The following is a 57,529-nucleotide window of genomic DNA, read 5'->3' on the forward strand; positions in this document are numbered from 1 at the left end:
CGTGCCGAAGTTTCTGGTCAACGATGACGGCAGTCTCGGCAAGCGCAATGACGTGCTGCTGGCGGGTCTGTTCCACAAGATGGGCTGGCGCGGCACCACCTCCACCGCGTTGAACTTCGGCGATAACGGTGAGTGTGTCGGCTATCTGGTGGGCAAGCCGCATCAAGGCTTGAGCTACATGTTTCAGATGATGAACGAGGCACGCATCGGCGTCGGCATGGGCGCGGTGATGCTCGGTTATGCCGGTTACCTGTACTCGCTGGAGTACGCTCGCGAACGTCCGCAAGGCCGGGTGCCGGACAGCAAGGACCCGAGCACCGCGCCGGTGGCGATCATCCAGCACGCCGACGTCAGACGCATGCTGCTGACGCAGAAATCCTACGTCGAAGGTTCATTTGACCTAGGGCTGTACGCCGCCCGTTTGTTCGATGACACCACAACCCTTGAAACCGAAGCCGAACGCAAACAGGCGCATGAACTGCTGGATTTGCTGACGCCTATCGTCAAGTCCTGGCCCTCGGAGTTCTGCCTGAAGGCCAACGAGCTGGCTATCCAGATTCTTGGCGGCCACGGTTACACCCGTGAATATCCGGTAGAGCAGTATTACCGCGACAACCGCCTGAACCCGATCCACGAAGGCACCCACGGCATTCAGTCGCTGGACTTGCTCGGACGCAAACTGGCGCAGAACGGAGGCGCGGGGCTCAAGCAGTTGATTCGTCTGATTGCTGATACGGCCGAGCGCGCGGTGGCGTACGAATCCTTGACCGCGATGCGTGAACCGCTAGAGAAACTGGTGGCGCGCCTGCAAGTGGTGACCATTGGTTTGCTGACTGATCTGGCACAGGGCAAGGTCAACAGCAGCCTGGCAAATTCGGCGCTGTACCTGAAAGTGTTCGGGCACACGGTGATTGGCTGGCGCTGGCTTGAGCAGGCGATTCGCGCCGAGGAAGGCTTGGCCAAAGGCAATTCGGCGGATGCTGACTTCTATAAAGGCAAGTTGCAGGCGGCGCGGTATTTCCTGACGTGGGAAGTGCCGGGTTGCCACCATGAACTGGCGCTGCTGGAGGCACGGGATGATACGTGTCTTGCGATGCAGGATGCTTGGTTCTGATCTGGATTATGCGTAGCGGCTGATATCGCTTTCGCGGGCAAGCCCGCTCCCACAGGTATTGCGGCAGGTTCACATATTGAGTGAACACCCCAGAACCCTGTGGGAGCGGGCTTGCCCGCGAAGGGGCCAGAACTGACAGCACATCAGCTCAACTTGAACCCACCCATCTGCCGCGCCAGATCATCCGCCAGTTTCTGCAACATCTGACAATCCTCACGACAAGCCCTGACCTCCCCCGCCGTCGCCCGCGCCAGATCGGAAATACCCTGCACGTTGCGGTTGATCTCTTCGGTCACCGCCGACTGCTCTTCTGTCGCCGTCGCCACCTGATGGTTCATGTCGCTGATGCGCTCGACCTGCCCGGTAATCGCGGTCAGCGACGCACCGGTACGCTGGCTCGACTCGACGCCAGTACCAGTCGCAGCCTGCCCGGTGCGCATCGATGACACCGCATTCTCCGCGCCTTGTTTGAGGCTGCCGATCATCAACTGAATCTCGTCGGTGGACGCCTGCGTGCGTCGCGCCAAGGTACGCACCTCGTCAGCGACCACCGCAAAACCGCGACCCATGTCGCCAGCGCGCGCCGCTTCAATCGCGGCGTTCAGCGCCAGCAGATTGGTCTGCTCGGATACCCCGCGAATCACCGCCAGCACCGAATCGATCGACGCCACTTGCTGCGCCAACTCACCCACCGCCCCGGCAGCAACGCCGATTTCATCGGACATGCTTTCGATATGCCGGATCGAACCGCCAACCACTTCCCGCGCCTGCATTGCTTCATCACGGGCAGTTTGCGAGGCGAGCGCGGCGTTGCCGGCGTTCTGCGCAATTTCCTGCACGGTCAGACCCATCTCGTGGACGGCGGTGGCGACCATGTCGGTCATTTCCTGCTGGCGGCCCGAGCGTTCGGCAGTGTTCTCCACGACTTTCGCCACTTGCCCGACGGCGGTACGCAGTTGCTCGCTGGTGGTCAGCACTTCGGCGATCATCCCGCGCTGACTGTCGAGGAAGCGGTTGAAGCCCCGGGCGAGGTCGCCGAGTTCATCGGCGCGACTGGAATCTAACCGGTGGGTCAAATCTCCCCCACCGCTACCGATGGCTACCAGCGCAGCTGTTACCTGACGAATCGGTCGCACCAGCCCTTGAGCCAGCCAGACCACCAGTGCCAAGCACACCAGCGCCACGGCGAGGCCGATGCCGCTGCTCATCCACATCGCACGACGGGCTTCGGCGTAGATCTGCGACTGTGGCACTTCGGCCACCAGGGTCCAGCCGAGGTCGCGCAAAGGCAGGCTGAAGGCGAGGAAGTCCTCACCATCACGTTGAAACTCGCTGTTCACGGCATTTTTTTGACCCATGACCGCTTGCGCCGCTTTGGCGCCGATCTGCTCGGTCAAGGTGCGTTTGCCACTGAACTGTGCTTCAGGATGGACCTGGATCAAACCGTCGGAACGCACGAGATAGACCTTGCCGCGCTCACCAAAGCTGAAGTTGTGGATCAGCTCCGAGAGCTCTTTCATGCTCAAACCGAGTCCGGCGACACCCACCACTTTGCCGGCCTGCTCGACCTTCAAGTCGATGAACAGCGCCAATTCTCCGGTGGCCCCGTCATTGTCGATATTCAGGGTTCGCGGTTGATTGCTGTCGAGGAAAGAATAGAACCAGGCATCCGCCGGTTTGGCGCGACTGAGGGTGCGATCCAGGCCTTTTTCGGTGATGTAGTGATTGGATTCGGTGCCGATGATCAGCGCCGTGAAAGCCTTGTGTTCGGCGCGGATGCCTTCCAGATACTGCGCGAAGCCCGCCGTTTGGCCACTGTCTTCACCGCTGGCGAGCCAGTTGCGAACCATGGAATTGCTGGCGATGTCTTTGGCGGCAGTCAGCGGCTGAACGAGGATTCGTTCGATGTCATTGCGCGTCGCTTCGATGCTCGACGGCAGTGCCTGCTCGACCAGATAGCTCTGGGCGAGACGATTGACCACGAGGGTATAAATGCCAACCACGATCAGAATACTGACCAGCAGAGCGGTGCCCATGCCGAGGATCAGTTGCCATTGAATACTGCGTCGCCAGAACTGCATGGAGCACCCCCAAAGAATAAGAGGCTGAAACACTGCAACAGCCGTGCCGATTGTATACAACCTGATCGACAATCTATTCTTTGGTTGTGCTCAACAGCCATCAACCCTGATTGATGGTCTTGGCGATGGTCTCGACCGTGGCGCTGACTTGCTCTTGGTAACGCTCGAGATCCTGCTGATGCTGCTTCTTCATTTCGATCTGCTGCGAGCACAGATTCATCGCCGCCAACACCAACAGCCGATCACCGATCAGTGTCGGGTATTTGCGTTTGGTCTCGGCCAACGCGGCTTTGAGCATCAGTGCGGCGTCCAGCAGGGTCTGTTCTTCCCCGGCCGGCGCCTTGATCGAATAGTCCTCCCCGAGAATCGAGACGACTTTTACCCCTGCTGTGCCGTGGTTCATGCGCTGACAGGACCTGCAGTCACGCGTTCAACCAAGGCCTGGATACGCGCAGCGGTGGCGCCGTGCTTCTCTTCCTGTTCCATCAGGTTCAGTTGCAGGCTTTCGTTTTCATCCTTGGCCTGGGCCAGTTCCGTGGACAGGGTCTGGTTGGTTTGCAGCAAGGTCTGGTTCTGTTGCACCAGGTCGCTGACGAGCTGTTCCAATTGGCTGAGGGATGCTTCCAACATTTTGATCTTCCAAGCGTTTTTCAAAGGGCGCGTACGATAAAGAAAAGTCACCACAGATGCCAGGGTTAAACCGGCGCAAGGCCTTGATTTTCCTGGCGGCGGACCGTTCCTGCGAGTCTTAGAGACTCGGATCTGCCGATCTGGTTCCTGCACTTCGTCGCTCAAGACCCGATGCGACAAATTCGCACATGGACTAAAGAGTTCATTCGCCTGACCGATAAGTCACCCATACAGCAGTTTCAGCCCGCATGGATGCGGCCCTTCCTGGTACCCGCACATGTCCCTTCGCAATATGAATATCGCCCCCCGGGCGTTCACCGGCTTCGCCCTGATCGGCGGCTTGATGCTGATTCTCGGCGTTTTCGCTTTGAACCAGATGAGCAAAATCCGCGGCGCCGCCGAGGACATCACCACCAGCAGCGTGCCGAGCATCAAGGCCCTCGACGAGTTCACCCAACTGACTCTGCGACTGCGCGTGCTGTCCTATCGCTTGCTGGTCAATCGTGAAGCGGACGTACAACAGAAAACCGTTGAATTGCTGGACATGCGCAACCAACAGATACGCAAGGCTCAGAGCGATTACGAGCCACTGATCAGCACTTCGAAAGAACGCGCTGCCTACGATCAATACGTGCAGTTGCTGGCCCAGTACCGCCAGATCGAAGACCGGATGAAGAGCCTGTCGCGCAACAACGAGGTGGATGAGCTGCGCACCCTGCTCAACACCGAGTTGCTGAACAACTCCGAAGCGATGAACGCTGTTCTCAACAGCCTGATGCAGATTAACGGCCAGCAGATCAGCGACACCAACGAGCAAGCCGCCGATCAGTATTCGTCGGCATTCAATCTGGTCGTTACCCTGCTGGTGATCGCCACCGGCCTGACCTTTTTGTTCGCGTGGTTGCTGACCACCAGTATCACCAAGCCGATTGCCAAAGCCTTGGATGCGGCGGAAACCATTGCCGAAGGAAACCTGACCCAGCCAATCCATGTTGATGGCAGTGACGAAGCCGGACGCCTGCTGGCGGCCATGGCCAAGATGCAATCGAAACTGCGTGACACCTTGCAGCGCATTTCCGGCTCGGCCACGCAGCTTGCGTCCGCCGCCGAAGAGCTGAACAGCGTCACCGACGAAAGCGCCCGTGGCCTGACTCAGCAGAACAACGAAATCGAACAGGCCGCCACTGCGGTCAACGAGATGACCAGCGCCGTTGAAGAAGTCGCACGCAATGCTGTGAGCACTTCGGAAGCCTCGAAAAACGCCACCACCTCGGCCGGCGATGGCCGTGATCTGGTGCAGGAAACTGTCAGCGCCATCGAACGCATGAGCGCCGACGTGCAGAGTACCGCCACGCTGATCGGTGATCTGGCCAACGAATCCCGTGACATCGGCAAGGTGCTGGACGTGATCCGTGGTCTGGCTGATCAGACCAACCTGCTGGCGCTCAACGCCGCCATCGAAGCCGCGCGCGCCGGTGAAGCCGGTCGTGGGTTCGCCGTGGTGGCCGACGAAGTGCGTGCCCTGGCGCATCGCACTCAGCAGTCGACCAGCGAAATCGAGCGGATGATCGGCAGCATTCAGAGCGGCACCGAACACGCCGTGGATTCGATGCGCAACAGCACCGAACGCGCCGAGTCGACCCTGAACATCGCACGCGGTGCCGGGATCTCGCTGGACACCATCAACACCGCCATCGTCGAGATCAACGAGCGCAATCTGGTGATCGCCAGCGCCGCCGAAGAACAGGCGCAAGTCGCCCGTGAAGTGGACCGCAATCTGGTGAACATTCGTGATTTGTCGGTGCAATCGGCGACCGGGGCTAATCAGACCAGCGCGGCGAGTAACGAACTGTCGCGATTGGCGCTGGATCTGAACAACATGGTTGGGCGGTTCAGCCTGTAACCCACTACATCTGAGTGAGCAAACACTCTGTGGCGAGGGAGCTTGCTCCCGCTGGGCGGCGAAGCGGCCCCAAAACCATTCACCGCGTACCGGCAGCAGGAACGCGGTGAATCGATTTACGACTGCTGCGCAGCCGAGCGGGAGCAAGCTCCCTCGCCACAGTTATCCTTCAGCGCATGTTTATTGCGTGCCCGCGTAAAAACCTTTTTGACAGCATCACATTTCAACAGGTTAGAATCGCTGGCACGCAGACTGCATGGTCAGTTTGTGCCCGTCTTTACGCTTCTGGAGTACTGCCTTTGAATGCGACGACCATCAACAGCCTGTTCTTGATCGGCGCGTTGCTGGTAGGTGCGAGCATTCTGGTGAGCTCACTTTCGTCACGCCTCGGCATCCCGATTCTGGTGATCATTCTCGCCGTCGGCATGGCCGCCGGGGTTGATGGTGGCGGCATCATTTTCGATAACTATCCAACGGCCTATCTTGTCGGCAACCTCGCACTCGCGGTGATCCTGCTCGACGGCGGGTTGCGCACTCGTGTCTCGAGTTTCCGCGTGGCGTTATGGCCGGCGCTGTCGCTGGCGACGGTCGGGGTGTTGATCACTACCGGGCTGACCGGCATGGCCGCCGCGTGGCTGTTCGATCTGAACATGATTCAAGGCCTGCTGATCGGCGCCATCGTCGGCTCGACGGACGCCGCGGCGGTTTTCTCGCTGCTTGGCGGCAAAGGCCTCAACGAACGGGTGACCGCCAGCCTGGAAATCGAGTCCGGCAGCAACGACCCGATGGCGGTGTTCCTAACCGTGACCCTGATCGACATGCTCGCCAGCGGCCAGACCGGTTTGCACTGGAGCCTGCTGACGCACCTGATCCGTGAATTCGGTATCGGCGGCATCATTGGTCTGGGCGGTGGCTGGCTGATGCTGCAACTGGTCAACCGGATCAATCTGGCCACCGGGCTGTATCCGATTCTGGTGATCGCTGGTGGTCTGGTGGTGTTCGCACTGACTAACGCCTTGCACGGCAGCGGCTTCCTCGCCGTTTACCTGTGCGGCCTAGTGATCGGCAACCGCCCGGTGCGCAGCCGTCACGGCATCCTGCACATGCTCGATGGCATGGCCTGGCTGGCACAGATCGGCATGTTCCTCGTGCTGGGGCTGTTGGTGACGCCGCATGACCTGCTGCCAATCGCCCTGCCCGCGCTCGGTCTGGCGCTGTGGATGATTCTGTTTGCGCGCCCACTGTCAGTGGTGGTCGGCCTGCTGCCATTCAAGGCGTTCCACGGTCGCGAGAAAGCCTTTATTTCCTGGGTCGGCCTGCGTGGCGCGGTACCGATCATTCTGGCGGTATTCCCGCTGATGGCCGGGCTGCCGAACGCGCAGCTGTACTTCAACCTCGCGTTCTTCATCGTGCTGGTGTCGCTGCTGGTGCAGGGTACGAGCCTGCCGTGGGTAGCCAAGTTGCTCAAGGTGACGGTACCGCCGGAACCCGCACCGATTTCCCGTTCAGCACTGGAAGTGCACATCACCAGCGAGTGGGAGCTGTTCGTTTACAAGCTCGGCGCCGAGAAATGGTGCATCGGTTCACCCCTGCGCGAACTGAAAATGCCCGAAGGCACGCGCATCGCCGCACTGTTTCGCGGTCAGCAACTGCTCCACCCGTCGGGTAGTACGGTGCTGGAAGTCGATGATTTGCTCTGTGTTATCGGCCATGAACACAACCTTCCGGCGCTCGGAAAGCTGTTCAGCCAGGCGCCGCAACGCGGTCTCGATCTGCGTTTCTTCGGCGACTTCGTACTCGAAGGAGACGCCCAGCTCAAGGCGGTTGCGGCCCTGTACGGGTTGCCGGCCGAGGGCATCGATCCGGACATGACCCTGGGCCACTTCATCGCGCAGAAAGTCGGCGGTGCGCCAATCGTCGGCGACCAGGTGGAGTGGAACAACACCCATTGGACAGTTGCGGTCATGGACGGGAACAAGATCGGCAAAGTGGGCGTCAGATTCCCCGAAGGAAGTCGCCCGGGCCCCGGGCTCTTCCTCTAAACTGCGTCCACTATCACTTGCTTGACCGGTCTCTATGCCTACCCTGCGCTCCTTTTTCGCCGCGGCCCTGCTGGGCCTGTGTCTTTCCGCCAGCCCGCTTTACGCTGCCGAACCGCCGTCCAGCGACGCCGTGCAGGCGAGGCTGGACAAGCTCGCCGACAGCAAACTGCCGGATGCCGACAAGAAGACCCTGCAAACCATTCTGCAGAACACGCTCAATCAACTGAACAATCAGCGTGATTACGAACAGAAGCTGATCGATCTCAAGCAGCAACTGGCCAATGCGCCAAGACAGACCATCGAGAACACCCGCGAACTGGCCCGGCTCAAAGCCTCCGCCGTAGTGCCGATGACGCAGCGTTTCCCCAAGGAATCGATCTCGCAGCTGGAGCAGATCCTCACGGATCGCTCGACCCAGCAAACCGATCTGCAAAAAGCACTGGGGGATGCCAATAGTCTGATCATCACCGCCCAGACCCGTCCCGAGCGTGCCCAAGCGGAAATTTCCGCCAGCCAGACGCGCATCCAGCAGATCAACAACATCCTCAAGTCCGGCAAGGACGCTGGCAAAACCGTCAGCGCCGAGCAGCGTGACCAGTTGAACGCAGAACTGGCGGCGCTGAATGCGCTGATCCCGCTGCGTCGTCAGGAGCTGGCCGGCAACAGCCAGTTGCAGGATCTGGGCAACAGCCAGCATGACCTGCTCTCGGAGAAATCCGACCGCCTCGACCGCGAGATTCAGGAACTGCAAACCCTGATCAACCAGAAGCGTCTGGCGCAGTCGCAGGAAACCGTTACCCAGCAGTCGATCGAAGCGCAGAAGTCCGGTGGCAGCAGCCTGCTCGCCAGCGAAAGCACGGCCAACCTCAAGCTCTCGGACTACCTGCTGAAAAGCACTGACCGTCTCAACGAAGTCACTCAGCAAAACCTGCAGACCAAACAGCAACTCGACAGCCTGACCCAAAGCGACTCGGCCCTCGACGAGCAGATCAACGTGCTCAAGGGCAGCCTGTTGCTGTCGAAGATTCTCTACAAACAGAAGCAGGCGCTGCCGCGACTCAAGGTCGACCGCGATCTGGCGGATCAGATTGCCGACATTCGTCTGTATCAGTTTGAAGTCAGCCAGCAACGCGAACTGCTGAGCAACCCGGCAGCCTACGTGGACAATCTGCTGGCCACGCAGCCACCGGAGCAAGTCACTCCGCAACTGCGCAAAAGCCTGCTGGACCTGGCCAATACCCGCGCCGACCTGCTGGAACGGCTGAACCGCGAACTCAGCGCGGTGCTCAACGAATCGATCACCCTGCAGCTCAACCAGAAACAATTGCTGAGCACTGCGCAGAGCCTGCGCGCGACCCTCGATGAGCAGATGTTCTGGATTCCCAGCAACAAGCCGCTGGACTTTGAGTGGATGCGCAGCGTGCCGGAGCGCCTCAAGCGCCAGATCGACACCCTGCCATGGGCTTCAAGCCTGAGCGAACTGACTGACGGCCTGACCCAGCGCCCGCTGCTGTTCCTGCCGCTGGCGTTGTTGATCGGTGCATTGCTGTGGCGCCGCAAGCAGCTGTATTCGCGTCTGAACAAGGTTCACCAGGACATCGGCCACTTCAAACGCGACAGCCAGTGGCACACGCCGCAGGCGATCCTGATCAATATTCTGCTGGCGATGCCGGTGGCACTGGGTCTCGCGCTGTGTGGTCTGGCCTTGCAGATCGACGCCCGTGGACAGAACGCCAACATGGGCGCGGCGCTGTTACAAATGGGTCAGGCGTGGCTGGTGTTCTATACGGCTTACCGGATTCTCGCGCCGGGTGGCGTGGCGGAACTGCATTTCCGCTGGGAAAAGCCGCAGGTAGAATTCCTTCAAGGCTGGATACGCCGGCTCGGGCTGGTGGTCATGGCGCTGGTGACCATCGTAGCGGTTGCCGAGCTGCAACCCGCCGCGCTGGCCGACGACGTGCTCGGCATGCCGGTGGTGTTGACCTGCTATGCATTGATGGCGTGGCTGCTGAGCCGCCTGCTGATCAGCAGCCCGGCGCACGAAAACACGTCGCTGTTCCGCAAGGCCGTCGGGGTGATGTTCACCCTGCTGCCTATCGCCCTGTTCGTCGCGGTGTGCTTCGGCTACTACTACACCGCGCTGAAACTCAGCGACCGCTTGATCAACACCCTCTACTTGCTGATGTTCTGGCTGGTGATCGAAGCCACCTTCGTCCGTGGTCTGTCGGTTGCGGCACGGCGTCTGGCCTACCAGCGCGCCTTGGCCAAGCGTCAGGCAGCGAAAGAGGCCGGCGACGGCGAAGCGGTGATCGAAGAGCCGACGCTAGACATCGAAAAGGTCAACGAACAGTCGTTGCGCCTGATCCGTCTGGCCCTGCTCGGCGGTTTCATTGCCGCGCTGTATTGGGTCTGGTCGGACCTGATCTCGGTGTTCTCGTACCTCGACAACATCACCCTCTACGAATACACCAGCGGCACCGGCGCCAACATGAGCATGGTGCCGATCAGCATCGGCGACATGCTCGGCGCACTGATCATCATCGGCATCACCTTCGCCCTGGCGCGCAACCTGCCCGGCCTGCTCGAAGTGTTTGTGCTGTCGAAACTCAATCTGGCCCAGGGCAGTGCCTACGCCACCACCACGCTGCTGTCCTACGTGATTGCCGGCGTCGGCTTTGTCTCGACCCTGTCGACCCTTGGCGTCAGTTGGGACAAGTTGCAATGGCTGGTGGCGGCGCTGTCGGTCGGCCTCGGTTTCGGTATGCAGGAGATCTTCGCCAACTTCATCTCCGGCATCATGATCCTGTTCGAACGCCCGGTACGGATCGGTGACACCATCACCATCGGCAACCTCTCGGGCACGGTGAGCAAGATCCGCATCCGTGCGACGACCATCACCGACTTCGACCGCAAAGACATCATTGTCCCGAACAAGACGTTCATCACCGGACAACTGATCAACTGGTCGCTGACCGACACCATCACCCGAGTGACACTCAAGCTTGGCGTAGATTACGGCTCCGATCTGGATCTGGTGAAAGAGCTGCTGCTCAAGGCTGCACGGGATAACCCACGGGTCCTCAAAGAGCCTGAGCCGCACGTGTATTTCCTCAACTTCGGCGAAAGCACCCTCGACCACGAACTGCGCATGCACGTACGCGATCTCGGTGACCGAAACCCGGTGCTCGACGAGGTCAACCGCTTCATCAACCGCGAGTTCAAGAACCACCACATCAACATCTCGTTCCGGCAGATGGAGGTTTATCTGAAGAACCTGCACGGCCAGGAATACAAGTTGGTGCCGGTCGAAGCGGAAAACAAAACCATCGTCCCGGCCGACGGCGAGCAAAAACCGCTGCAAGGGCCGCCGCCCGCCAAGCTCGACTAACCGGCCTGATCCCAGCAGAATGCTCGGACATTCTGCTGGAGCCGGCCCGTGAAAGCCCTCGACGAACTGACCTTCGACAATCGCTTCGCCCGCCTCGGCGATGCGTTCTCCGCCCACGTGCTGCCCGAGCCGATCGACAACCCACGGTTGGTGGTGTCGAGTCCGGCGGCCATGGCACTGCTCGATCTCGACCCGGCGACTGCCGACACCCAGGAATTCGCCGAACTGTTTGGCGGCCACAAGCTATGGGCCGATGCCGAGCCACGAGCGATGATCTATTCCGGGCATCAGTTCGGCGGTTACACACCGCAACTCGGTGATGGTCGCGGCCTGCTGTTGGGCGAGGCCTACAACGAGGCTGGCGAGCACTGGGACTTGCACCTCAAGGGCGCCGGCCAGACACCGTTTTCGCGCATGGGCGATGGCCGCGCGGTGTTGCGTTCGTCGATCCGCGAATTCCTCGCCTCCGAAGCGCTGTACGCGCTGAACATCCCCTCGTCCCGCGCCTTGTGCGTGATCGGCTCCGACACACCGGTCTGGCGCGAAAAACAGGAACGCGCAGCGATGGTGCTGCGTCTGGCGCCGAGCCACGTGCGCTTCGGTCACTTCGAATATTTCTACTACACCAAGCGTCCCGAGCAGCAGAAGCAACTCGGCGAGCACGTACTGGCGATGTACTTTCCGGAGTGCCTGGAACAGCCGGAACCGTATCTGGCGATGTTCCGCGAAATCGTCGAACGCAACGCCGAACTGATCGCGAAATGGCAGGCCTATGGTTTCTGCCACGGCGTGATGAACACCGACAACATGTCGATCCTCGGCATCACCTTCGACTTCGGCCCGTTCGCCTTCCTTGATGATTTCGACGCGAACTTTATCTGCAACCACTCCGATGATCAGGGCCGCTATTCATTCAGCAACCAGGTGCCCATCGGCCAGTGGAACCTCAGCGCCCTCGCTCAGGCCCTGACGCCGTTCATCAGCGTCGATGCCCTGCGCGAAGCCCTGGGCTTGTACCTGCCATTGTTCCAGGCTCATTACCTCGACCTGATGCGCCGCCGCCTCGGCTTCACCAGCGCCGAAGACGACGACCAGAAACTGCTGGAAGACCTGCTGCAACTGATGCAAAACAGCGGCGTCGACTACACGCTGTTCTTCCGCCGTCTGGGCGACGAGTCAGCCGAACAGGCCGTCAAACGCTTGCGCGACGACTTCGTCGATATCAAAGGTTTCGATGCCTGGGGCGAGCGCTACGTTGCCCGGGTTGCCCGTGACGGCGACGCCGATCAAGAACAACGCCGCGGGCGGATGCACGCGGTCAATCCGCTGTACATCCTGCGTAATTATCTGGCGCAAAAAGCAATCGATGCGGCTGAACAAGGCGACTACTCAGAGGTACGCCGCCTGCATGCAGTGTTGAGCAAGCCATTCGAGGAACAGCCGGGAATGGAGGGTTATGCCGAGCGCCCACCGGAGTGGGGCAAGCATCTGGAGATCAGTTGTTCGTCGTGAGGCTTCATGGCACCTGAACATTCGTCACAAGTGCCACACCGTCGATGACTCAAGCAGCCTGCGTCGGCTCAGCAGGCTGTTCGCCGTTCTTGAACAAAACAAAATTGCGTTCGGTGCTGTCGGTCGAGGCGCTCTTGAGGAGGAAACCGATCACTAACCCGCCGCCGAACAACACCCCGGTGAATCCCGGGAATGGTGGTTTGGCAAAGAAACTGAAATAGAGAACCGTGAGCATGCTGATCAAGAAATACGGCCCCAGAATCAGCACAGCCAATTTGCCGATGCGAGTGGCGGTTTGCAGTTTTTTGTCCAGCACCTGCCGGTCAGCCTCATCGAGCAACAGATCGGAACTGCACTGATAACAGTTGATAGGTTGCAACTTAACCAGCTCGAACGCCTGATGATAGGAAGGCTTGAGCGTGTAGCTGCAATGCCCGCAACTCATGCCCGCGTCCTTGTAAGGCGTGGAATCCGTGACTGCGGTGGCCTCGTTGGTGTGACTCATAACAGTAAAATCCCTTTAAATTGACAGCGTCGGCCGAAAAAGCCGCGCGCAATTCTACCAGAGCGTACCTGCCATGGCGTTGGCTGCACACGCCGTAGCCTTTTTAGATGAAGACATCCACGGGCACTTTGAAGCGCTCAGCCAACCAGCGAATCTGGCGCAAGTTGAGCTTGCGCTTGCCATTCAAAATCTCCGAAACGACTGATTGAGTTCCGACACCCGGCAAGTCGCTCTGAGTCAGGCCATGTTCACGCATCATGTAGCCAAGAACCTCTTCGCCACTCGCCTCGGCCATAGGATGGTGGGTGTGATCCCACTCCTCAACCCAGTCTCCGATGATCTCTACCAGACTCATCAATGGATGCGCTTCATCATCACCAGTGATCTCCAGGATCTCGTCGACTGCCCGTACCAGAGAATCGTAGTCCTCTTCACTCTTCGGTTTTCGAAGCAAAGGTGAGACAAACTCCCAATGCTCGGCAACAGTCTTGATCAGAATACTCATACCTTTCCTTCCCTCCATTTTCCACGCTCATACTCCCGGTGACCCAACACATGCTTTATGTAGAGCGTCTGAGAGCGATAACTGACAAAAGCGATCAACCTCAGCTTGTTGCCACCAATATCGAAGACATGAAACTCACCAACCTTGTCGGTCGCCGGAAAGATCGACTTCATCGCCGAAAAGTCCTTGGGGCAGCTCCTTTTTGCCAAACGAAACCACTGCGCCAAGGCGCTTGCAACCTGCGGCCATTGCTCCTTGGCCTCTCGAATGGGTTTTTCGCTAAACACATGCATGCAACATCCTTATCGCATTCTGCTATGGAAAGTTAATCACAGATCAAGATTATCGCAACTTGCGATAACACCTGACAGACCAACGGGCTCGCTCGGTGTGTCTCAGCCTAGGTTCAATGTCGATGCCTGCACGATTGAAAATATGAGCAAACGTCTCCAAGTAGGTGTTATCTGCTCTCTTCTGGACTTCGCTCATGACCAATCCACTCCTCATCCCCTGCCCCCACTGCAACGGCCTCAACCGCATCCCCGCCGAGCGTCTCGGTGATCAGCCAAAGTGCGGGCGCTGCAAGGCCGAAGTGCTGCTGAACAAACCGTTCGAACTCAAGCAAGGCGACTACGCCAGCCAGATCAAGGGTGATCTGCCGCTATTGGTGGATGTGTGGGCGGGCTGGTGCGGGCCGTGCAAGTCGTTTGCGCCGGTGTTTGAGCAGGCTGCCGCGCAACTGGCGGGCAAGTGCCGTCTGGCCAAGCTGGATAGCGAGGCCAATCAGCAGTTGTCGGCGCAGTTGGGGATTCGCTCGATTCCGAGTCTGATTCTGTTCAAGAACGGCCGGGAAGTGGCGCGGCAGAGCGGGGCGTTTCCGCTGCCGCAGTTGATGGCGTGGCTGCACAGCCAAGGCATCTGACACGGTATAAAACCCATTGTAGGAGTGAGCCTGCTCGCGATGGCGTCCTGTCAGTCAACTCGATTGTTGAATGGACGGACGCCATCGCGAGCAGGCTCACTCCTACAGGGGATTTGTGTGTATCTCGAGTGATCAGGCGTCTTCCAGCAGGTTGTGCAGTTCGACGAACTGCTGCGTCAGCTTGTGCCGTGGGTCGAGGTGGATCAGTGGGGTATTCGCCTGATGCGACTCACGCATGCGTACCGAGCTGGTCAGGTATACCGGCAGCACCGGCAACCCTTCAGCAATCAACTCATCAAGAATCTGCTGCGGCAGGCTGGCCCGGGCCTGGAACTGGTTGACCACGATGCCTTCAACTTCCAGACCTTCGTTGTGGTCTTCCTTCAATTCTTCGATTTCGGCCAGCAAGCCATAAAGGGCCTGACGCGAGAAGCTGTCGCAATCAAAGGGAATCAGCACACGATCAGCGGCGATCAATGCAGACACCGCGTAAAAATTCAGCGCTGGCGGAGTATCGAGGTAGATGCGGTCGTAATCTTCGCTCAACTCGTCGAGCAACTTCCGCAGTTTGTTGATCTTGTGTTTGGCCTCAAGCTTGGGCTGCAAGTCAGCCAGCTCGGCGGTGGCGGTAATGATGTGCAGGTTGTCGAACGGCGTTTCGTAGATATCAGCCTGATTCTTTTTGGAGAACGGCCCGGAAGACAGGGTTTGCTTGAAGAAATCGGCAATGCCCATCGGTATGTCGTCACCCGTGAGCCCTGTCAGATACTGCGTGGAATTGGCCTGGGCATCTAGATCCACCAACAGCGTGCGATAACCCTCGCTGGCGCTGACCGCCGCCAGATTGCAGGCAATGCTTGATTTGCCTACCCCACCTTTCTGATTGAACACCACGCGCCGCATGACAAAACCTCCGTGTATCAAAGAATGACCGAGTGTAGATGCGTGCGGCTGCGCTTCGCTACCTCCGCGGACACGGACTACAGCGTCATTGGTTATTTCCGAGGGACGGCAGGGTAAAAACGGCTATCGAGCGTCGAGATTCCCGACAGACAGCCGCGTGACAATCTGGATAATGGCCAAGTGACAGTTTTTTCTGCGAACCACTCGGTACATTTCATTGCGCAAAACGTAACCAGCATTTGCTACACACACCTTGCACCGCGATAATGCGCGCCACCCGGCGCTGTGCGCCACGTCAAGCCAGCCGTGGCTTTGACCATTCACCGCGTCAAACAAGCCCGCAGGGGCGGGATAAATGTCCGTGATCAACTTCAACATCGCCCAGTGGCGCGCGTGGGCCCCCGGGCTCGACAGCGTGGACGCCTGGCAGGCCTGGAGCCGACAACCGGTCGCGCTCCAGAGCAGTGATGCCGCGCCCGATGTGTCGTTCCTCCCGGCCATGCAACGCCGACGTTTGAGCCGTCTGGCGCGGATGGCTTTCAGTGTCGGCTGGCCACTGGCCGAAGGCCGCGAGAATTTGCCGCTGGTGTTCGTCTCCCGGCACGGTGAAACCCCGCGCACCTTCGACATCCTCAGCGATCTGGCCACCGAACAGCCATTGTCGCCGACCCAGTTCAGCCTGTCGGTGCACAACGCGATCATCGGTTTGTGGTCGATCATGCGCGGTGAAACCAGCGAAATGACCGCCCTCGCCGCTGCCGGCGATGGTCTGGAAAACGGCATGCTGGAGGCCGCAGCGCTGCTCAACGAAGGCGCACCCGCCGTGTTGCTGGTGATCACCGAAGAACAACCGCCCCAAGCCTATTCGACGTGGATCGACGACGTGCCATTCCCCTACGCGGTCGGTCTGCTGCTGACGCCGGGTACCGACTGGCGGCTGACCCTGAACAGCACAACAGAAGCACTGTCAAAAGCTCAATGGCCCCACGCGCTGAATCTGTTGCGCGCCCTGCTCGGCCAGCAAACCCTTTGCCAACATGCCTGGAAAAATCGTGTATGGACCTGGCAACGCAACCCGTAGCCGTTAAAAACCGCGACGCCTACTACTGGCGCCTGCTGGCCACCGCCGCAAGCTTCGCCCTGTTCGGGCTAGGCGGGCTGTGCCTGCGCGTGCTGGTATTTCCGCTGCTGGCTTGTCTGCCCGGTGACGCGCAGGTACATCGGCAACGAGCGCGACAGACCGTCAGTCGGCTGTTCTGGTTTTTCGTGCGGTTCATGGCCCGCACTGGTGTGCTGACCTACGACATTCAGGGTGCCGAACGCCTGGGTCGCCCGGGGCAGATGATCATCGCCAACCACCCGTCGCTGATCGACGTGGTGTTTCTGATCGGTCTGGTACGCCACGCCAATTGCGTGGTGAAAAAAAGCCTGTGGGAAAACCCCTTCACCCGTGGCCCGTTGCGCCGTACCCAATACATCAGCAACGACGGCAGCATGGACATGCTCGATGCCGCCGCCGATGCACTGAAAACCGGCCAGACCCTGATCATTTTCCCGGAAGGCACCCGCACCCAACCGGGGCAGGCGCCGGCCTTTCATCGGGGGGCCGCAGCAATCGCCCTGCGCGGTGCGAAGATCCTCACCCCGGTGGTGATCAAGGTCAGCCCGACCACTTTGACCAAGGCCGAGCCGTGGTATCGCATTCCAATGCGCCGCGTGCATTTCAGTTTTCGCGTCGGTGCCGATATAGATCCACAGACCTTTGCCGCGCAAGGCCCTGCACCGCAGGCCTCGCGCAAGCTCAACGATTATTTGCACTCTTACTTTATTAAGGAGCTCGCCGAAGATGAGCGATCTGAATCGTGACATTAAAGCGTTGATCATCGACGCCCTCGGCCTCGAAGACATCAGCGTCGACGACATCGGCGACGACCAGACCCTGTTTGGCGAAGGCCTCGGCCTGGATTCGGTCGACGCGCTGGAACTGGGTCTGGCGATCCAGAAAAAATACGGCATCAAGATCGACGCCGACGCCAAAGATACCCGCAACCATTTCACCAACGTGGCGAGCCTTGCGGCCTTCGTCACGGCAAAACAGGCAGCTTGAGACCGGACCATGCAAACTCGTGACGATATCTTCAACACCCTGCGTGATGCGCTGGTCGAGCTGTTCGAACTCGATCCGGCCCGTGTGAGTCTGGAATCGAACCTGTATCAGGATCTGGAAATCGACAGCATCGACGCAGTCGACCTGATCGATCACATCAAACGTCAGACCGGTAAGAAAATCGCCGCCGAAGAGTTCAAGTCGGTGCGCACCGTCAGCGACGTGGTCGAGGCGGTCTACCGTCTGGTTCAACCGGCCGCATGAGCCGATTGATCGGCCTCGGCCTGCTGCTGGCGGGCCTGCTGTACCCCTTTGCGGTGTATTTCGGCATGGAGCATTTTGCCCCGTGGCAGTTCGGCTTGCTGCTCGGCAGCCTGTGGCTGGCGCGGGCGCTGACCGGCGAGCGCAAGCCCGGCAGCCTGTGGATGGCGGTAGTCGCCATCGCCTTCTGCCTGTTGCTGGCAGTGTTCGATAGTCCGTTGCTGTTGCGCTGGTATCCGGTGCTGATCAGCGGCTTCATGCTGGCGCTGTTCGGCCTGAGCCTGAAATTCGGCCCGCCGATGGCCGAACGTCTGGCGCGACTGCGTGAGCCGCAACTGCCGCAAAAGGCGATTCGTTACACCCGTCAGGTCACCGTGGCCTGGAGCGTGTTTTTCTTCTGCAACGGTTTATGCGCCGCGCTCCTGACGCTGTGGGCGCCGCTGAACTGGTGGATGTTGTACACCGGGCTGATCTCCTATGGATTGATCGGCCTGATGTTTGCCATTGAATGGCTGATACGACAAAGGGTAAGAGGTCGCCCATGAATTGGATAAAACTTGAGCAACTGTTGCTCAAGGCATCGCCGGCTCGCGCAATTACCCGCGAGCCGGCACTTGATCACGCACAACTGTGCGAGCAAGCGCTGAGCCTCGCCGCCGGTCTGCAAGCCCGGGGCGTGCAGCGCATGGCGGTGCATCTGGAAGATGCGGCCGAACTCGCCGTCGCCCTACTTGGTGCCTGGCGCGCCGGGGTCAGTGTTTTGTTGCCTTCGGACTTGCAAGCGCAGACCCGCCAGCGCTGGTCAGGCGACGTCGATCTGTGGCTGACCGATCAAACCAGCGACGAGCAACCGACAGCGTTGTATCAATCGCCTCTGGCCGCTGCAGAACTTGACCTCGACCAATGCCGGTTGAGCCTCTGCACGTCCGGTTCCAGCGGCGAACCCAAGCGCATCGACAAGACCCTGCGCCAACTGGCCAACGAAGTCGAAGCACTGGAGCAGTTGTGGGGTGCCGACCTCGGTGAGGCCTGCATCATCGGCAGCGTCGCGACTCAACATATTTACGGTTTGCTGTTCCGCGTGCTCTGGCCCTTGTGTGCCGGGCGCCCGTTCGTGCGCAAGCAACTGGCCTTCCCGGAAGACCTGCAGCGCGCCAGCCGCGAGCACTCGGCGTTCGCCTGGATCGCCAGCCCGGCGCTGCTCAAGCGCATGGGCGACAACCTTGACTGGCCAGCACTGAGTGCCGTGCGCCGGGTGTTTTCCTCCGGCGGCGCGCTGCCAACCGACGCCGCGCAAAGCCTGCATCAGCGCTTGCAACAGTGGCCGACCGAGATCCTCGGCAGTTCGGAAACCGGCGGTATTGCCTGGCGTCAGGGCCAGGACTTGTGGCATCCGTTTGCCGACGTCGAACTGACTCAGGACAGCGACGGTGCCCTGCTGATCGCCTCGCCCTATCTGCCCGCCGGACATGTCGAACACACCGCCGATGCCGCACGCATCGCCGCTGATGGCCGCTTCGAATTGCTTGGGCGGCTGGACCGAATCGTCAAACTCGAAGAAAAGCGTATTTCCCTGCCGATGCTAGAACAGGCGTTGATGACCCACGACTGGGTCGCTGAAACGCGTCTTGGCGTGGTGCAGGAAAACCGTGCGTCGCTCGGTGCGTTGCTGGTGCTCAGTGAAAACGGCCTCTTTGCCCTGCGCGAGCATGGCCGTCGCCACTTGACCGAAACCTTGCGCCAGCATCTGCGCGAGCATTGCGAAGCTCTCGCCCTGCCCCGGCGCTGGCGCCTGCTGCGTCAACTGCCGCTGAACAGCCAAGGCAAGCTGCCGCAGGCCGAAGTCGAAGCGCTGCTGCTGGCACCGCGCCCGAAAGCCCCAGAAGTGCTGGAACAGACGCAAACCGATGGCGAATGGAACCTGCAACTGACCGTCCCGCCAGACCTCGCCTACTTCAGCGGCCACTTCCCCAAAGCCCCGGTGTTGCCGGGTGTGGTGCAAGTGGAATGGGCGCTGAACCTCGGCCGGCAGGTGCTGAACCTGAGCGGCGCGTTCGCCGGCATGGAAGTGCTGAAGTTCCAGCGTCTGGTGCGCCCGGGCGATGAAATCCAGTTGCACCTGCGTTTTGAACCGACACGCGGCAAGCTGTATTTCACCTACCGCAACGACACCGCGACCTGCTCCAGTGGCCGAATCCTGCTGGAGACTGCTCATGCATAACATTAATGAGTGCTGCGCACTCAATCGCGAGAAGGCTCGCTCCCACATTACTCCGCGCAACCTGTGGGAGCGAGCCTGCTCGCGAAGCGGTCACAGCGGTCACTCGGTAGAGAATCGGTATGCATAACCCTTGTGCAGTGATCCCGGTCTACAACCACGAAACCGCGATCAGCAGCGTGGTCGATGCCCTGCTCGCGCAAAATCTGCCGTGCATTCTGGTGGACGACGCCAGCAGCAAATCCTGCGCGCAGGTGCTGGACACACTGGCCGGGCGCGACAACGTTTATCTGGTGCGCCTGACCGTCAATCAGGGCAAGGGCGGTGCGGTGATGACCGGTCTGCGTGAAGCGTCGCGTCTGGGTTTCAGCCATGCCTTGCAAGTCGATGCCGATGGTCAGCACGACTTGCAGGACGTCGCCCGTTTCATCGCCGAATCCCGCGCCCATCCAGAAGCGATGATCTGCGGTTATCCGCTGTACGACGCCAGCGTGCCCAAGGGCCGTTTGTATGCGCGCTACCTGACCCATGTGATGGTCTGGATCAACACCCTGTCGCTGCAGATCCGCGACTCGATGTGCGGCTTTCGCGTGTATCCGCTGGTGCCGACTTTGTCTGTGATCGACTCGGCGCGAGTCGGCAAACGCATGGATTTCGACTCGGACATCCTTGTGCGCCTGTCATGGCGCAATCAGCCGATGCGCTGGCTGCAAACCAGCGTGCATTACCCGCTGGACGGCGTGTCGCACTTTCGGATGTTCCACGACAACGTGCTGATTTCGAGCATGCATACGCGGTTGTTCCTCGGCATGCTGCTGCGCTTTCCACTGATCCTCTGGCGGCGGTGGCGGGCATGACCGTCGAGACCGATAAAAAGCACTGGGCCGACCGCGAAGAACGCGGCAGTTTCCTGCTGATGAAATTCACCGCTCTGGCTGCCAAGGTCCTTGGCCGGCGTCTGCTGAGTCCGTTGCTGTACGGCATCGTTTTGTACTTTTTCCTGTTCGGTCGCACGGCCCGCCGCAGCGCCTGGCAGTACCAGCAACGGCTCGCCGACTGGAGCGGGCGCAGCGAATTGCGCCCAAGCCTGTGGCGCGTATTTGGCCAGTTCATGGCGTTTGCCGATTCGATGCTCGACAAGCTCGATGTGTGGAACGGCAAGCTGCGCATCGAGCAGATCGAAATCATCGACCCGGCGCTGCTGCGCAATCAGTTGCGTGGCACGCGTGGACAACTGCTGGTCGGCGCGCATCTGGGCAATCTCGAAGTGTGCCGGGCGCTGGCGGAAATCGGCGAAAAGGTCACGATGAACGTGCTGGTGCACACCAAGCACGCCGAACAATTCAATCGTCTGCTGGGCGAGGCCGGGGCGACTAATCTGCGCTTGATCCAGGTCAGCGAACTCGACCCGGTGATCATGCTGCAATTGCACGAACGCCTGGAGCGTGGTGAGTGGCTGGCGATTGCCGGCGACCGCGTGCCGCTGCACGGCGGGCGCAGCATCAGCGTGGATTTTCTCGGCCACCCGGCAGCGTTCCCGCAAGGCCCATGGTTGCTGGCCGGTCTGCTGAAATGCCCGGTCAATCTGCTGATGTGCCTGAAACAACCTGACGGCCACTATCGCCTGAGCCTCGAACCCTTCGCCGACACCATCGCGTGGAAGCGCAGCGAGCGCGAGCAGGTCATTCATCAGTGGGCGACCCGTTACGCCGAGCGACTGGGTCACTATTGCCTCGAAGCGCCACAACAATGGTTCAACTTTTACCCTTTCTGGAAGACCGATGACGACGCCAACCCATGAGCCGGTAACCTTCGGCGAACGCCCTTTGCGCATCGAAGACGTGCTGGCCCTGGCCAACCGTCAGGCGCCCGTGCAGTTACAGAGCGACGCGGCTTACCGCGAGCGCATTGCCAAGGGTGCGCGATTCCTCGATTCGCTGCTGGACAAGGAAGGCGTGATCTACGGCGTGACCACCGGTTACGGCGATTCCTGCGTGGTCGCGGTGCCGTTGCATCACGTCGAGGCGCTGCCGCGTCATCTCTACACCTTCCACGGTTGCGGGCTGGGCAAACTGCTCGACGCCCAAGCCACCCGTGCGGTGTTGGCGGCGCGCTTGCAGTCGCTGTGCCACGGCGTTTCCGGGGTGCGCGTGGAGCTGCTGGAACGCCTGCATGCGTTTCTTGAGCACGACATCCTCCCACTGATTCCCGAAGAAGGCTCGGTCGGCGCCAGCGGCGATCTGACGCCGCTGTCCTACGTCGCCGCGACCCTGTCCGGCGAGCGCGAAGTGATGTTCCGTGGCGAGCGCCGGCAATCCGCCGACGTGCATCGCGAACTCGGCTGGACGCCGCTGGTGCTGCGCCCGAAAGAAGCGCTGGCGCTGATGAACGGCACGGCGGTGATGACCGGTCTGGCCTGCCTCGCCTATGCCCGCGCCGATTATCTGCTGCAACTGGCAACTCGCATCACCGCACTCAACGTGGTGGCGCTGCAAGGCAATCCGGAGCATTTCGACGAGCGCCTGTTCGCTGCCAAGCCGCATCCGGGGCAGATGCAAGTCGCCGCGTGGCTGCGCAAGGATCTGGCCATCGACGCACCGACCGCGCCACTGCATCGTTTGCAGGATCGCTACTCCCTGCGTTGCGCTCCGCACGTACTCGGCGTATTGGCCGACAGCCTGAACTGGCTGCGTTCGTTCATCGAAATCGAGCTCAACAGCGCCAACGACAACCCGATCATCGACGCCGAAGCCGAACGCGTGTTGCACGGCGGGCACTTCTACGGTGGACACATCGCGTTCGCCATGGACAGCCTGAAAAACCTCGTGGCCAACGTCGCTGACCTGCTGGATCGCCAGCTCGCCTTGCTGGTGGATGAGCGTTACAACCACGGCTTGCCAAGCAACCTGTCGGGCGCCAGCGCCGAGCGGGCGATGCTCAATCACGGCTTCAAGGCTGTGCAGATCGGCACCAGCGCCTGGACTGCCGAAGCGCTGAAAAACACCATGCCGGCCAGCGTGTTCTCGCGTTCCACCGAGTGCCATAACCAGGACAAGGTGAGCATGGGCACGATCGCCGCCCGCGATGCGATCCGCGTGCTGGAACTGACCGAACAGGTCGCCGCCGCCACGCTGCTCGCAGCCAATCAAGGCGTGTGGCTGCGCGGTCGCGACGAAGACGCCCGCCCACTGCCACCGTCGCTGGCGGCAATGCACGAAGAGCTGGCCAAGGATTTCCCGCCGGTGATCGAAGATCGTGCGCTGGAAGGCGAGTTGCGCCTGTGTCTGCAACGTATCGCCGAGCAACACTGGAGGCTGCATGCGTAGCGCCGGAGTGCTCCACGCCGATACGGAAATCCTCGTACCGTTCTTCGACGTCGACACCATGCACGTTGTCTGGCACGGCCATTACGTCAAATACCTCGAAGTCGCACGTTGCGCCTTGCTGGACAAGATAGGCCACAACTACACGCACATGGTCGAGTCCGGTTTTGCCTGGCCGATCATCGACCTGCAACTGCGCTACGTGCGCGGCGCGGTGTTCGGCCAACGCCTGAACGTGCGCGCCAATCTGGTCGAGTGGGAAAACCGGCTGAAGATCAATTACCTGATCACCGACCTGGAAACCGGCGAACGCTTGACCCGCGCCAGCTCGGTGCAGGTCGCGGTCGAAGTCAGTAGCCGCGAGATGCAACTGGCCTCACCGAAAGTCTTCACCGATGCCGTGGAAAGGATGCTGCGATGAACAGGTTTTTCAAAGGTTTTGGCCTGCTGTGCCTGCTCGGTCTCTCGTCGCTGGCCAACGCTTTCGACCTGCAACAACTGAGCGCACAACTGGCCAGACCGGACGTGATCCACGGCCAGTTCATTCAGGAAAAACACCTGCGCGCCCTGCCCCAGCCACTGATCAGCAAGGGCAGCTTCGTTCTGGCGAAAAACTACGGCCTGCTGTGGCTGCTGAAAAGCCCGCTGCAACAGGATTACCGGATCAGCGCCAAGGGCATAGCCCGGCGCGACGACAACGGCTGGCAAATGCTGCCGAACAAGAGCGCCGGGGCCGAGCAGAACCGCTTGTTCCTCGCCGTGCTGCAAGGTGACAGCAGTGGCCTGCAACGCGACTTCGAACTGGCCCTGAGCGGCGACGCGCAACAGTGGAAACTGACGCTGACACCGCGTTCGTTGTTGCTCAAGCAAGTGTTCAACCAGATCAACATTGACGGCGGCGCGCTGGTGCAAACCATCGAACTGCTGGAAACCCAGGGCGACAGCACCGTACTGCGCATGCAGGACAGTCAGGCTGATCAACCATTGAGCGATGCGGAGCAGCATGACTTTGCTGAATGAACGCAGGCTGCCGTGGCTGTTTCTGATCCTGCTGCTGGCAGTCGTCGCGCTGGGCGGCTGGCAGTGGCGCCATGGCGCGCCGCTGTCGGCGAACCTGATGGAACTGGTGCCCGGCACCAGCCCTGACTCCCTTGAACTGCGTGCCGAACAGCGCATGCAGGAACCGCTCAACCGCGAAATGCTGGTGCTGGTCGGGCATGCGGATCGCCAGCAAGCAGTCGCCATGGCGCAGACACTCGGCGAGCAATGGCAGGCCAGTGGTCTGTTCGAAAAAGTGCAGTGGAACCTGCAAGCGGATCTGCCGGCGCTGCGCACTCAGCTGTTGCAAGGACGGCTGGCGATGCTCTCGGCGGATGACCGGCAACTGCTGAGCGAACACCCGGACGCGTTCATTCAGCAACGGGTACAAGCGCTGTTCGACCCCTTCACCGGTTTCAGCCTCGTACCAAGCCAGGACGACTGGCTGGGCCTGACCGGGCGCATCCAGAACAGCCAGCCACAACACGGCGCGGTGCAACTGGACATCGGCAGCGGCGCACTGATCGCCGATGCCGACGGCAAGAGCTGGGTGCTATTGCGTGCGCGCACCACCGGCAATGCCTTCGACATGAACCTGCCACTGCAAGTCGCCGACCTGCTGCAACGCAGTCGCGATCAAGCCGCGCGCAGCGACGTACAACTGCTGGCCGCCAGTGGTTTGCTGTACGCCGCCAATGGCCAGCAACAAGCCACGCGGGAGATGACCTGGGTCGGTGGCGGCGCCACCATCGGCATTCTGTTGCTGCTGTTGCTGGCGTTCCGTCGCTGGCGCGTGCTGCTGGCATTCGTGCCGGTGCTGGTCGGTATGTTGTTCGGTGCGGTGGCTTGCGTGGCGCTGTTCGGCCATATGCATGTGATCACCCTGGTGCTCGGTTCCAGCCTGATCGGCGTCGCGGTGGATTACCCGCTGCATTACCTGTCCAAGAGCTGGAGCCTCAAGCCGTGGCGCAGTTGGCCGGCCCTGCGCCTTACCTTGCCGGGGCTGACCCTGAGCCTGATCACCAGCGGCATCGGTTATCTGGCGCTGGCCTGGACGCCGTTTCCGGCCCTGACGCAGATCGCGGTGTTCTCCGCCGCCGGCCTGCTCGGCGCCTATCTGTCGGCGGTGTGCCTGCTGCCGGCGTTGTTGAAGAATGTCGAACTGCGCCCGGCGCAATGGCCGCTGCAAGTCGCTGAACGCCTGTTGAGCTGGCGGGAAAAACTCCTGCAACACGCCAAGACCCCGATGTTGCTGGCCCTGCTGATCGCCTTCTGCGCCGGCGGCCTGATGCAACTGCAAAGCAAGAACGACATCCGCCAATGGGTCGGCGCACCGAAGCACCTGACCGATGAAGCGCAGACCATCGCCCGCATTACCGGTTATCAGCCGACCAGCCAGTTTTTCCTGGTGCGTGCAGCCGATCAGCAGCAACTGCTGGAACGGCAAGCCGCGCTGAGCGAGCGTCTGCAACAACTGGTCAATCTCGACAAGCTGCAAGGCTATCTGACCCTGGATCAACTGGTCAGCGCCCCGAGCCAACAGCAGCAAGTGCGTGAATCGCTGAGCAAACTGCCTGAGTTCTGGCAACCGTTGCTGGATCTCGGCGTGCCGCTCGCGGCCCTGCAAAACGAGCTGCATCAATTGCAGACCCTGCCCGCCGAAAGTATTGATGACGCCCTCGTCGGCCCGCTCGGCGAACCCTATCGTCCGCTGTGGCTCGGCCCGACCGAGGACGGCGTGGCGGCAATTGTCAGTCTGCAAGGCCTGAATGATCCGGCGCTGTTAAAGATTCAAGCGCTGGATTTGCCCGGCGTGACGCTGGTGGACCGTCTCGGCGATTTGAACAAGGTGTTTGCGGCAACCCAGGTCAGCGCTGCCGAACTGAAACTGGCCTCCTGCGTGCTGATCGTGCTGGTGTTGATCCTGCCGTTCGGCTTCGGCGGTGCGTTGCGCATCGTTGCTCTGCCGCTGCTGGCGGCGTTGTGCAGCCTTGCCAGTCTAGGCTGGCTCGGCCAGCCGTTGACCCTGTTCAGTCTGTTCGGCCTGTTGCTGGTGACGGCGATCAGTGTCGATTACGCGATCCTCATGCGTGAGCAGGTCGGCGGCGCCGCTGTCAGCCTGCTCGGCACGTTGCTCGCGGCGTTGACCACCTGGCTGTCGTTCGGCCTGCTGGCGGTGTCCAGCACCCCGGCGGTGAGCAACTTCGGCCTGTCGGTCAGCCTCGGTCTGGCGTTCAGCTTCATTCTGGCGCCGTGGGCCGGGCGTCAGACCCACGCCGCTACGGTCGCGGAGCCGACAACATGATGGTCGTCGTCTTCTGGCTGATGGCACTGGCGATGTTCGCCGTGGCCACTCGCATCGGCCGCCACTTTGGTCTGATCCCTATCGTCAGTCAGTTGCTGCTGGCGACTTTTGGTCTGCCGTTGCTGATGTACTTCTGGATCGAACCGGGCTGGCAACTGAGCGGCGCCGCACTGATCGCACCTGAGTGGCTGAAAAATCTATACAGCCTGAGCTTTGCGCTGTTGCTCGGGCATATCCTCAGCGATGTGATCGACCTGCGTCTGGATCGCCAGAGCCTGAAAATCGCCCTGCCGAGTTTCGCCGTGCCGTTCGTTTGCGGCGTCGCGACGGCCGTGTGGTTGCTGCCACCGCAAGCGTGGATCAGCTCGCTGGCCATCGGTCTGGTGTTCGCCATTACTGCGATCCCGGTGCTGTATCTGTACCTGCGCCATATCGACTATCCGCCCGCCGCCACCCGGCGTCTGGTGCAGACTGCAATCCTCATCGACCTGACTTGCTGGACGCTGTTCGGCGTTGCGCAGGGCAGCCTGCACTTGAGCAGTCTGCTGCTGCCGCTGGGCCTGGCTTGTGTGCCGTTGTTGTTGCGCGGCTTAGGCATCCGTCGACCGCTGACCTACAGCCTCGGTTTCTTCGCGCTGCTGATACTGGCCGAACATTACAAACTCAATGCGCTGATCCTCGGCATCGGCTATCTGCTGTGCATGGCCGCGCTCAAAATACCCTTGGTGCTGCCGCTGCCGGCACGCTGGATGAACCGTTTGCAGACATGGATAGCGATTCCGCTGATCCTGACTTTCGGTATCGTCCAGATCGATGTGCACAGCGCCCTCGCCAGCCTCGGCGCAGTGCAATGGGCAGCGCTGCTGCTATTGCCGATCGTCAGCAAACTGCTCGGTAACTGGCTCGGCCTCGGCTGGGCTGGAGCGTCGTTCGAAGGCGCCAGCCGCTGGCGCGAAAGCGTGCTGCTGAACATTCGCGGGTTGAGCGAAATCGTCTTTCTCAATTTACTGCTGCAACAACAACTCATCAGCCCGGCGCTGTACTTCGCGCTGATGCTGATGGGTTTGGGCGCCACCTTGCTGCCGGCGCTGATCGGTCTGCATCGGGCGCCGCTGAGCATCACCCCCCCTCTAACACGGAGTTCACGTGGCAATCGTTGAAATGGAATCTCGTCAGGTCGTGATCATCGGGGCCGGCCCGTCCGGCGCCATCGCCGGCGCATTGCTCAAACGCCAGGGCCACGATGTATTGGTGATCGAGCGCCAGCATTTCCCAAGGTTTTCCATCGGCGAAAGCCTGCTCAGTCATTGCCTGGATTTCGTCGAAGAAGCCGGCATGCTCGACGCGGTGAATGCCGCCGGATTCCAGCGCAAGACCGGCGCTGCATTTGCCTGGGGCGAGCGCTACAGCGCCTTCGATTTCAGCGAAACCTTCACCGCCGGCAAGCCGACTACGTTCCAGGTGCAACGCGCCGATTTCGACAAGCTGCTGGCCGATCAGGCCGAGTTACAAGGCGTGGAAATCCGATACGGCGAGGCGATTGTCAGCGTTGATTTCGACCGGGCAAAACCGCATCTCGATGTGCGTCGCGAAGATGCCAGCGAATACCGGATCGAGGCCGATTTCGTCCTCGATGCCAGCGGTTATGGACGCGTGCTGTCGCGGATGCTCGACCTCGAAGCACCGTCGAATTTCCCGGTGCGCCAAGCGGTGTTCACCCACGTCGAAGATCACATCGACAATCCGGCCTTCGACCGCGAAAAAATCCTCGTCACCACCCATCCGTTGCATCGCGATATCTGGTTCTGGACCATTCCGTTCAGCAATGGTCGTTGTTCGGTGGGAGTGGTTGCGGCGGCAGAACACTTCGACGGTCGCGACAGCGATCTGGATGCCTGCCTGCGCGGTTTCATCGCCGAAACCCCAAGCCTGTCCGGCGTCTTGAACAATGCCGTGTGGGACACCCCGGCGCGCACCCTCGGCGGTTACGCGGCCAACGTCAAAACCTTGCACGGCCCGGGCTTTGCGCTGCTGGGCAACGCGGCGGAGTTTCTCGACCCGGTGTTTTCCTCGGGCGTGACCATTGCCATGCGTTCGGCGAGCATGGCCGCCGCGGTTTTGCATCGTCAGTTGCAGGGCGAAACAGTCGACTGGCAAACCGAGTTTGCCGAACCGCTCAAGCGTGGCGTCGATACCTTCCGCGCCTACGTTGAAGGCTGGTACGCAGGTACTTTTCAGGACGTGATTTTTTATGAGCAAGGCTCAGCGGATATCCGTCGCATGATCTGCTCGATCCTCGCCGGTTACGCCTGGGACGAACGCAACCCGTTCGTCAGCGAAGCGCGTCGTCGGCTGAAGACGATTTCCGAACTCTGTGCCAAGGACGCCCCATGAATTACCTGAGCGACAACTACGTCGAAGAAACCCGCTTCGGTTTCTGGTTCCTGCGCAGCCACACCTGGCAGCACCATGTGCTGCGAGTGGCAATCAACGACTTGCGCAGCCTGTTCAGCGATCCGCTACCGGCCAATCCGGTAATGCTCGACGCCGGTTGTGGTCAGGGTAAATCCTTTCGTTACCTGCGCCAGACCTTCGCCCCGCAACGGCTGATCGGCGTCGATGCTGACCCGCACAGCCTGCAATTGAGCGGTGAAGAGGCGACGCGTCTGGGATTTGATGTCGAGTTGATCGGCAGTGATTGCGCGACTCTCAACGTGCCGGACGCCAGCGTTGATGTGCTGTTCTGTCACCAGACCTTCCATCATCTGGTGGAGCAGGACAAAGCCCTCGCCGAGTTCTATCGGGTACTCAAGCCGGGCGGCTATCTGCTGTTCGCCGAGTCGACCGAGGCTTACATTGATACCTGGGTGATTCGTTGGCTGTTCCGCCATCCGATGCATGTGCAGAAGAGCGCGGCGCAGTATCTGCAAATGATTCGCCAGCAGGGTTTTGAATTTGCTGAGCAGAACGTTTCGTACCCGTATTTGTGGTGGAGTCGGTCGAAGGATTTTGGTTTGCTGGAGCGGACAGGGTTGCTCAAGCCGAAGCCGTTTGGTCAGCGTGAAGAGACGCTGGTGAATGTCGTCGCCCGCAAGCCTCTGGCAGGTAATCTCTGATGCAACACAGTCGATTGGTGCACATTGAACCCTGTGGGAGCTGGCCTGCCAGCGATTGCGGTGGATCAGTCAGCCGGAATGCTGGATGCGCCGACGCCATCGCTGGCAAGCCAGCTCCCACAGGAATTGTGGTGTGGCTGATGTTGGTGATATTTGCCCTGCTCAGTGGATGCGCCAGCAATGCGCCGCTGCCTGTGGATAACCCGAAACTGCCCTTGCCGCTGCAATTGCACATCGAACGCCACCAGGCCGATCAACGTCAGGACTGGCTGTTGGTGATCCAGCAAGAAGGCCCGGGCATTCGCTGGTCGATGATGGACCCGCTGGGCATTCCCGTGGCCCGTCAGCAACTGATCGACGGACACTGGCAGGCCGATGGACTGCTGCCGCCGAATCCCGAGGCTCGGGAGCTGTTCGCCGCGCTGCTGTTCGCGCTGACGCCGTCCGGTGAACTGCTGCGCAACTACCCCGCTGCGCAACAACAGGACAAGCAACGTTCACTGCCAGCGCGTTGGGACGTGCGTTACTCACAACCGCTGAACTTCGAATTGAATCTGCCCCAAGGCCCGCGTTATCGCGTGTCGCCACTCGGTGAACCGACGCCATGACCGCTTATCTGAACGCTCTCGGTGTGATCTGCGCCCTCGGCCGCGATAAACGCCAGGTGGCGCAACACCTGTTCGCCGGTGATTGCTCGGGCATGCGCCTCGAAGGTGGTTGGGTGCCCGAACGCGAATTGCCAGTGGCAGCGGTGCAGGGCGACCTCGCGCCGATCCCGCCACACCTGGCGGAACAGAGCAGCCGCAATAACCAATTGCTGCTGGAAGCGGCGTTGCAGATCCGTGACGACATCGAACAAGCGATCCAGACCTACGGCCGCGAGCGCATCGGTGTGGTGCTCGGCACCAGCACTTCGGGCATCGACGAAGCCAGTCGTGGTCTGGCGCATTACATCAGCAATCAGCAATTCCCGGCTGAGTACGATTATCGGCAACAGGAACTCGGCGCCCCGGCGAATTTTCTCGCCGACTGGCTGCAACTCAGCGGCCCGGCCTACGTGATATCCACGGCGTGCACCTCCAGCGCCCGGGCGTTGATGAGCGCGCAACGTCTGCTCGATCTGGGGCTGTGCGACGCGGTGCTTTGCGGTGGCGTCGATAGCCTGTGCCGACTGACGCTCAATGGTTTCTCGGCACTCGAAGCGGTGTCCGACGAGCGCTGCAATCCGTTTTCCGCCAACCGCAACGGCATCAACATCGGCGAAGCGGCGGTGCTGTTCGTGATGAGTAAACAACCCGGCAACGGCCCGGCCATCGCCCTGCTCGGTGCTGGTGCCAGTTCCGATGCGCACCATATTTCTGCGCCGGAGCCGAGCGGTCGCGGCGCGCTGCAAGCGATGCAGAAAGCCTTGAGCCGCGCACATCTGCAAGCCGGGCAAATCAATTACCTGAACCTGCACGGCACCGCTACCCAACACAACGACGCCATGGAAAGTCTGGCGGTCGACGCGCTGTTTCCGCAGGGCGTGCCGTGTTCATCGACCAAACCGATGACCGGCCACACCCTCGGCGCCGCTGGTGCACTGGAAGCGGCGTTCTGCTGGCTGAGCCTGAGCGCCGACAATCCTGAACACGCGTTGCCGCCACACGTCTGGGACGGTCAGGCCGATCCGGCTCTACCAGCCCAGAAGTGGGTGACCGCGAGCGAACGCCTGTCGTCCATTGCTCCCCGCTACCTGATGAGCAACTCCTTTGCCTTCGGCGGCAACAACGTCAGCCTGATTATTGGAGACGCCCCATGAGTGACTGGCCGCTCGCCGAACTGCTGCCCCACGCCGGCGACATGATCCTGATCGACGAGGTGCTGAGCTTCGACGACGAGCAGATCCACACCCGGCTCACCGTGCGCCCCGACGGCCTGTTCAACTTGCCCGACGGCAGCCTGCCGGCGTGGGTCGGCATTGAGTTGATGGCGCAGAGTGTTGCGGCCTTCGCCGGTTGCCACGCGCGACAAAAGGGCAACGCCGTGGAGCTGGGTTTTCTGCTCGGCACGCGCAAATTCGAATGCAATGTCGAGGCGTTTCCGGCTGGCAGCGCACTGACCATCCACGGTCTGCGCTCGCTGGAAGATGACAACGGCATGGGCGTGTTCGAATGCCACATCAACGCGCCGGGCATTCATGCCAGCGCCCGACTGAACGTGTTCCGCCCGCCCGAAGCGGGGCAATATCTACAACAAACCAAGGAGTCGAACGATGACTGAATCCGTATTGGTCACCGGCTCCAGCCGTGGCATTGGCCGCGCAATCGCGCTGCGTCTGGCGCAGGCCGGGCATGACATCGTCCTGCATTGCCGCAGCGGCCTGGCCGAAGCGCAAGCGGTGCAAACCGAAGTCGAAGCGCTGGGCCGCAAGGCGCGCATCCTGCAATTCGACGTCGCCGACCGCGAAACCTGCAAAAGCATTCTCGAAGCCGACGTCGAAACCCACGGCGCCTATTACGGCGTGGTGCTCAACGCCGGCCTGACCCGCGACGGCGCCTTTCCAGCGCTGAGCGATGACGATTGGGACGTGGTGCTGCGGACCAATCTCGACGGTTTCTACAACGTTTTGCACCCGGTGATGATGCCGATGATCCGCCGTCGCGCTGCCGGGCGGATTGTCTGCATCACTTCGGTTTCCGGGTTGATCGGCAACCGTGGACAGGTCAACTACAGCGCCTCCAAGGCCGGGGTGATCGGCGCCGCGAAAGCATTGGCGATCGAGCTGGGCAAGCGCAAAATCACGGTTAACTGCGTCGCCCCGGGCCTGATCGACACGGCCATGCTCGACGAAAACGTGCCGGTGGAAGAACTGATGAAAATGATCCCCGCACAACGCATGGGCACTCCGGAAGAAGTGGCCAGTGCAGTGAATTTCCTGATGTCGGCGGAAGCCTCGTACATCACCCGCCAGGTGCTGGCGGTCAACGGAGGCTTGTGCTGATGAAGCGCGTCGTCGTCACCGGCATGGCCGGCATTACCTCGCTGGGCAGCGATTGGGAGACCATCGCTGGCAACTTTGCGGCCAATCGCAGCGGCATCCGCCGAATGGACGAGTGGGATCGCTTCAGCGAACTCAACACCCGGCTGGCCGGGCCTGTCGACGATTTCGTCGTGCCGAGCCACTGGACCCGCAAGCAACTGCGCAGTATGGGCCGCGTCTCGCGCCTTGCAGTTGGTGCGGCAGAGCAGGCATTGGCCAACGCCGGACTGCTCGGTGATCCGTCGATCAAGGACGGTCGGATGGGCGTGGCCTGCGGCTCATCCACTGGCAGCACCGATGAGATCAAAGCGTTCGGCAACATGCTGCTCAACTCGGTGGCCGAGGGGTTGAACGCCAACTCCTACGTGCGGATGATGCCGCACACCACCGCAGCGAACATCAGCATTTTCTTCGGCCTGACCGGGCGTCTGATCCCGACTTCCAGCGCCTGCACCAGCGGCAGCCAGGGCATCGGGTATGCCTACGAGGCGATCAAGTTCGGTCGTTTGCCGCTGATGCTCGCTGGCGGCGCCGAAGAACTCTGCCCCACCGAAGCCATGGTCTTCGACGCGCTGTACGCCACCAGCCTGAAAAACGATGCGCCGCAAACCAGTCCGCGTCCCTATGACAAGGATCGCGATGGCCTGGTGATCGGTGAAGGCGCCGGCATGCTGGTCCTCGAAGAGCTGGAACACGCCCTCGCCCGAGGCGCACATATACACGCCGAGATCGTCGGTTTCGGCAGCAACGCCGACGGCCAGCACACCACGCGTCCAGAGCAAATCACCATGCGCCGCGCCATGGAGCTGGCACTGGAGGACGCCGGCGTTGGGCCGGAGGTCATTGGTTATGTAAATGGTCACGGTACGGCTACAGAACAGGGCGACATTGCCGAAACACTGGCGACCAGCAGTTTGTTCGGTGAACGCATGCCGATCAGTTCGCAGAAGAGTTTCCTCGGCCACACGCTCGGGGCCTGCGGCGCGCTGGAGTCGTGGTTCAGCATCGAGATGCTCAACCGCGATCAGTATGTGCACACGTTCAACCTCGACGAGATCGATCCGAACTGCGGCAAGCTCGATTACCTGCGCGGCGAATTCCGCCAGATGCATCACGAATACGTGATGAACAACAATTTCGCTTTTGGTGGCGTCAACACCTCGTTGATTTTCCGCCGCTGGCACTGACCGCAACACGTTTGGAGTGAAGGGAATGACTCAGTTTTACCGCATCGCCGCCCTGCTGGCCCTGGCCTTGGTGCTCGGCGGATGCACCAGCAAACCGGTGTACAACGCCAAGGAAGAGTTCTCCAGCAACCTCGGTTTCACCTCGCCGCAAATGAGCCGCGCCATCGTCACCGCGCTGAATGACCGCCAATGGGTCGTGCAATCGGTGCGCCCGGGCATGATCAAGGCCGCCATTACCGTACGTGGCAGCCATCACGCCGAAGTCGACATTCCGTTCACCCCGACTTCGTTCGAAATCGACTACCGCAGCAGCTACGGCCTGAACTACAAGGACGGCAAGATCCACGGCAACTACAACCGCTGGGTCAACCGTCTGCGCGACAACGTGCTCAAAGAACTGTCGATCAACCCGGACATCGAAGCCGTCAACAACCTGGGCATCATCAATCAGGGCGCCGACGAACCGACCTACCTGAGCTTTCGCGAAGGCGTCAAACGCGCCACAGACGCTGGCCTGCTGGACGGCAGCGTGAAGTTCTACCTGGCCGGCGAAACCCTGCCCAACCAAGTGCGCAAACTCGATACCGTGAGCAGCAGCCGCAAGACCAACGGCTCGAACAAATCCGACGCCGACGCCTGCTTCTGGGCCCTGCAATCGGCCCTCGCCACCCTGCAGAACGCAGCGAAAAAAGCCGACGCCAACGCCGTGATCAACATCGCCAGCGTCGACCAGCGCGACCTCTACAAAGACACCGAAAAATTCCAGTGCCGTGCCGGGCTGGTGGTGTCGAGCGTGGCGCTGCGTGGTGATTTGGCGCACGTGGACTGACGAACACATTATCTGTGGCGAGGGAGCTTGCTCCCGCTCGGCTGCGCAGCAGTCGTAAATCCGGAGGCTGCGAATTTACAGACAGACCGCGAACACAGGATTTGGGGCCGCTTCGCGACCCAGCGGGAGCAAGCTCCCTCGCCACAAAGGGCGCCATTTGGCGCCCTCTTCATTTTCAGCATCTACACTCGCTCAAGCAGGCCATCACGCAGCGCCTGCCCGAACGGCGAGCCAGGTCGATCAAACTCTCGCGGTTCTCTTTCACCGTCAAGGAGATGACCATGCAAGTGAAAGCCCTGTTCGCCGCCGCGCTGTTGGGGCTGCTTCCCAGCGCCAGCCAGGCAACCAATCTGATGTACATGCCATTCGAGACGGTGCTGTCGGACGCGATCCGCGCCGGACGGCTGGATGGCAGTGTGAAGTTTTATCTGGCGGGCAATGGGCCGCAGGGCACGCAGCGGTTGTTGCAGCGCGGTGTGGTGAGCGATTTGCGTACCGATGGTTTCAACAAGAGTGATCACGATTCCTGCGAGTGGGTGCTGCAGTCGAACTTGATCAAGCTGCAGGCCGATGCCAAGCGAGTCGGGGCGAATGCGGTGACCAATATCGTCAGTTTCTACGACCAGCATGTGCGCAAGGATCTGAATACGTATGAATGTCGGGCGGGTGTTTTTGCGACGCGGGTGGCGTTGAAGGGGGATCTGGTGCGATTGCCTTGAGAGCTGTGGTGCTTGCGCGGACGCCATCGCGGGCAAGCCCGGCTCCCACAGGTATCAGGTCGCTCAATCCATTTGTGAGCACCAGCGATCCTGTGGGGGAGCTGGCTTGCCAGCGATTGACTGCGCAGCAGTCAGACTTGCTCGACCTTGCGCGTGAGCAGTTCGACGAAGGCCTTGGCCATCGGTGATTTCTGATCCTTGCGCTGCACCAGCCACACCGCCGTCACCGCCTCCGGGTCGCGCAGCGGTCGGTAGACCACGCCGTCGATGCGCATGCGCTGATACGAGGCTGGCATCACTGAGACGCCCAGCCCGGCTGCCACCAGGCCGATGATGGTCATGGCCTCGCCGGCCTCCTGAGCAAAGTGCGGACTGAAACCGGCATCCCGCGCCAGACTGAGCAATTGCGCATACAGACCGCTGCCGTAGCTGCGCGGGAAGAACACAAAAGGTTCCAGCGCCAGCTCCGAAAGAAACAACCCTTCTTCACTGCCCTGCGCCAGCGGATGTTTGGAGCTGAGCACGGCGACCAGCGGTTCGCGCATCAATTCGACCACGCTCAGCGAATCCGGCAGCCCCAACGGGCGCATGATCCCGACTTCAATCGACTGATCGACCAACGCATCGGCAACCATGGTGCTGCTCATCTCACGCAGATTCAGATGCACAGCCGGGAAGCGCTGGCGGAAGGCAAAGATCGCCTGGGGAATGGTCGAGTTGAACGGCGCCGACGAGGTGAAGCCGATCTTCAGTTCTCCGAGTTCGCCGAGCTGTGCACGACGGGCGACATCCGCCGCTTTGTCGACCTGCGCCAAAACCAGTCGCGCCTCTTCGAGAAACAATCGCCCCGCTTCGCTAAGCTCAACCCGACGATTGGTACGTTCGAACAGCCGTGCGCCAACCTCTTGCTCCAGCGCCTGAATCTGCTGGCTCAGCGGCGGCTGGGAGATACCCAGCACCTGTGCGGCGCGGCCAAAGTGCAATTCTTCGGCGACGGCAATGAAGTAGCGCAAGTGACGCAATTCCATGGAGACCCCATTAGGTCGTTAAAGCTATCAAACAGGTCGAACAATATATTGGATAGAAACATTAGCCAGCTATATGATTTTTTCCTTTGCCTGCCTGGCCGTGCCCTCCGAGGTCTGAAGTGAAAACTGCTGTCGCGCCCCTTGCCCATGAAGTCCCGCCCGCTGCGGCGGACGATATCGTCGCCGAGCTGCAAGAGATCTACATCGAAAAAGGCACACCGATGTTCATGCGCACGGTGCTGGCGCTGTTCAGTGGCGGCTTCGCGACTTTTGCGCTGTTGTATTGCGTGCAACCGATGATGCCGCTGCTGTCTCACGAGTATTCGATCAATGCGGCGCAGAGCAGCCTGATCCTTTCGGTTGCGACGGGCATGCTCGCCATCGGTCTGCTGATCACCGGGCCGATTTCCGACCGGGTCGGGCGCAAACCGGTGATGGTCGCGGCATTGTTCGCCGCGGCGCTGTGCACCATGGCCAGTGCGATGATGCCGAGCTGGCAAGGTGTTCTGATCATGCGGGCGCTGATCGGGCTGTCGTTGAGCGGGCTGGCGGCAGTGGCGATGACTTACCTGAGTGAAGAGATTCATCCGCAGCACATCGGTCTGGCGATGGGTTTGTACATCGGCGGCAATGCGATTGGCGGGATGAGCGGACGCTTGATTACCGGGGTGTTGATCGACTTCGTCAGTTGGCACACGGCGATGCTGGTGATTGGCGGTCTGGCGCTGATTGCCGCCACGGTGTTCTGGAAAATTCTCCCGGAGTCGCGCAACTTCCGCTCGCGCTCGCTACACCCGCGCAGCCTGCTCGACGGTTTCACCATGCATTTTCGCGATGCGGGCCTGCCGCTGCTGTTCCTTGAGGCATTCGTGCTGATGGGCGCGTTTGTCACGCTGTTCAACTACATCGGTTATCGCTTGCTGGCCGCACCGTACAACCTCGATCAGGTGTTTGTGGGTCTGCTGTCAGTGGTGTACCTGTCGGGCATCTACAGTTCGGCGAAAATCGGTTCGCTGGCGGACAAACTGGGGCGACGCAAAGTGCTGTGGGCGACGATTGCGCTGATGTTTGCCGGCCTCGCCCTGACCATGTTCAAACCGTTGCCGCTGGTGATCCTCGGCATGTTGATCTTCACCTTTGGCTTCTTCGGCGCGCACTCGGTGGCAAGCAGCTGGATTGGGCGTCGAGCGCTCAAGGCCAAAGGACAGGCGTCGTCGTTGTATCTGTTCAGCTATTACGCCGGTTCGAGCATTGCCGGGACGGCGGGCGGGGTGTTCTGGCATATGGGCGGATGGAATGGCATCGGCCTGTTCATTGGCGCGCTGTTGGTGGTGGCGCTGCTGGTGGCGTTGAAACTGGCGAAGTTGCCACCGTTGCAGGGTGTCAAAGCCTGATACAAAACCTACATTAGAAACAAAAACGCCCGGCATAAGCCGGGCGTTTTTTATTGCAGCGCGATCAATCGTGATACTGCGCCGACAACTCATGCACGGCACGCAAGAACGCGCCAGCGTGTTCCGGATCAACCTCAGGGGTGATGCCGTGGCCGAGGTTGAATACGTGGCCGCTGCCCTTGCCGTAGCTGGCCAGAATGCGCCCGACTTCGGTGCGGATCGCTTCTGGTTTGGCGTACAGCACGGTCGGGTCCATGTTGCCTTGCAGCGCAACCTTGTCGCCAACGCGGGCGCGGGCGTTGCCGATGTCGCAGGTCCAGTCCAGGCCCAGTGCGTCGGCGCCGGCGTCGGCGATGCTTTCCAGCCACAGGCCGCCGTTCTTGGTGAACAGGATCACCGGCACCTTGCGACCTTCGTGCTCGCGGATCAGGCCGCTGACGATTTTCTTCATGTAGGCCAGCGAGAATTCCTGATACGCCGCTGCCGACAGGTTGCCGCCCCAGGTATCGAAGATCTGCACCGCTTGTGCGCCGGCCATGATCTGGCCATTGAGGTACGACGTCACCGACTGAGCCAGCTTGTCGAGCAGCAGGTGCATGGCTTGCGGGTTGTCGTAGAGCATGGCTTTGGTCTTGCGGAAGTCTTTCGACGAGCCGCCTTCAACCATGTAGGTCGCCAGAGTCCACGGGCTGCCGGAGAAGCCGATCAGCGGCACACGGCCGTTCAGTTCGCGGCGAATGGTGCTGACCGCGTCCATCACGTAGCCGAGGTCTTTGTGTGGATCAGGGATCGGCAGCGCTTCGATGTCAGCCAGGGTGCTGACGACTTTCTTGAAGCGCGGACCTTCACCGGTCTCGAAGTACAGGCCCTGGCCCATGGCATCGGGGATGGTGAGGATGTCAGAGAACAGGATCGCCGCGTCCAGTTGTGGATAGCGGTCGAGCGGTTGCATCGTGACTTCGCAAGCGAACTCCGGGTTCATGCACAGGCTCATGAAGTCACCGGCCTTGGCGCGGCTGGCGCGGTATTCAGGCAGGTAGCGACCGGCCTGACGCATCATCCACACCGGGGTGACGTCTACGGGTTGCTTGAGCAGGGCGCGAAGGAAACGGTCGTTCTTCAGGGCAGTCATGTCGGCATCCGGAAAAAAAGTGCGGGCATTTTCTCAGAGCGCGACGCAAAAGGCACGGTTGCAGGTCAGCCTTTTGTCTATCGGGTCAATTTATTGCAATGAAACACGGTTTTTTGCAACACCGAGAAACACTGTGGGAGCTGGCTTGCCAGCTCCCACAGGTATTGCGGTGTAGTTTCGAACAGTGATCAGACTTCCAGGTAATCCAGAATCCCTTCAGCCGCATTACGGCCTTCGAAGATTGCGGTTACCACCAGGTCGGAACCACGCACCATGTCGCCACCGGCAAAGATTTTCGGATTGCTGGTCTGGTGCTTGTACTTGCCTTGCTCAGGCGCAACAACGCGGCCCTGGCTGTCGGTCTGGATTTCGAACTGTTCGAACCACGGCGCCGGGCTCGGACGGAAACCGAAAGCGATGACCACGGCGTCGGCCGGGATGATCTCTTCGGAGCCCGGGATCGGCTCAGGGCTGCGACGGCCACGGGCGTCCGGTTCGCCGAGACGGGTCTCGACCACTTTCACGCCTTCGACCTTGTCCTCACCAACGATGGCAATTGGCTGACGGTTGTAGAGGAATTTCACGCCTTCTTCCTTGGCGTTCTTCACCTCTTTGCGCGAGCCCGGCATGTTCGCTTCGTCACGACGATAGGCACAGGTCACCGATTTGGCGCCCTGACGAATCGAAGTACGGTTGCAGTCCATCGCCGTATCGCCACCGCCGAGCACCACAACCTTCTTGCCTTTCATGTCGACGAAATCTTCCGGCGACTTTTCAAAGCCAAGGTTGCGATTGACGTTGGCGATCAGGAAATCGAGCGCATCGTGCACGCCCGGCAAGTCCTCACCGGCAAAGCCGCCCTTCATGTAGGTGTAGGTGCCCATGCCCATGAACACTGCATCGTATTCTTCGAGCAGTTGCTCCATGGTCACGTCTTTGCCGACTTCGGTATTCAGACGGAACTCGATGCCCATGCCGGTGAAGACTTCGCGGCGATTGCTCAGCACGGTCTTCTCAAGCTTGAACTCGGGGATGCCGAAGGTCAGCAAGCCGCCGATTTCCGGGTTCTTGTCGAACACCACCGGGGTCACGCCACCACGCACCAGCACGTCGGCACAACCCAGACCCGCCGGGCCTGCGCCGATGATCGCGACACGTTTGCCGGTCGGTTTGACCTTGGACATGTCCGGGCGCCAGCCCATGGCGAACGCGGTGTCGGTGATGTACTTCTCGACCGAACCGATGGTCACCGCGCCGAAGCCGTCGTTGAGGGTGCAGGCACCCTCGCACAGACGATCCTGCGGGCACACCCGGCCGCACACTTCCGGCAGGGTGTTGGTCTGGTGCGACAGCTCGGCGGCCTGAAGGATGTTGCCCTCGGCCACTAGCTTCAGCCAGTTGGGAATGAAGTTGTGCACCGGGCACTTCCATTCGCAATACGGGTTGCCGCAACCCAGGCAGCGGTGAGCCTGATCGGCCGAGTGCTGGGGTTTGAACGGTTCGTAGATTTCCACGAACTCTTTCTTGCGTTGACGCAACAGTTTCTTCTTCGGATCTTTGCGCCCGACATCGATGAACTGGAAGTCGTTATTCAGACGTTCAGCCATTGTTAAAACCTCATCAAACTCTTCAGGCGCATATCACTGCGGGTTGGCACGAGTGCTGGAAAGCAACGATTTCAGATTGGCAGCCTTGGGCTTGACCAGCCAGAAACGGCGCAGGTAGTCATCGAGGTTCTCGGCGAGTTCACGACCCCACTCGCTGTTGGTTTCCCCGACGTACTCGTTCAGCACGTTTTGCAGGTGGCTGCGATAGGCTTCCATCGCTTCGCCGCTGATCCGCTGGATTTCCACCAGTTCGTGGTTGACCCGGTCAACGAAGGTGTTGTCCTGATCGAGCACGTAGGCGAAACCACCGGTCATGCCTGAGCCGAAGTTGTAACCGGTCTTGCCCAAGACGCAGACAAAACCACCGGTCATGTACTCGCAGCAGTGATCGCCAGTGCCTTCCACAACGGTGTGGGCACCGGAGTTACGCACGGCGAAACGCTCGCCTGCGGTGCCGGCGGCGAACAGCTTGCCGCCCGTGGCGCCATACAGGCAGGTGTTGCCGATAATGGCGCTGTCCTGAGTCTTATAAACGCTGCCCTGCGGCGGCACGATGGTCAGCTTGCCACCGGTCATGCCTTTGCCGACGTAGTCGTTGGCATCGCCTTCCAGGTACATGTTCAGACCGCCGGCGTTCCACACGCCGAAGCTCTGACCCGCAGTGCCTTTGAAGCGGAAAGTGATCGGCGCCCTGGCCATGCCCTGGTTGCCATGCTTGCGGGCGATTTCGCCGGAGATCCGCGCGCCAATCGAACGGTCGCAGTTGCAGATATCCAGATCGAATTCGGCACCGCTCATGTCGTTGATCGCCGACGTCGCCAGCTCGACCATTTTCTCTGCCAGCAGGCCCTGGTCGAACGGCGGGTTGCGCTCAACACCGCAGAACTGAGGTTTGTCCGCCGGGATGTGATCGCTGCCGAGCAGCGGGGTCAGATCCAGATGATGTTGCTTGGTGGTCTGGCCTTCGAGGATTTCCAGCAGATCGGTACGGCCGATCAGCTCTTCGAGGGAGCGCACGCCCAACTTCGCCAGCCACTCACGGGTTTCTTCGGCGACGTAGGTGAAGAAGTTGATCACCATGTCGACGGTGCCGATGTAGTGGTCTTTACGCAGCTTCTCGTTCTGAGTCGCAACGCCGGTGGCGCAGTTGTTCAGGTGGCAGATGCGCAGGTATTTGCAGCCCAGGGCGATCATTGGTGCGGTACCGAAGCCGAAGCTTTCGGCGCCGAGAATTGCAGCCTTGATCACGTCGAGGCCGGTTTTCAGGCCGCCGTCGGTCTGTACCCGGACTTTGCCGCGCAGGTCGTTGCCACGCAGGGTCTGGTGGGTTTCGGCGAGGCCGAGTTCCCACGGAGCGCCCGCGTATTTGATCGAGGTCAGCGGCGAAGCACCGGTGCCACCGTCGTAGCCGGAAATGGTGATCAAGTCCGCATAGGCCTTGGCCACACCGGCAGCGATGGTGCCAACGCCAGCTTCTGCTACCAGTTTCACCGAGACCAGCGCCTTGGGGTTGACCTGTTTCAGGTCAAAGATCAACTGCGACAAGTCTTCGATGGAGTAGATGTCGTGGTGCGGCGGTGGCGAAATCAGGGTCACGCCCGGCACTGCGTAACGCAGTTTGGCGATCAGCCCGTTGACTTTACCGCCCGGCAGTTGCCCGCCCTCGCCCGGCTTGGCGCCTTGCGCGACCTTGATCTGCAGCACTTCGGCGTTGACCAGGTATTCCGGAGTCACCCCGAAACGGCCGGTCGCGACCTGTTTGATTTTCGAGCTCTTGATGGTGCCGTAACGCGCCGGGTCTTCACCACCTTCACCGGAGTTGGAACGCGCACCGAGGCGGTTCATGGCTTCGGCCAGGGCTTCGTGAGCTTCCGGCGACAGGGCGCCCAGCGAGATGCCGGCGGAATCGAAGCGCTTGAGCACCGATTCCAGCGGCTCGATTTCACTGATGTCCAGTGGCTTGTCGAGAGTCTTGACCTTCAGCAGGTCGCGAATCATCGACACCGGACGGTTGTCCACCAGCGAGGTGTATTCCTTGAACTTGGCGTAGTCGCCTTGCTGCACGGCGGCTTGCAGGGTGTTGACCACGTCCGGGTTGTACGCGTGATATTCGCCACCGTGGACGAACTTCAGCAGACCGCCCTGCTGGATCGGCTTGCGCGGACTCCAGGCTTCGGCGGCCAGGGCTTTCTGCTCGGCTTCGATGTCGACGAAACGCGCACCCTTGATACGGCTCGGCACGCCACGGAAGCTCAGGTCGCAAACTTCTTCGGACAGACCGATGGCTTCGAACAGCTGCGCACCGCGATACGAGGCGATGGTCGAGATACCCATCTTCGACAGGATCTTCAACAGACCTTTGGTGATGCCTTTACGGTAGTTCTTGAACACCTCATAGAGGTCGCCCAGCACTTCACCGGTACGGATCAGGTCACCCAGCACTTCGTACGCGAGGAACGGATAGACCGCCGACGCACCGAAACCGATCAACACCGCGAAGTGATGCGGATCGCGAGCAGTAGCGGTTTCAACGAGGATGTTGGAGTCGCAACGCAGGCCTTTTTCGGTCAGGCGGTGGTGCACCGCACCGGTAGCCAGCGAAGCGTGAATCGGCAGCTTGCCCGGGGCGATATGGCGGTCGCTCAAAACGATCTGGGTACGACCGGCGCGCACGGCTTCTTCAGCCTGATCGGCGACATTGCGGATAGCCGCTTCGAGGCCGAGGCTTTCGTCGTAGTTGAGGTCGATGATCTGCCGCTCGAAACCCGGGCGGTCGAGGTTCATCAGCGAGCGCCACTTGGCCGGGGAAATGACCGGCGAGCTGAGGATCACGCGCGAGGCGTGTTCCGGCGACTCCTGGAAAATGTTGCGCTCGGCACCGAGGCAGATTTCCAGCGACATCACGATCGCTTCACGCAGCGGGTCGATCGGCGGGTTGGTGACCTGCGCGAACTGCTGACGGAAATAGTCGTACGGCGTGCGTACACGCTGCGACAGTACGGCCATCGGCGTGTCGTCGCCCATCGAGCCAACGGCTTCGTAGCCTTGTTCGCCAAGTGGACGCAGTACCTGATCGCGCTCTTCGAACGTGACCTGATACATCTTCATGTATTGCTTGAGCTGATCGACGTCGTAGAAAGCCGAACCGTGGTCGTTGTCTTCCATGGTCGCCTGAATGCGCAGGGCATTCTTGCGCAGCCATTGCTTGTACGGATGACGGGACTTCAGACGGTTGTCGATGGCGTCGGTGTCGAGGATCTGCCCGGTTTCGGTGTCCACGGCGAGGATCTGCCCCGGACCGACACGGCCCTTGGCGATCACGTCTTCAGGCTGGTAGTTCCAGACACCGATTTCCGACGCAACGGTGATGAAACCATTGGTGGTGGTCACCCAGCGCGCCGGGCGCAGGCCGTTACGGTCGAGCAGGCACACCGCGTAGCGACCGTCGGTCATGACCACGCCGGCCGGACCGTCCCACGGTTCCATGTGCATCGAGTTGTACTCGTAGAACGCACGCAGATCCGGGTCCATGGTTTCGACGTTCTGCCACGCAGGCGGAATGATCATCCGCACGCCACGGAACAGGTCGATGCCGCCGGTGACCATCAGTTCGAGCATGTTGTCCATGCTCGAGGAGTCGGAGCCAACACGGTTGACCAGCGGGCCGAGTTCTTCCAGATCCATCAGATCATTGGTGAACTTGGTGCGACGGGCCTGGGCCCAGTTGCGGTTGCCGGTGATGGTGTTGATCTCGCCGTTGTGGGCGAGGAAGCGGAATGGCTGAGCCAGCGGCCATTTCGGCAGGGTGTTGGTCGAGAAGCGCTGGTGGAACACGCAGATCGCGGTTTCCAGACGTTCGTCGCTCAGGTCTGGATAGAACGCGGCCAGATCGGCCGGCATCATCAGGCCTTTATAGATGATGGTCTTGTGCGAAAAGCTGCAGATGTAGTGGTCGCTGTCGACAGCGTTGGTCACCGACGAACGGCGACGGGCGCTGAACAGCTTGACCGCCATGTCCTGGTCGCTCAGGCCTTCGCCGCCGATGTACACCTGCTCGATCTGCGGCAGGCGCTCAAGGGCCAGGCGGCCGAGGACGCTGGTGTCGATTGGCACTTTGCGCCAGCCGATCAGTTGCAGGCCTTCAGCGAGGATCTCGCGGTTCATGTTCTCGCGAGCGGCCTCGGCTTTCACCGGGTCCTGGTTGAAGAAGACCATGCCCACGGCATATTGCTTGGGCAGCTCGACGCTGAAGGCTTCCCGGGCGATGGCACGCAGGAAGGCATCAGGTTTTTGAATCAGCAGACCGCAGCCGTCACCGGTCTTGCCGTCGGCATTAATCCCACCGCGGTGGGTCATGCAGGTCAGGGCCTCAATGGCCGTTTGCAAAAGGGTATGACTGGGCTCGCCCTGCATATGGGCTATCAGGCCGAAACCGCAGTTATCCTTGAATTCATCTGGTTGGTACAGACCTGCTTTCATAGACACTTTCTCACCAGGCTGCCTCTTTTCGAGGCAAATTTCTTTTCAATTCAACCACTTGCGATCCGCGCCGAACGTACGCCGGCTTAGCGGGGGCAAAAGGGTGGTCATTGTACACAGCGACACAGAGGCTCACAAATTTGACGACGAACTGTCGCAAATTCATGTCGCATTTGTGAAAGGTTTAAAGCGATATGCTGTGCTAGTCAAAACTTTTTTAATTTTGACCGCAACGACTCAAAGACTACTGTGACGCAGACACCACAAGGCACGCGGTCTGTAGAGACGGCGCGCACATGTAGAAATTTTGAGGTGCTTGGAGAGGCGGCCTGGGTAAGGCCGCCGAATCTTCAGCGAGTTGTTGCCAGTTCCTGTTGGACGCTGGCGACAGTGCGAGGCCAAGGTTTACCAGCCTGAACCTTCGCTGGCAAGGCCTTGATGGCAGAAACGGCTGCATCACGATTGGCGAAGTTGCCGTAGGTGATCACGTAGAGAGGCTTGCCGTTGAGCACTTTCTTGAAATAGCGGTACTCGCCACCCTGCTCTTTGACGAAGTTTTGCGCAGTGGTTTCGGAGCTGGTGCCGAGGATCTGCACCACGTAGTTACCAGTCGGTTGCCCGGCGTACCAGCTACCACCCGCGGCTTTGGCGACGACAACCGGCTTCTCGGCCGGTTTGGCCGCTGCGACAGGCCTGGCCGGCGCTGGAGCCGGTTTCGCGGCTGGCGCTGCCGGAGCAGGCTTGGCGGTGGCGATCTGCGTTGGAGCAGGAGTCGGCCTGGCGGCTGGCACCGGAACCGGAGTTGGCGCAGGACCGGCCGCAACACCCGCTGGTGGCGCGGAAGTGGTCACGGTCGGCGGCGTAGCGCTGGAGCCTTCCAGTGGCACGCCATCGTCACCCTCGGTGATTCCGCCAGCCGCTTCGGCCAGTGGGCCGCGCATGACCGGTTGCGAGTTGCCGACCAGCGGCAATGGCATTGGCTGGGTATTGCCGGCGAACTCGACGTTCGGCGCGCCACCCTTGGCGCCCTGGCCCAATGGCAGTTGTGCCTGTTCATTGGCCGGTGCGCCGGTAGTCGGCGCCTTGTTGCGACCCGGCATCAGCCAGGCGGCGGCGACCGCGACCACTACGACGGCGGAAATCGCCAATACGTGTTTCTTCGGCATGTTGAACCCCATACTTGGACGCTTGACCGCAGAGCGGCTGGCGATCATGACTTCGATCAGTGCATCGCGAGCGACCTGGTTGATGTTGCCCGGCCAACCCTCGGAGCTTTCGTGAATATCAGAGATCTGATCTGCGGTGAAAAGTTCGACACCCCGGCCAGCACCTTCGAGCCGCTGGTCGAGATATTCGCGGGTTTCTTCTTCGGTGTACGGCTGCAGTTCGATGACGTGGAAGCGCTCTTCCTCAAGGTGCAAGGCCTCGAGTTGCGCAATCAGCGACGACTCACCGAACAGGAACACATGCGGGCGACCTTCAGGGGCACCGGCACCCAGCGCCATCAGCGCTTCGAGAGCGGACTCGTCGAGTTGCTCGGCGTCATCCACCAGCAGATAGACTTCCTGCCCGGTCAGCGCCAGTTGCACCACCTGATCGAGAATCGCCCCGACGTCGGCATGCGCCACGTTCAGCGCCTGAGCCACCTGACGCAGCACGCCGTTGGCATCACCGGCACCGCGCGCCGAAACCACCACGCTTTGTACCGATTGCTTGTTGGTGCTGGCCACCAGCGCCTGCCGCAGCAAGGTCTTGCCGCTGCCTTGCGGGCCGGTTACCACCAGCAACAACTGGCTGTAACGCGCCAGATGATGCAGTTGCCCCAGCACGGGTTTGCGCTGAGCCGGGAAGAATTTGAAGCCCGGTACCCGCGGAGCGAAAGGGTCGTGACTTAACTGGAAATGGCCGAGGAACGCCTCGTCGGCATGCAAACTAGTCATCGGAATCTTATTAACCTTTAAGCTGAGCCAGAGCGCGGTAATCCGCTCCCAGCGTGGCCTGTAGAACCTCTTTCGGATAATCGCCGGTCACCACCGCTTCGCCCATCCGGCGCAGCAGCACCAGGCGTAGACGACCGTCGATCACTTTTTTATCAATTGCCATATGTTCGAGAAAATCAGCTTCGGTCATCTCCGCTGGCGGAATCACCGGCAAACCGGCGCGCTGGAACAGACGAATGCCGCGATCACGCTCCTGCTCGCTGATCCAGCCCAGCCGCGCCGACATTTCCAGCGCCATGACCGTACCCGCTGCAACCGCTTCACCATGCAACCAGACACCATAGCCCATGTGGGTCTCGATGGCGTGGCCGAAGGTGTGGCCGAGGTTGAGCGTGGCGCGCACGCCGGTTTCCTTCTCATCAGCGCCAACCACCGCAGCCTTGGCTGCGCAGGAGCGCTCGATGGCGTACGTCAGGGCCTTCTGGTCCAGCGCACGCAGGGCGTCGACGTTGTCTTCGAGCCAGGTCAGGAACGGCTCGTCGCAGATCAGACCGTATTTGATGACCTCTGCCAGACCGGCGGACAGTTCACGCGCCGGCAGAGTATTGAGTGAGGCGGTATCGATCAGCACCACGTTCGGCTGGTAGAACGCGCCGACCATGTTCTTGCCCAGCGGATGGTTGATCCCGGTCTTGCCGCCCACCGACGAATCGACCTGGGACAACAATGTAGTAGGGATCTGGATGAAATCGACGCCGCGCTGGTAGCAGGCAGCGGCAAAACCGGCCATGTCGCCGATCACCCCGCCACCGAGTGCGATCACTGTGGTGCGGCGGTCATGACGGGCCGTCAGCAGGCCGTCGAAGATCAGTTGCAGGGTTTCCCAGTTCTTGAAGGCTTCGCCATCAGGCAACACCACGGAAACCACTGAGAACTGCGTCAGGCTGCGGGTCAGACGTTCGAGATAGAGCGGCGCAACGGTCTCGTTGGAGATGATTGCCACTTGCCGCCCATGGATATGCGGAGCCAGCAGCTCAGGCTGATCCAACAAACCTTCGCCAATATGAATCGGGTAGCTGCGCTCGCCTAAATCGACCTTGAGTGTCTGCATGTGTCCCCACAGTGAAGATGGAAGCAGGCGTCCTGCCCTGAATTATTGGTTATCTGCGATCTATAGCGGGTATGACGCCGCTCGCTCGCCATCCGCCACAACCGCGACGGGCTATGACAGGACGCCGAGGATAGCGCATTTCTCGCGGCGCTTTAACGGGGCGGCAGTTGTTGCAGACGCTCGAGAATATCGAGCACGACCATGCGCGGTGGCCGTTCGTCGGTTTCCACCACCAGATCGGCGATTTCCCGATAGAGCGGATCACGGATCGCCAGCAGGTCGCGCAGGGTTTTTTCGGGATTGGCGGTACGCAGCAACGGGCGGTTGCGATCGCGGGAGGTGCGACCGACTTGCTGCTCGACGGAGGCGTGCAGATACACCACTCGCCCGCCCGCGTGCAGGGCTTTGCGATTGGCATCACGCATCACCGCGCCACCACCGGTCGCCAGCACCACGCCATCGAACGCGCAGAGTTCGGCGATCATCGCCTCCTCGCGGTCACGAAAGCCCGGCTCGCCTTCCTTGTCGAAGATCCACGGGATATTGGCGCCCGTGCGCAATTCAATTTCCTTGTCGGAATCTTTGAATGGCAGGCGCAGCTCTTTGGCCAGCAATCGGCCGATGGTGCTTTTTCCAGCCCCCATCGGTCCTACAAGAATCAAATTTCTCACAGAATCAACGACTCACAGCAATCGCCTGGTTATTCATGATACGCGGAGTGAGAAATACCAGCAGCTCGGATTTTTTCTCCGAAACCACATCACGCCGGAAAAGGCGGCCAAGATACGGCACATCGCCAAGAAATGGCACCTTATCTACGACCTTGCTCTGAGTATTTGAGAAAACGCCACCAATCACGATGGTCTCGCCGTCGTTTACCAGCACCTTGGCGTTGACTTCGTTCTTCTTGATCGGCGGTACATCCTGGACTTTGTTCAGGTAATCCGGCTCATCCTTGGTGACCTTGACCTCCATGATGATGCGGTTGTCCGGAGTGATCTGCGGCGTCACTTCCAGTGACAGCGAAGCCTCCTTGAACGACACCGACGTGGCGCCGCTGGAGCTGGCTTCCTGATAGGGAATCTCGGTGCCTTTCAGGATCTTCGCGGTTTCCTTGTCGGAGGTGACCACCTTCGGCTGCGAGACGATTTCGCCGTTGCCGGTTTTTTCCATGGCGGTCAGTTCAAGGTCGAGCAGCACGTTGTCAGTGATGAACGCGATACCGATACCGGAGGTATTACCGATCGTGCCCATGTCGACGAACGGCGAATTGGTGCTGGTGCTGCCCGGCGTGCCAATTGTCGATGAGGTGCCATTACTGACCCCGGAAGTGTTCCAGTTGCCCTTGTTCTGGATCGAACCGCCCCAGCGTACGCCGAGGCTCTTGTCGTAATCGACGTTGGCTTCGACGATCCGCGCCTCGATCATCACCTGACGCACCGGAATATCCAGTTGCGCCACAATCCGCCGCAGTTCGTCGAGGCGATCCTGAGTCTGGTAGGCAATGATGTTGTTGGTTCGCTCATCGACGGTAATCGAACCACGCTCGTCGACTTTCGCCTCGGCACTGGTCACTGACTGGAACAGTTTGGCGATGTCGGCAGCCTTGGCGTAGTTCACTTGCAACAGCTCGCGGCGCAGCGGCGCCAGCTCGGCGATCTGCTTTTGCGATTCCAGTTCCTGGCGCTCACGGGCGGCGATTTCGTCTGCCGGAGCGACCAGCAACACATTGCCAATCTTGCGCTTGTCGAGACCTTTGGTTTTCAGCACCAGATCCAGCGCCTGATCCCACGGTACGTTTTGCAGACGCAAGGTGATGCCGCCCTGCACCGTGTCACTCGCCACCAGATTGAGGTTGGTGAAGTCGGCGATCAGTTGCAGTACCGAGCGCACATCGATGTCCTGGAAGTTCAGCGAGAGCTTCTCGCCGCTGTAGCTGTTGCGGTCGGCATTACGCTTCTGCAAGTCATCGACGGTCATCGGGCGGATGCTGACGGTCAGTTTGTTATCGGTCTGGAAGGTCGAGTAGTCGAACGTGCCGCTGGGCTCGACAGTAATAGTCGCTCGGTCCCCGCTCACCGCCGCATTGACGAACTGCACCGGGGTGGCGAAATCCTTGACGTCGAGGCGCACCCGCAGCTTTTCCGGCAGTTGCGTGCGGGCAAAGCTGAGGATGATCTTGCCGTCATGCTCCTGAATATCCGGGGCAATGGTCGGGTCCGACAGATCGATGATGACGTTACCTTCACCGGCAGTGCCACGCTGGAAATCCACGCCGCGAATCGCTTTGGCTGTGGGTACATAAGCTTTCACCGGGGCTGCGACCGGACGTGCTGCGGGGGGAGCTGGACGCGGCTTAGTCGCCGGAGCGCCCTGCCCGACCACGACGAACAGATTGTTACCTTCAACTCTGGTCGCATAGGGCGACAGCTGCGTCAGGCTGATGATCAGCCGCGTACGATCATTGGCCTCGACCACGGTGGCAGTACGGGCATTACCGCTGCCCAGCTCTCGGTTCTTGTTCGCCAACTGGCTGGCGACACCCGGCAGATCCAGGGCGATCCGCGCCGGGGATTCGGTGGTGTAACCCTTGGGTTGCGGCGGCGGGCTATCGAACGACAGCTTCAGTTCGACCCGATCCCCCGGCAACGCCGCGACATCGAGCGTCTTCAGATTGGCCGCCTGTACCATCGGCGACAGCAGCGCTATCCATAGCGAAAAACCGAGGGTGGAGAAAATCCTGTTCATTGTTCGACTTCCACTATGAGTGCTCTTTCAAAGGAATGGTGCGCGGACGCTCCAGCCAGGCGCCTTCGCCGTCGGGAACGATTTCGACCACCTCGACTTCCGAGGCGCTGATGGCGACGATGCGTCCATCGTTGCGCCCCAGGTAGTCGCCGACTTTCAGCCGATGCACCCCGCCCGCGCCACGCAACAGCGCAAAGGAGCCGGAGGCATTGGAGATCGTGCCGACCATTTCAAACTGTTCGATGTTGAAGCCTTCGAGGTATTGCTTGACCCGGTTGGGGTCGGGTTTGACGTTGCGCGAGCCGTGCTTCTGCCCGGCCAGATCGACCCGCACCTGACGCGAAAACGGGCTGCGCAGGTTGGCGGCGCTGTAGGTAAACGTCGGGTAGGAGTGGAATGTCGGCGTAGGCTCGATCTTGCCGGGCGGGCGCAGCCGCACCTCGTTCATATAGGCATCGAGATCGCTAAAATCATCGCCGCCGCCACAACCGCTCAGACCAAACAGCAGCATCGACAACACGAAATAACGGTTCGGGGTCATTTATCCAGCCCCTTGTCGTTATAGCGGTAGGTCTTGGCGAGGATGCTCATGCGCAACTTGGTGCCGCCGTCCGGACTGGCCGGTGCCAGCTCGAAATCGTGCAAGGTGACAATCCGCGGCAACCCGGCCACACCACTGACGAAGGTGGCGAGATCGTGATAGGAGCCGGTCACGGTGATCTGGATCGGCAGTTCAATGTAGAACGGCTGGGTGACTTCCGGCAGCAGCTTGATCTCCTCGAATTCGAGGCCGCTGCCCAGTCCGGTGCGGGTAATGTCCTCCAGCAGCCCCGGCACTTCGGTATCGCTGGGCAGTTGACGCAGGAGCACGCCGAAGGAGTTTTCCATTTCCTTCATCTGCTGGGTGTACAGCTCCAGGTTGGCCGACAGATGTGCCTTGCTCGCGAACTGCTCTTTCAGCGCGTCTTCCTCCAGACGCTTGAGCTGGAGCTGATCTTCCATGTCGCTGATGAAAAAGTTATAGCCAAGCGCCAACACCAGAATCATCAACAATCCGCCCGCCAGCGCTTTTACCGCCGCCGGCCAGGAGCCGATATTGCTGGTGTCCAGATCGCTGAAATCAATGTCGCGCAGGCTTTGCATCCATTCGGACGGCTTCATTTTTCAGCCTCCGTCAGAGGTGGCTGAGTCTGACGAACGGTCAGCTGGAATACATTGGCCTGATCCACCTGACCGGCGGTAGTCGCCTTCACCTCGTTGAGACTCGGTGCATCGAACCAGTCGGAAGCGTCCAGATTGCGCATCAGTTCCGAGACCCGATTGTTCGACTCCGCCGCGCCGCTGATCGAAATCGTCTTGCCGGCCATTTTCACGCTGGTGAAATACACCCCGTCCGGCAGCGTGCGCGCCAGTTGATCGAAGATCCGCCCGCTGATCTGCCGGTTGCCCTGCAGGTCCTGGATGATGCGCATGCGCTCAACCAGTTGCTGACGGCGCGATTTGAGTTCGCTGATCTGCTTGATCCGTTCGTCGACCACCGCAATCTGTTTGCCGATGTAGGCGTTGCGCGCTGCTTGCCGCTCAATGGCGGCGCTGATGATCTGATCGGCGATAAACACCGCGCCCACCGAACCGACCACGACACCCGTCAGGATCAGCAGGAAGCGTTTGCGCCGCTCTTCGCGACGTTCTTCGCGCCAGGGTAAAAGGTTGATCCGCGCCATCAGTCGAAACTCCTGAGCGCGAGCCCGCAGGCAATCATCAGGGCCGGCGCGTCACTGGCCAGGGCCCCGGCGTTGACCTTGCTGCTCAAGGCCATGTCGGCGAACGGGTTGGCGACCTGAGTCGGGGTCGCCAAACGCTGTTCGATCAGGCGATCCAGTCCCGGCACCGACGCGGTGCCGCCAGCCAGCAGAATGTGATCGACCGCGTTGTATTGCCCGGAGGCGAAGAAGAACTGTAAAGAACGCGATACTTGCTGAACCAGCGCCTCGCGAAACGGCTGCAAGACCTCGCTGACATAGTCGTCCGGCAGACCGCCCTGCTTCTTCGCCAGCCCGGCCTGCTCGACGGTCAGGCCATAGCGTCGCTGAATCTCTTCAGTGAGTTGGCGGCCACCGAACAGTTGTTCGCGGGCATAGATGATTCGGCCGTTGTGCAGGACGCTGAGGGTGGTCATGGTCGCGCCGATGTCCACCACCGCCACAGTCAGACGCTCTTGCGAGGCCGCCAACTGGCCGGCGAGCAGGCCGAACGAGCGCTCCAGCGCATAAGCCTCGACGTCCACCACCCGTGCCGTCAAACCGGCGAGCGCCAATGCGGCCTCTCGGACTTCGACGTTTTCCTTGCGACAGGCGGCCAGCAGCACGTTGACCCGTTCCGGGTTGCGCGGCGATACGCCCTGGACTTCGAAATCGATGGCGACTTCGTCCAGAGGATAGGGAATGTACTGATCGGCTTCGATCTTGAGCTGGTTTTCCAGTTCGTCGTCGGAAAGTCCGGCGTCCATCTCGATGACCTTGGTGATCACCGCAGAACCCGCGACAGCCACCGCCACGCTCTTGAGCCCGGTGCGCGCCTTGACCAGCACCCGCGACAGCGCCTGACCGACGCCTTCAAGCTCGGCGATGTTCTTTTCGACCACGGCATTCGCCGGCAACGGCTCTACCGCGTAGGCCTCGACCCGGTAGCGGTCACCCTGACGGCTCAGTTCCAGCAGCTTCACCGAGGTGGAGCTGATGTCGATCCCCAGTAACGTTTTGGTCTTTTTATTGAAGAGTCCTAGCACTACCAATTCCCTATGACTTTCCGTGAGTTACGGACTCTGTAATGCGCATTGCGTTCCCTGGCCCCGTCTTGACAGCAGCGCAAATGACGCCCCCGGCGGAAAAATGCTTATAATGCCCAGCGATTTTTTCCGCTGTTTACTGCCGGCGCGGGCCGTTCCTCATGTAGCCGCAACCCCGTCGCCAAATTCATTCTTTGCCCTGGATGTCCAAACGCCTTGATTCGTCTGCTGAAATTTTTCGGTTGGTCCATCGTCGCCGTTTTCTGCGGACTGCTTTTAGGTCTCAGCGGCGCCTATCTTTACCTTAGTCCGGGTTTGCCCTCTGTGGAGGCGCTGAGAAGCATTCAGTTGCAGATTCCCCTCCGGGTCTACAGCAGCGATAACAAGTTGATCGCAGAGTTTGGCGAAATGCGCCGTACTCCGATCCGTTTCGCCGACATTCCGCCCAATTTCATTAATGCGTTACTAAGTGCTGAAGACGACAATTTCGCCAACCACTATGGCGTTGATCCGAGCAGCCTGATGCGCGCCGCGACCCAACTGGTCAAAAGCGGACACATTCAGTCCGGCGGCAGCACCATCACCATGCAGGTGGCGAAGAACTTCTTCCTGACCAGCGAACGCAGCTTCTCGCGCAAAACCACTGAAATTCTTCTGGCCCTACAGATCGAACGTCAGCTGACCAAGGACGAAATCCTTGAGCTGTACGTCAACAAGATCTATCTGGGTAACCGCGCCTACGGCATCGAGGCGGCGGCGCAGGTGTATTACGGCAAGTCGATCCGTGACATCACCCTCGCGCAGATGGCGATGATCGCCGGCCTGCCGAAAGCCCCGTCGCGCTTCAACCCGCTGGCCAACCCGGCGCGCAGTAAAGAACGGCGCGACTGGATTCTCGGCCGCATGTACAAGCTCGGAAAAATCACCGAAGCCGACTACACCACCGCGATCAATGAGCCGCTGAACGCCAGCTATCACGTACCGACGCCGGAAGTGAACGCGCCGTACATCGCCGAGATGGCCCGTGCCGAAATGGTCGGCCGCTACGGCAGCGACGCCTACACCGAAGGTTTCCGCGTCACCACCACGGTGCCGAGCAACCTCCAGGAAATGGCCAACACCGCGCTGCACGAAGGCCTGATGACCTACGATCAGCGCCACGGTTATCGCGGCCCGGAATCGCGCCTGCCGGGTAAAACCCATGAAGCCTGGGCCAGTGAGCTGACCAAACAACGCACGATCAGCAGCCTCGAACCGGCAATCGTCACGCAAGTCGACAAGAATGGCCTGCAAGTGCTGACCCGCACCGGCGAAGAACACGTCGCCTGGGACACGATGAAATGGGCCCGTCCGTTCCTTAATACCAACAGCATGGGCGCGGCACCGCGTCAGCCGTCGGATGTGGCGCAGATCGGCGATTTGGTTCGCGTACAGCGTCAGCCGAACAATTCGCTGAAGTTCAGTCAGATTCCGCAGGCGCAAGGTGCGCTGGTCTCGCTGGACCCGCAGAACGGTGCAATCCGCTCGCTGGTCGGCGGTTTTGCTTTCGAGCAGAGCAACTACAACCGCGCGATGCAGGCCAAGCGTCAGCCGGGTTCGAGCTTCAAGCCGTTCGTCTATAGCGCTGCACTGGATAACGGCTACACCGCCGCCACACTGGTCAACGACGCGCCGATCGTGTTTGTCGACGAGTACCTGGACAAGGTCTGGCGTCCGAAGAACGACACCAACACCTTCCTCGGCCCGATCCGTCTGCGTGAAGCGCTGTACAAGTCGCGTAACCTGGTGTCGATCCGCCTGTTGCAAGCGATGGGCGTCGGCAAGACCATCGATTACATCACCCGCTTCGGTTTCAACAAGCAGGACCTGCCGCCAAACCTGTCGCTGGCGCTGGGCACTGCAACCCTGACGCCGATGGAGATTGCCACTGGCTGGAGCGCCTTCGCCAACGGTGGCTTCAAGATCACCCCGTACATCATCGACAAGATCGAAAGCCGTAACGGTGACACGCTGTTCGTCGCCAACCCGCCGACCGTACCGCAAGGTATCTCGGCCACCGATGGCTTCGCAGCGCCTGCCAGCCAACCGATTACCGTCAACGCCGCGCCGGTACCGGGTGAAGCCCCGGGCAGCGCCGCCGCACCGCAAACCCCGGCAGTGGCTGAGCGGATTGTCGATGGTCGTACCACCTACATCCTCAACAGCATGTTGCAGGACGTGATCAAGCTCGGCACCGGTCGTCGTGCACTGGCCATGGGCCGCAGCGACATCGCCGGTAAAACCGGTACTACCAACGAATCGAAGGATGCGTGGTTCTCCGGTTACAACGCCGATTACGTGACCACGGTCTGGACCGGTTTCGATCAACCGGAAAGCCTCGGTCGCCGCGAGTTCGGTGGCACCGTGGCGCTGCCGATCTGGATGAACTACATGTCGGCAGCACTGAAAGACAAGCCACCGCATGTTCAGCCGGAGCCGGAAGGTCTGTTGAGCTTGCGGGTTGACCCGGTGAGCGGCCGTGCGGCGTCGCCAAGCACGCCGGGCGCGTACTTCGAGCTGTTCAAGTCGGAAGATACGCCGCCATCGGTGAATGAGCTGGGTAACGGCGTAGCGCCAGGCAGCCCGCTGCCCGCGGATGATCAGGCGCCGATCGATCTGTTCTGATACCTCGCCACTGAAAAGCCCCGCCTTCGTGAGAAGTGCAGGGCTTTTTTATGCCTATGGTTTTACGGTGATTCGACTGGCCTCATCGCCAGCAGGCTAGCTCCCACAGGGAGCAATGCGCAGCACCAAAAAACTGTGGGAGCCAGCCTGCTGGCGATGAGGCCATTACCAGCACCACAAATACTTCAGGCACAAAAAAGCCCCGACTCATAACGAGCCGGGGCTTCTGCTTGAAGCGCTACAACGACTTAGCCGTTGAACACGTCATCCACGCTTTTCAGCGGGTAGTTCTTCGGATACGGCAGGGTTGCCACACCGGTCTCGATTGCGGCTTTGGCCACAGCATCGGAGATCAGGGTGATCAGGCGCTTGTCCATTGGCTTCGGAATGATGTACTCACGACCGAATTCCAGCGGAGCACCGCCGTAGGCATCGCACACGTCCTGAGGAACAGGCAGCTTGGCCAGTTCACGCAGTGCGTTGGCCGCTGCCACTTTCATTTCTTCGTTGATGCGCTTGGCGCGAACGTCCAGAGCACCACGGAAGATGAACGGGAAGCCCAGAACGTTGTTGACCTGGTTCGGGTAGTCCGAACGGCCGGTGGCCATGATCACGTCGTTACGGGTGGCGTGCGCCAGTTCCGGGGAGATTTCCGGGTCTGGGTTCGAGCATGCGAAGACGATCGGGTTGGCCGCCATCGACAGCAGGCCTTCAGCGCTCAGCAGGTTCGGACCGGACAGGCCGACGAACACGTCAGCACCTTGCAGAGCGTCTGCCAGAGTGCGTTTTTCGGTCGCGTGAGCGAACACCGCTTTGTACTGGTTCAGGTCGTCACGGCCGGAGTGGATCACGCCGGTACGGTCAACCATGAAGATGTTTTCGATGCGTGCGCCCATGCTCACCAGCAGTTTCATGCAGGAGATGGCGGCAGCGCCGGCGCCCAGGCAGACGATCTTGGCGTCAGCGAGGGTTTTGCCTGCGATTTCCAGAGCGTTGATCATGCCCGCA

The 57,529-nt window shown here is 60.5% G+C and carries 49 protein-coding genes and 3 pseudogenes (2 of these 52 cut by a window edge); 31 read left to right on the forward strand and 21 right to left on the reverse strand.

Annotation, left to right across the window (positions count from 1 at the left end):
* Positions 1 to 1,114, forward strand: partial view of an acyl-CoA dehydrogenase gene (locus tag ACTWLJ_RS04640; RefSeq protein WP_445180039.1) — the 3' portion only. 689 nt of this gene lie to the left of the window's left edge; only the last 1,114 of its 1,803 coding nucleotides appear in the window; the start codon falls outside the window, past its left edge; it ends in the stop codon at positions 1,112 to 1,114.
* Positions 1,115 to 1,257: 143 nt separating this feature from the next.
* Here ACTWLJ_RS04640 and ACTWLJ_RS04645 read toward each other — a convergent pair whose 3' ends face one another.
* The 4 genes and pseudogenes from ACTWLJ_RS04645 to ACTWLJ_RS04660 form a co-directional block, all read right to left on the reverse strand.
* A complete protein-coding gene (locus ACTWLJ_RS04645) occupies positions 1,258 to 2,103 on the reverse strand; it encodes a methyl-accepting chemotaxis protein (protein ID WP_401216867.1) in 846 nt (281 codons plus the stop codon).
* Positions 2,104 to 2,124: 21 nt separating this feature from the next.
* Positions 2,125 to 3,195: pseudogene (locus ACTWLJ_RS04650) on the reverse strand (cache domain-containing protein); the annotation flags it as partial.
* Between the two features lie 100 nt (positions 3,196 to 3,295).
* The gene (locus ACTWLJ_RS04655) at positions 3,296 to 3,598 is read right to left on the reverse strand and encodes a cell division protein ZapA (protein WP_445180040.1); all 303 of its coding nucleotides are present in this window, start codon (positions 3,596 to 3,598) and stop codon (positions 3,296 to 3,298) included.
* The gene (locus ACTWLJ_RS04660; RefSeq protein WP_401216810.1) at positions 3,595 to 3,825 is read right to left on the reverse strand and encodes a hypothetical protein; all 231 of its coding nucleotides are present in this window, start codon (positions 3,823 to 3,825) and stop codon (positions 3,595 to 3,597) included. Before ACTWLJ_RS04660 ends, ACTWLJ_RS04655 begins: the two co-directional genes overlap by 4 nt.
* A 343-nt stretch (positions 3,826 to 4,168) precedes the next feature.
* On the opposite strand from ACTWLJ_RS04660, the pseudogene ACTWLJ_RS04665 reads away from it, so the two are divergent.
* From ACTWLJ_RS04665 to selO, 5 genes and pseudogenes are all read left to right on the forward strand, one after another.
* Positions 4,169 to 4,825 (forward strand): annotated as a pseudogene (locus tag ACTWLJ_RS04665) (MCP four helix bundle domain-containing protein); the annotation flags it as partial.
* Between the two features lie 303 nt (positions 4,826 to 5,128).
* Positions 5,129 to 5,728, forward strand: a pseudogene (locus ACTWLJ_RS04670) (methyl-accepting chemotaxis protein); the annotation flags it as partial.
* A gap of 299 nt (positions 5,729 to 6,027) precedes the next feature.
* A complete protein-coding gene (locus ACTWLJ_RS04675; protein ID WP_445180041.1) occupies positions 6,028 to 7,770 on the forward strand; it encodes a potassium/proton antiporter in 1,743 nt (580 codons plus the stop codon).
* Between the two features lie 34 nt (positions 7,771 to 7,804).
* Positions 7,805 to 11,158 (forward strand): mechanosensitive channel MscK, encoded by a 3,354-nt coding sequence (mscK, locus tag ACTWLJ_RS04680; protein WP_445180042.1) that lies wholly within the window; start codon positions 7,805 to 7,807, stop codon positions 11,156 to 11,158.
* A 48-nt stretch (positions 11,159 to 11,206) separates the two neighbouring features.
* A complete protein-coding gene (selO, locus tag ACTWLJ_RS04685) occupies positions 11,207 to 12,670 on the forward strand; it encodes a protein adenylyltransferase SelO (protein WP_445180043.1) in 1,464 nt (487 codons plus the stop codon).
* Positions 12,671 to 12,719: 49 nt separating this feature from the next.
* Here the strand turns inward: selO and ACTWLJ_RS04690 are convergent, their stop codons facing one another.
* The 3 genes from ACTWLJ_RS04690 to ACTWLJ_RS04700 form a co-directional block, all read right to left on the reverse strand.
* A complete protein-coding gene (locus tag ACTWLJ_RS04690; RefSeq protein ID WP_445180044.1) occupies positions 12,720 to 13,175 on the reverse strand; it encodes a hypothetical protein in 456 nt (151 codons plus the stop codon).
* A gap of 103 nt (positions 13,176 to 13,278) precedes the next feature.
* A complete protein-coding gene (locus ACTWLJ_RS04695; RefSeq protein ID WP_445180045.1) occupies positions 13,279 to 13,680 on the reverse strand; it encodes a helix-turn-helix domain-containing protein in 402 nt (133 codons plus the stop codon).
* A complete protein-coding gene (locus ACTWLJ_RS04700) occupies positions 13,677 to 13,973 on the reverse strand; it encodes a type II toxin-antitoxin system HigB family toxin (RefSeq protein ID WP_401216820.1) in 297 nt (98 codons plus the stop codon). The genes ACTWLJ_RS04695 and ACTWLJ_RS04700 overlap by 4 nt, the downstream gene beginning before the upstream one ends.
* Before the next feature lie 194 nt (positions 13,974 to 14,167).
* Between ACTWLJ_RS04700 and trxC the strand changes: the two genes are divergently transcribed.
* Positions 14,168 to 14,602 carry a thioredoxin TrxC gene (gene trxC, locus ACTWLJ_RS04705; RefSeq protein ID WP_445180046.1) on the forward strand — a complete coding sequence of 145 codons (435 nt, stop codon included), beginning with the start codon at positions 14,168 to 14,170 and terminating at the stop codon, positions 14,600 to 14,602.
* A 132-nt stretch (positions 14,603 to 14,734) separates the two neighbouring features.
* On the opposite strand, the gene ACTWLJ_RS04710 is transcribed toward trxC, so the two are convergent.
* Positions 14,735 to 15,505 (reverse strand): ParA family protein, encoded by a 771-nt coding sequence (locus ACTWLJ_RS04710; RefSeq protein ID WP_102355587.1) that lies wholly within the window; start codon positions 15,503 to 15,505, stop codon positions 14,735 to 14,737.
* 355 nt (positions 15,506 to 15,860) lie between these two features.
* Here ACTWLJ_RS04710 and ACTWLJ_RS04715 point away from each other — a divergent pair, with 355 nt between their 5' ends.
* The 22 genes from ACTWLJ_RS04715 to ACTWLJ_RS04820 all read left to right on the forward strand — a co-directional run bounded on the left by ACTWLJ_RS04715 (position 15,861) and on the right by ACTWLJ_RS04820 (position 35,630).
* Positions 15,861 to 16,586, forward strand: a complete 726-nt coding sequence (locus tag ACTWLJ_RS04715; RefSeq protein WP_445180047.1) for a beta-ketoacyl synthase chain length factor — start codon at positions 15,861 to 15,863, stop codon at positions 16,584 to 16,586.
* Complete coding sequence (locus tag ACTWLJ_RS04720; protein WP_401216824.1) at positions 16,562 to 17,371, forward strand: lysophospholipid acyltransferase family protein; 810 nt, start codon at positions 16,562 to 16,564, stop codon at positions 17,369 to 17,371. The genes ACTWLJ_RS04715 and ACTWLJ_RS04720 overlap by 25 nt, the downstream gene beginning before the upstream one ends.
* Complete coding sequence (locus tag ACTWLJ_RS04725; RefSeq protein WP_445180048.1) at positions 17,352 to 17,612, forward strand: phosphopantetheine-binding protein; 261 nt, start codon at positions 17,352 to 17,354, stop codon at positions 17,610 to 17,612. The genes ACTWLJ_RS04720 and ACTWLJ_RS04725 overlap by 20 nt, the downstream gene beginning before the upstream one ends.
* Positions 17,613 to 17,621: 9 nt before the next feature.
* Complete coding sequence (locus ACTWLJ_RS04730) at positions 17,622 to 17,876, forward strand: acyl carrier protein (RefSeq protein WP_007947135.1); 255 nt, start codon at positions 17,622 to 17,624, stop codon at positions 17,874 to 17,876.
* Entirely contained in the window at positions 17,873 to 18,418 is a 546-nt protein-coding gene (locus ACTWLJ_RS04735; RefSeq protein ID WP_401216827.1) for a hypothetical protein, read from the forward strand. Before ACTWLJ_RS04730 ends, ACTWLJ_RS04735 begins: the two co-directional genes overlap by 4 nt.
* Positions 18,415 to 20,094 (forward strand): AMP-binding protein, encoded by a 1,680-nt coding sequence (locus ACTWLJ_RS04740; protein ID WP_445180049.1) that lies wholly within the window; start codon positions 18,415 to 18,417, stop codon positions 20,092 to 20,094. The genes ACTWLJ_RS04735 and ACTWLJ_RS04740 overlap by 4 nt, the downstream gene beginning before the upstream one ends.
* 119 nt (positions 20,095 to 20,213) lie before the next feature.
* Complete coding sequence (locus ACTWLJ_RS04745) at positions 20,214 to 20,948, forward strand: glycosyltransferase family 2 protein (protein WP_445180050.1); 735 nt, start codon at positions 20,214 to 20,216, stop codon at positions 20,946 to 20,948.
* Positions 20,945 to 21,892: an LpxL/LpxP family acyltransferase gene (locus tag ACTWLJ_RS04750; protein WP_401216832.1), complete on the forward strand. Its 948-nt coding sequence runs from the start codon at positions 20,945 to 20,947 to the stop codon at positions 21,890 to 21,892. Before ACTWLJ_RS04745 ends, ACTWLJ_RS04750 begins: the two co-directional genes overlap by 4 nt.
* Positions 21,873 to 23,417, forward strand: a complete 1,545-nt coding sequence (locus ACTWLJ_RS04755) for an HAL/PAL/TAL family ammonia-lyase (protein ID WP_401216833.1) — start codon at positions 21,873 to 21,875, stop codon at positions 23,415 to 23,417. The genes ACTWLJ_RS04750 and ACTWLJ_RS04755 overlap by 20 nt, the downstream gene beginning before the upstream one ends.
* Positions 23,410 to 23,835, forward strand: a complete 426-nt coding sequence (locus ACTWLJ_RS04760; RefSeq protein WP_445180051.1) for an acyl-CoA thioesterase — start codon at positions 23,410 to 23,412, stop codon at positions 23,833 to 23,835. Before ACTWLJ_RS04755 ends, ACTWLJ_RS04760 begins: the two co-directional genes overlap by 8 nt.
* Positions 23,832 to 24,434, forward strand: a complete 603-nt coding sequence (locus tag ACTWLJ_RS04765) for an outer membrane lipoprotein carrier protein LolA (RefSeq protein ID WP_445180052.1) — start codon at positions 23,832 to 23,834, stop codon at positions 24,432 to 24,434. The genes ACTWLJ_RS04760 and ACTWLJ_RS04765 overlap by 4 nt, the downstream gene beginning before the upstream one ends.
* A complete protein-coding gene (locus tag ACTWLJ_RS04770; RefSeq protein WP_445180053.1) occupies positions 24,418 to 26,757 on the forward strand; it encodes an MMPL family transporter in 2,340 nt (779 codons plus the stop codon). Before ACTWLJ_RS04765 ends, ACTWLJ_RS04770 begins: the two co-directional genes overlap by 17 nt.
* The gene (locus ACTWLJ_RS04775) at positions 26,754 to 27,917 is read left to right on the forward strand and encodes a sodium:proton antiporter (RefSeq protein ID WP_445180054.1); all 1,164 of its coding nucleotides are present in this window, start codon (positions 26,754 to 26,756) and stop codon (positions 27,915 to 27,917) included. Before ACTWLJ_RS04770 ends, ACTWLJ_RS04775 begins: the two co-directional genes overlap by 4 nt.
* Positions 27,904 to 29,151 carry an NAD(P)/FAD-dependent oxidoreductase gene (locus ACTWLJ_RS04780; protein WP_445180055.1) on the forward strand — a complete coding sequence of 416 codons (1,248 nt, stop codon included), beginning with the start codon at positions 27,904 to 27,906 and terminating at the stop codon, positions 29,149 to 29,151. Before ACTWLJ_RS04775 ends, ACTWLJ_RS04780 begins: the two co-directional genes overlap by 14 nt.
* Positions 29,148 to 29,873 (forward strand): class I SAM-dependent methyltransferase, encoded by a 726-nt coding sequence (locus ACTWLJ_RS04785; RefSeq protein WP_445180056.1) that lies wholly within the window; start codon positions 29,148 to 29,150, stop codon positions 29,871 to 29,873. Before ACTWLJ_RS04780 ends, ACTWLJ_RS04785 begins: the two co-directional genes overlap by 4 nt.
* Entirely contained in the window at positions 29,873 to 30,481 is a 609-nt protein-coding gene (locus ACTWLJ_RS04790) for a hypothetical protein (RefSeq protein WP_445180057.1), read from the forward strand. Before ACTWLJ_RS04785 ends, ACTWLJ_RS04790 begins: the two co-directional genes overlap by 1 nt.
* Positions 30,478 to 31,674, forward strand: a complete 1,197-nt coding sequence (locus tag ACTWLJ_RS04795; protein WP_445180058.1) for a beta-ketoacyl-[acyl-carrier-protein] synthase family protein — start codon at positions 30,478 to 30,480, stop codon at positions 31,672 to 31,674. Before ACTWLJ_RS04790 ends, ACTWLJ_RS04795 begins: the two co-directional genes overlap by 4 nt.
* Complete coding sequence (locus tag ACTWLJ_RS04800; protein WP_445180059.1) at positions 31,671 to 32,135, forward strand: hotdog family protein; 465 nt, start codon at positions 31,671 to 31,673, stop codon at positions 32,133 to 32,135. Before ACTWLJ_RS04795 ends, ACTWLJ_RS04800 begins: the two co-directional genes overlap by 4 nt.
* Positions 32,128 to 32,856 (forward strand): 3-oxoacyl-ACP reductase FabG, encoded by a 729-nt coding sequence (gene fabG / locus ACTWLJ_RS04805; protein WP_445180060.1) that lies wholly within the window; start codon positions 32,128 to 32,130, stop codon positions 32,854 to 32,856. Before ACTWLJ_RS04800 ends, fabG begins: the two co-directional genes overlap by 8 nt.
* Positions 32,856 to 34,082 (forward strand): beta-ketoacyl-ACP synthase, encoded by a 1,227-nt coding sequence (locus ACTWLJ_RS04810; RefSeq protein WP_445180061.1) that lies wholly within the window; start codon positions 32,856 to 32,858, stop codon positions 34,080 to 34,082. The genes fabG and ACTWLJ_RS04810 overlap by 1 nt, the downstream gene beginning before the upstream one ends.
* A gap of 25 nt (positions 34,083 to 34,107) precedes the next feature.
* Positions 34,108 to 34,911 (forward strand): hypothetical protein, encoded by an 804-nt coding sequence (locus ACTWLJ_RS04815; protein WP_445180062.1) that lies wholly within the window; start codon positions 34,108 to 34,110, stop codon positions 34,909 to 34,911.
* A gap of 281 nt (positions 34,912 to 35,192) precedes the next feature.
* Complete coding sequence (locus ACTWLJ_RS04820; protein WP_445180063.1) at positions 35,193 to 35,630, forward strand: excinuclease; 438 nt, start codon at positions 35,193 to 35,195, stop codon at positions 35,628 to 35,630.
* Between the two features lie 131 nt (positions 35,631 to 35,761).
* Here ACTWLJ_RS04820 and ACTWLJ_RS04825 read toward each other — a convergent pair whose 3' ends face one another.
* Positions 35,762 to 36,658: a LysR substrate-binding domain-containing protein gene (locus ACTWLJ_RS04825; protein ID WP_445180064.1), complete on the reverse strand. Its 897-nt coding sequence runs from the start codon at positions 36,656 to 36,658 to the stop codon at positions 35,762 to 35,764.
* Between the two features lie 176 nt (positions 36,659 to 36,834).
* On the opposite strand from ACTWLJ_RS04825, the gene ACTWLJ_RS04830 reads away from it, so the two are divergent.
* Positions 36,835 to 38,052 (forward strand): MFS transporter, encoded by a 1,218-nt coding sequence (locus ACTWLJ_RS04830; protein ID WP_445181316.1) that lies wholly within the window; start codon positions 36,835 to 36,837, stop codon positions 38,050 to 38,052.
* A gap of 64 nt (positions 38,053 to 38,116) precedes the next feature.
* On the opposite strand, the gene hemE is transcribed toward ACTWLJ_RS04830, so the two are convergent.
* From hemE to ACTWLJ_RS04885, 11 genes are all read right to left on the reverse strand, one after another.
* The gene (gene hemE / locus ACTWLJ_RS04835; RefSeq protein WP_445180065.1) at positions 38,117 to 39,184 is read right to left on the reverse strand and encodes a uroporphyrinogen decarboxylase; all 1,068 of its coding nucleotides are present in this window, start codon (positions 39,182 to 39,184) and stop codon (positions 38,117 to 38,119) included.
* A 188-nt stretch (positions 39,185 to 39,372) separates the two neighbouring features.
* Positions 39,373 to 40,791 (reverse strand): FAD-dependent oxidoreductase, encoded by a 1,419-nt coding sequence (locus ACTWLJ_RS04840; protein WP_445180066.1) that lies wholly within the window; start codon positions 40,789 to 40,791, stop codon positions 39,373 to 39,375.
* Between the two features lie 33 nt (positions 40,792 to 40,824).
* On the reverse strand, positions 40,825 to 45,270 hold the full coding sequence (gene gltB / locus ACTWLJ_RS04845) for a glutamate synthase large subunit (protein ID WP_445180067.1): 4,446 nt from the start codon (positions 45,268 to 45,270) through the stop codon (positions 40,825 to 40,827).
* A gap of 350 nt (positions 45,271 to 45,620) precedes the next feature.
* Positions 45,621 to 47,210, reverse strand: a complete 1,590-nt coding sequence (locus tag ACTWLJ_RS04850; RefSeq protein ID WP_445180068.1) for an AAA family ATPase — start codon at positions 47,208 to 47,210, stop codon at positions 45,621 to 45,623.
* Between the two features lie 10 nt (positions 47,211 to 47,220).
* Positions 47,221 to 48,321, reverse strand: a complete 1,101-nt coding sequence (gene aroB / locus ACTWLJ_RS04855; RefSeq protein ID WP_445180069.1) for a 3-dehydroquinate synthase — start codon at positions 48,319 to 48,321, stop codon at positions 47,221 to 47,223.
* Positions 48,322 to 48,473: 152 nt separating this feature from the next.
* Positions 48,474 to 48,992 carry a shikimate kinase AroK gene (gene aroK, locus ACTWLJ_RS04860; RefSeq protein ID WP_445180070.1) on the reverse strand — a complete coding sequence of 173 codons (519 nt, stop codon included), beginning with the start codon at positions 48,990 to 48,992 and terminating at the stop codon, positions 48,474 to 48,476.
* A gap of 4 nt (positions 48,993 to 48,996) precedes the next feature.
* Positions 48,997 to 51,069 carry a type IV pilus secretin PilQ gene (gene pilQ, locus ACTWLJ_RS04865; protein ID WP_445180071.1) on the reverse strand — a complete coding sequence of 691 codons (2,073 nt, stop codon included), beginning with the start codon at positions 51,067 to 51,069 and terminating at the stop codon, positions 48,997 to 48,999.
* A 13-nt stretch (positions 51,070 to 51,082) separates the two neighbouring features.
* Entirely contained in the window at positions 51,083 to 51,610 is a 528-nt protein-coding gene (locus ACTWLJ_RS04870; protein WP_401220913.1) for a pilus assembly protein PilP, read from the reverse strand.
* Positions 51,607 to 52,230, reverse strand: coding sequence for a type 4a pilus biogenesis protein PilO (pilO, locus tag ACTWLJ_RS04875; protein ID WP_445180072.1), 624 nt, complete (start codon positions 52,228 to 52,230; stop codon positions 51,607 to 51,609). The genes ACTWLJ_RS04870 and pilO overlap by 4 nt, the downstream gene beginning before the upstream one ends.
* Entirely contained in the window at positions 52,227 to 52,793 is a 567-nt protein-coding gene (locus tag ACTWLJ_RS04880) for a PilN domain-containing protein (protein WP_445180073.1), read from the reverse strand. Before ACTWLJ_RS04880 ends, pilO begins: the two co-directional genes overlap by 4 nt.
* Complete coding sequence (locus tag ACTWLJ_RS04885) at positions 52,793 to 53,857, reverse strand: pilus assembly protein PilM (protein ID WP_445180074.1); 1,065 nt, start codon at positions 53,855 to 53,857, stop codon at positions 52,793 to 52,795. Before ACTWLJ_RS04885 ends, ACTWLJ_RS04880 begins: the two co-directional genes overlap by 1 nt.
* 216 nt (positions 53,858 to 54,073) lie before the next feature.
* On the opposite strand from ACTWLJ_RS04885, the gene ACTWLJ_RS04890 reads away from it, so the two are divergent.
* Positions 54,074 to 56,521 (forward strand): penicillin-binding protein 1A, encoded by a 2,448-nt coding sequence (locus ACTWLJ_RS04890; RefSeq protein ID WP_445180075.1) that lies wholly within the window; start codon positions 54,074 to 54,076, stop codon positions 56,519 to 56,521.
* 248 nt (positions 56,522 to 56,769) lie between these two features.
* Here ACTWLJ_RS04890 and ACTWLJ_RS04895 read toward each other — a convergent pair whose 3' ends face one another.
* Positions 56,770 to 57,529, reverse strand: the 3' portion of a protein-coding gene (locus tag ACTWLJ_RS04895; RefSeq protein ID WP_445180076.1) for a malic enzyme-like NAD(P)-binding protein. The gene runs 509 nt beyond the window's last position; only the last 760 of its 1,269 coding nucleotides appear in the window; its start codon lies beyond the right edge, outside the window — the gene reads right to left on this strand; it ends in the stop codon at positions 56,770 to 56,772.

The sequence above is a fragment of the Pseudomonas sp. McL0111 genome, from assembly GCF_052567255.1.

Excerpts from the sequence above, each read along its gene's own strand:
- pilO (WP_445180072.1), bottom strand. The coding sequence starts at position 52,230 with ATGAAGCCGTCCGAATGGATGCAAAGCCTGCGCGACATTGATTTCAGC.
- ACTWLJ_RS04730 (WP_007947135.1), top strand. The coding sequence starts at position 17,622 with ATGCAAACTCGTGACGATATCTTCAACACCCTGCGTGATGCGCTGGTC.
- ACTWLJ_RS04840 (WP_445180066.1), bottom strand. The coding sequence starts at position 40,791 with ATGGCTGAACGTCTGAATAACGACTTCCAGTTCATCGATGTCGGGCGC.
- aroB (WP_445180069.1), bottom strand. The coding sequence starts at position 48,321 with ATGCAGACACTCAAGGTCGATTTAGGCGAGCGCAGCTACCCGATTCAT.
- ACTWLJ_RS04775 (WP_445180054.1), top strand. The coding sequence starts at position 26,754 with ATGATGGTCGTCGTCTTCTGGCTGATGGCACTGGCGATGTTCGCCGTG.
- ACTWLJ_RS04725 (WP_445180048.1), top strand. The coding sequence starts at position 17,352 with ATGAGCGATCTGAATCGTGACATTAAAGCGTTGATCATCGACGCCCTC.
- ACTWLJ_RS04750 (WP_401216832.1), top strand. The coding sequence starts at position 20,945 with ATGACCGTCGAGACCGATAAAAAGCACTGGGCCGACCGCGAAGAACGC.
- ACTWLJ_RS04690 (WP_445180044.1), bottom strand. The coding sequence starts at position 13,175 with ATGAGTCACACCAACGAGGCCACCGCAGTCACGGATTCCACGCCTTAC.
- ACTWLJ_RS04785 (WP_445180056.1), top strand. The coding sequence starts at position 29,148 with ATGAATTACCTGAGCGACAACTACGTCGAAGAAACCCGCTTCGGTTTC.
- gltB (WP_445180067.1), bottom strand. The coding sequence starts at position 45,270 with ATGAAAGCAGGTCTGTACCAACCAGATGAATTCAAGGATAACTGCGGT.
- ACTWLJ_RS04655 (WP_445180040.1), bottom strand. The coding sequence starts at position 3,598 with ATGAACCACGGCACAGCAGGGGTAAAAGTCGTCTCGATTCTCGGGGAG.
- ACTWLJ_RS04800 (WP_445180059.1), top strand. The coding sequence starts at position 31,671 with ATGAGTGACTGGCCGCTCGCCGAACTGCTGCCCCACGCCGGCGACATG.
- ACTWLJ_RS04755 (WP_401216833.1), top strand. The coding sequence starts at position 21,873 with ATGACGACGCCAACCCATGAGCCGGTAACCTTCGGCGAACGCCCTTTG.
- ACTWLJ_RS04810 (WP_445180061.1), top strand. The coding sequence starts at position 32,856 with ATGAAGCGCGTCGTCGTCACCGGCATGGCCGGCATTACCTCGCTGGGC.
- ACTWLJ_RS04645 (WP_401216867.1), bottom strand. The coding sequence starts at position 2,103 with ATGATCGCCGAAGTGCTGACCACCAGCGAGCAACTGCGTACCGCCGTC.
- ACTWLJ_RS04790 (WP_445180057.1), top strand. The coding sequence starts at position 29,873 with ATGCAACACAGTCGATTGGTGCACATTGAACCCTGTGGGAGCTGGCCT.
- ACTWLJ_RS04760 (WP_445180051.1), top strand. The coding sequence starts at position 23,410 with ATGCGTAGCGCCGGAGTGCTCCACGCCGATACGGAAATCCTCGTACCG.
- ACTWLJ_RS04720 (WP_401216824.1), top strand. The coding sequence starts at position 16,562 with ATGGACCTGGCAACGCAACCCGTAGCCGTTAAAAACCGCGACGCCTAC.
- ACTWLJ_RS04735 (WP_401216827.1), top strand. The coding sequence starts at position 17,873 with ATGAGCCGATTGATCGGCCTCGGCCTGCTGCTGGCGGGCCTGCTGTAC.
- mscK (WP_445180042.1), top strand. The coding sequence starts at position 7,805 with ATGCCTACCCTGCGCTCCTTTTTCGCCGCGGCCCTGCTGGGCCTGTGT.
- ACTWLJ_RS04870 (WP_401220913.1), bottom strand. The coding sequence starts at position 51,610 with ATGACCCCGAACCGTTATTTCGTGTTGTCGATGCTGCTGTTTGGTCTG.
- ACTWLJ_RS04850 (WP_445180068.1), bottom strand. The coding sequence starts at position 47,210 with ATGACTAGTTTGCATGCCGACGAGGCGTTCCTCGGCCATTTCCAGTTA.
- ACTWLJ_RS04795 (WP_445180058.1), top strand. The coding sequence starts at position 30,478 with ATGACCGCTTATCTGAACGCTCTCGGTGTGATCTGCGCCCTCGGCCGC.
- ACTWLJ_RS04710 (WP_102355587.1), bottom strand. The coding sequence starts at position 15,505 with ATGCGGCGCGTGGTGTTCAATCAGAAAGGTGGGGTAGGCAAATCAAGC.
- ACTWLJ_RS04660 (WP_401216810.1), bottom strand. The coding sequence starts at position 3,825 with ATGTTGGAAGCATCCCTCAGCCAATTGGAACAGCTCGTCAGCGACCTG.
- ACTWLJ_RS04715 (WP_445180047.1), top strand. The coding sequence starts at position 15,861 with ATGTCCGTGATCAACTTCAACATCGCCCAGTGGCGCGCGTGGGCCCCC.
- ACTWLJ_RS04825 (WP_445180064.1), bottom strand. The coding sequence starts at position 36,658 with ATGGAATTGCGTCACTTGCGCTACTTCATTGCCGTCGCCGAAGAATTG.
- ACTWLJ_RS04765 (WP_445180052.1), top strand. The coding sequence starts at position 23,832 with ATGAACAGGTTTTTCAAAGGTTTTGGCCTGCTGTGCCTGCTCGGTCTC.
- fabG (WP_445180060.1), top strand. The coding sequence starts at position 32,128 with ATGACTGAATCCGTATTGGTCACCGGCTCCAGCCGTGGCATTGGCCGC.
- ACTWLJ_RS04745 (WP_445180050.1), top strand. The coding sequence starts at position 20,214 with ATGCATAACCCTTGTGCAGTGATCCCGGTCTACAACCACGAAACCGCG.
- ACTWLJ_RS04700 (WP_401216820.1), bottom strand. The coding sequence starts at position 13,973 with ATGCATGTGTTTAGCGAAAAACCCATTCGAGAGGCCAAGGAGCAATGG.
- ACTWLJ_RS04880 (WP_445180073.1), bottom strand. The coding sequence starts at position 52,793 with ATGGCGCGGATCAACCTTTTACCCTGGCGCGAAGAACGTCGCGAAGAG.
- ACTWLJ_RS04695 (WP_445180045.1), bottom strand. The coding sequence starts at position 13,680 with ATGAGTATTCTGATCAAGACTGTTGCCGAGCATTGGGAGTTTGTCTCA.
- ACTWLJ_RS04770 (WP_445180053.1), top strand. The coding sequence starts at position 24,418 with ATGACTTTGCTGAATGAACGCAGGCTGCCGTGGCTGTTTCTGATCCTG.
- hemE (WP_445180065.1), bottom strand. The coding sequence starts at position 39,184 with ATGACTGCCCTGAAGAACGACCGTTTCCTTCGCGCCCTGCTCAAGCAA.
- ACTWLJ_RS04820 (WP_445180063.1), top strand. The coding sequence starts at position 35,193 with ATGCAAGTGAAAGCCCTGTTCGCCGCCGCGCTGTTGGGGCTGCTTCCC.
- trxC (WP_445180046.1), top strand. The coding sequence starts at position 14,168 with ATGACCAATCCACTCCTCATCCCCTGCCCCCACTGCAACGGCCTCAAC.
- ACTWLJ_RS04740 (WP_445180049.1), top strand. The coding sequence starts at position 18,415 with ATGAATTGGATAAAACTTGAGCAACTGTTGCTCAAGGCATCGCCGGCT.
- pilQ (WP_445180071.1), bottom strand. The coding sequence starts at position 51,069 with ATGAACAGGATTTTCTCCACCCTCGGTTTTTCGCTATGGATAGCGCTG.
- ACTWLJ_RS04815 (WP_445180062.1), top strand. The coding sequence starts at position 34,108 with ATGACTCAGTTTTACCGCATCGCCGCCCTGCTGGCCCTGGCCTTGGTG.